Here is a 57,671-nt window from a genome sequence, read left to right as displayed (position 1 = left end):
AGGTCTCCCATCGTTGTTTTGCGACCGGTAGCAATGTTATAGGAACGTCCGGATTTTTCGTCATCGATCATCAATGCGGCATTCAGAAACGCTTCCACACAATCTTCCACAAATACAAAATCGCGGCTGATATCGGGCGATACCAGCGAAGGCAGGTTCTTTTTACGTGCATTCTCGATCAGGCGCGGGATCAGCCGGTCGGGCTCTTCCCAGTATCCGTAAATCGAGTACAGTCGCAGGTTGAGCGTTTTCAGCCCCGCGACTTTGGCATAATATTCCAGCAAATAAGCCGCCGAAACCTTGGAAACCGCATAATGGCTGTTCGGCTCGACGCGATCGGTTTCTTTGGGAGAAGTACAATTGAAACCATACTCGGAACTGCTTCCGGCATGGATGTAAACCATATCCTTCGTGCAGTTTTGCAGAATGTTCACCGTTCCGAGCACATTCGTCTCATAGGTCAGGTTTACATTGTTCTGCTTGCTGTACGCACCGTAAGCCGCAAGGTTGAAAATGGTTTGCGGTTTGTACTTTTCAAATACCTCCTTAATGGAATTGTCGGAAAGAATGTCGCAGTGAATGATGTTTTCAAACGGAACATTCAGCAGTTTCAGGCGCCATGCTTTCGTAGCGTCGTGGGTAACCGCATAGCAATCCTTCCGGATTTTGAATATATCATTGAAAAGATTGGCGCCAATGAAGCCGCTGGCACCGAAAACAAAAACTGGCCCTTTTAATTTCGCTATTTTATCGCGGTAAACCGGTAAATGATCAAGCATTCGTCAATTCATTAAGATAACGTTCCTTTACTTCCAGTGTAGCTTGCTCATACTGGTCTTTATTCATGGGCAGGTAGTGCCATTCCAATTTGTTCTCCATGTAAGAAACCCCCTTACCTTTGACGGTGTTGGCGATAATCGCTTTTGGGAGCCCGTTTTTGTGTTCTTTCAACTCGCTGATCGCCCTGGCAATGGCCACTATGTCGTGACCGTCCACTTCCACCGTTTCGAAGCCGATCGCCTTCCATTTTTCAACGGATGCGGTTTCGCCTAAAACCTTGTCGGTAGAGCCAAAACCTTGCAAACCGTTCTTGTCGATGAGCATGATCAGGTTATCGAGCTGATTTTGAATGGCATAATGCGCCGCTTCCCAGGTAGTACCTTCATTGGTCTCCCCATCAGACAGCAGCGTGAACGAATATGTTGCATCGTCGGCTACCTTGGCAGCGTGGGCAATGCCCGTGGCAATGGGTAACCCGTGCCCTAGCGAACCGGTTGCAAAAGGAATGCTTTTGTACTGGCGCGGCGCGGGGTGGGCGGGCAATGTGGTACCGTCGAGGTAGAATGTCGCCAGCTCTTCGTCCGTAATTTCCCCGAGCGTGTTCAGGCACGCGTAAAGCGCCGCCGCCGCATGACCTTTGGACAAAATGAATGTATCGTCGACCGATTTCTGAACGAAAAGGACCGCGATCATCAGGTCGATGCAGCTCAGAGAGCAACCAATGTGGCCCGCGTTGGCCTGGTGGTAAAGGCCCAGTATTTTCAGGCGAAGCTCGCCGCTCAACTGTTTAGGGTCTTTTAATATCTCTTCTGCTGTCATGCCTGATTGTTGTATGTCGATGTAAGGAATTGCCTGCAAAATAACGGCCAGATCTTCGGTTTTAAGTCCGCAATATACAAAATGTTATTGGACGGCTCTGTTAAAACAACCTTGCCGCTTACTCAAAACCGTAGCGTTTGCCGGTCAGTTTCATGATTTCCAGCGGCTCGGGGCGTCCCTGTTTTTTGATCCATATCCGCTCGGTTTGATCCATATCCATGGCCTGTACGTATTGCGCGTCTTTCGGGAAATACAGGTTGGTGATCTGTGCGTCGTGGATAGAGTAGGGCAGGAATGTCCGGTCCATTTCGGAAAGGACTTCATACCGTGGGGCGGGATAAAAGATGGTGTCGCCGGGCTGGTAGTTCGCTTCTATCTTCTTCGCTGCTTCCATGTAGGGGTTAGGCACGCGTGGCACGGCAAAATAGCCGTATTTGGGTGAGCGGTCTTCGTAAAATTCTTTTAACCTTAATCCCACAAAATACAGCTGGGCGGCAAGGAACACGAAAACAAGCACCCGGAACTCATGATTCAATGTGGTATAATATTGGAGCAACAAGCTCAGTAGAATAATCACGTAAGGGAATGAAAAGCCCGAATAACGCTGCATAATGCCGTATGTATGCCCGTTTTTGAAAGACATCAGAATGAGGAACAACGTCGGTACAAGCGCCATAATGTACAGTAGCCAGAGCCGTGCCCGTTGCTCGCGGCTTGCATTTTTATGTAAATCAGGAATGAAGGACAATGCAAACAAACTGATGCTGAGGATGCAGAATTGCAGTTTGTGGTTATTATAAAAAAACGCGGTAATAATAACGAGCAGGTAAGGAAAACGCGGAGTAAGCCACGCCGGCGTGTTGATCTTGTCTTTGAAACGATACCAGCCTATGAGTATCAATGCCACCAGCAATGCCACAGCCACATTCTTTTTGCCGCCCAGCGCGTCGGTAAGGCCATTGGTAAACAAGACGAGGTCGGCGAAAATCGGCAGCGATTTATTGAAGACATTCAAGGGCGTGGCCGGTTCGATATTGCCGAATACCTGGCCGCCCGTTTCGGCCTGATAGCGGTATCTCTCCGCCTGATGCTGCAAGGATGACAAAGTATAAATGCCCCCGCCGAACATCAGCCACCAGGTTACGCCCGAAAGCGTGAACACCGCCGCAATGGACATCTTGATCCAGCCTTGGAGCGTTCTCAGGAAAAATAATGCGTACAATGCGTGCGCCAGCAGCACCGCAATGACCAGGAAGTGGCTGAGCAGCCCCAGCCCCGCTGTGAGTATATATCCGACGTAAAGCCCAACAGGATTTCGCTTACCGGGTTTATTTTCAATGATTTGTAAAAAGAAATAAGTTGCCGCAAGCGTGAGGAAAAACGTCAGCGAGTAGTTCCGTGCCTGATGGCTGTATGCGATGAAAAAGGGTTCAATGGCGGTGATGGCCGCTGCTATTAACGCGGTATTGGTCCCGAAGAACCTTCTCGCAAACAGATAGGTGAGCCCAATGATCAACACACTGAAAATGACCGAGAAAAGCCGGATCGAATAGTCTGAAAAGCCGAAAACGTCGATCCACGGATGCAGGAGCGCGTAGTAGAACGGACTGTTGCCGATATCGCTGCGCGTCATGGCCTCGTAGTAATCCTCGATGGATTTGGGAGCCCAGAACTCGGCCGGCGTGAATGCTTTGGGTGTATAGATTTCGTTTGCCGTAAAAGTGCGGAGCACTTGTTTTTGCGGGAACGCCGGTGTTGTCCAAAAGCGGGAATCAGCCAGCTCGCGGGTCGAAAAAGCCTCTTTCTGATTAGCTCCTTCCAATACGATGCCCTGGCTGACGAGCAATGTGCTCACTTCATCGAAGAAAATACTGTAACGATCGAGGTTGTAGAGCCGCAACGCAAGACCTGCAACGAGAATGAGGGTGAGTATGAGCCTTGACCGCAGGGTTTCTTTGGTTTGGTTGGGAGACATTAGTGCGTTCGCTGATGGACGCCGCGAAAATAACGAAATTTCCCGTTATAGGATATTTTTTAGATTTTAAGAATCGTAAACTCTACTCTGCGGTTCTTTTGGCGCGTCTGTTCCGTGAGGTTGCTGGCAATAGGCCGCGCCGGACCCCAGGCTTTGGTCTGAATGCGCTTGCCGTCGATGCCTTTGGACAAAAGGTATTTCTTCACTTGTTCCACGCGGTCGGCGGAGAGTTTGACGTTTTTTTGCACTTCGCCCTGGTTGTCGGTATGGCCTTCGAGCAATATCTCCATCGTAGGATAGGTCTTCATCGTTTCCGCGATCTTGTCGAGCTCGGCAAACGACGACGGAATTACTTCCGCGCTGCTTTGGGAAAACATCGTGTTGCTCAGCCTGATCTGCTGGCCTGGTTTGATCGGTTGCAGGTAAATGTTCTTCCGAATGGTGCGGAAGCCGGTTTCCGCACTCAGGTCCATGTCTTCCGATGTAGGAAAAAAGCCCTCGCCCGAAGCGGTAATGCGGTATATTTCTTTCAACGGAAGTATCAGCCGGTATTCGCCGGTTTCCGGGTCGAAACTGGCGGTTGCGAAAGAAGTATTGCTGCTTTTAATGTCGGCGGCAATGTCGGATTTGACCGGTTTATTGGTTTCCGCTTCCAATACACTTCCGCTTACAACGGCCACAGGATCAGGCTTGATCTCGGGTGTCATGCGGATGCGGAAAATATCTTCCTGGCCCAGGAACTTGTCGCTGGCGCTGAAATAGGCGTAGTCTCCGGTAGCGGGAATATTGATGAATGCATCCCAAAGCGGCGAGTTTACGGCCGGGCCCAGGTTTTCGGGCGTCGACCAGTTCATCCAGGTGTCGTCGAGGCGACGGGTAAGAAACAAGTCGCCTTCCCCGTAGCCCGCGTGCCCCTGTGAGGAGAAATACAGGGTTTTATTGTCCAATGCGAGAAAAGGCGTTCCTTCGGTATCGGCCGTGTTGATCACGCTTCCGAGGTTCCGCGGCTCCGACCATGAATTGTCTTTTTGTAAAAATGAAATATAGAGGTCCTTGTTTCCCTCGGAATCGGGGCCTTCAACGGACATAATGAGCACATTTTCAAACGGCGAGACGGTAACTTCCAACGTTTTGGCCGTTTTTACAAGGTTCATGATCCGCAACGTTCGCGGGAATCCCCAACCCGATTTGGTTTTAAATGAATTCGAAAATCCGAAGTACATGCTGCCATCAGGCCGGTATTCGTTAATCAGGTAGAGCGTTTTCCCGCCGGCCGAAATACTGGTAGCCGCATTCTCGCCCGCATTATTGATTGGCGGGCCGATATTGGCCGCGTCAGACCACTGGCCTTGCTCGTTAAGCGTGGAGTACCACACGTCCTGCCGGCCGGGCGAGCCGATATTGCCTTCGAAATTGTTTCTTGTAAAATAAAGTGTTTTGCCGTCCGGCGAGATAATGGGGGCTATTTCCTGGCCCTTGGAATTGATCGCCTTGCCCATATTCTCCTTCTGCGCTTTTAGCTGGGAAGTCACGAAATTGATTTTGGCTTCAACCGGCGCCTCGTCCGAAGAAATGCCGATCGCATCGATCTGATTAAAACCCGAAACCCTGCCCGGTTGCAGTACTATTTTCACCGCATTGGCCTGGATATTCTGTTTGGGAAAAATACGTAGCATTCGTCCCTTCACGGTCTGCTGGGTCGCCGGAGTCTCCGATACGAGGTATTCTTTGCCCGTCGCGTCATACGCATATACCCGCACGATGGCACCCGGGTTGAAGTTCTCGGCAATGGCAACCTGTTTCAACGGGATGGCTTTCTCAAAACCCACTTTGATCCACTCTTCATTGCGACTGTCGGCGTCGGCGGGTGTCCAGGCACACGGGCTGTCGCCGAAATCGGGTAGCTTATTGGGAACGCCGAGGATCTGTTTGGAGCGATAGCCGTGCCCGATCTGGGAGGGCCGGTGCTCGGAAGAATAGCCTAAAACCTTGTTGGCCCATAACACCTGCTGGCAGTATGCGGAAAGCGGCATTACAGCCATTAAAATGCCAAAAAGGGTGTTTTTAAATTTCAAACGCATGGATGATCAGATATCGGCCGGGCTATTCTATATCTGGTAATATATTAATAATACAAAAAAAAGTCAATCCTACTGCTTGGCGCCGATGAGGAGTATCCAGTCCCATTCCGGTTGTAGCTCGGGCGGCTGAACGATCGCTTCTTCGTCCAGTTTCAAATCCTTGCCGTTCCATCTTTTGCCGGTACGCGGACTGTACCAGACCGCGCCGAAAAGGCTGCCTTCCAAATGTTTGAGGTCCAGGCGCACCGGTCTCGAGGTGGGAATGTACAGCATGGCCATCTTTTTGTTCGAAAGGGAAACAATGCCTATTTCGGCCTTATCGAGCGAATCTATCAGCAAATCGGGTGTGTCCGGTTGCATATATTCCCACGGAATACCTTTGAGGATCTTGACGAGTTGATGAATGTATTCGGCACCGTCTTTGGAGATATTGACTTTCCAGGTAGGGTTGAAATTCTTGATCGTACTCATATGGCAAAATCCTGCGGCCGAGCTCAGAATCGATTGATACGCCTGGTTGCGGATAAGCGTCGACTGGTCGGTAATTTCCTTGGGGAATTCCGAATTGGCGATCAGGAATGGCCTCGATGCAACTTCGGCCGAATTCTTCTGCCAGTTGGCCAATGCGGCATATTCCGCCGGGGTTACCGTGGAGTCGGGGATAATGAATTTGAGCTGCGAATGGTTGGGCGAGTTGTCGTTCACGCTCGTGGGCGAGCAGGTATTGAGCGACGCCAGGATTTGCCCGTCGGATTCGGTTCGGATGCCTTCGGAAATCGCTTTGAACTGCGACGCGCTCTGGTACTCCTCTTCGCTGACGATCCAGATGATGTTGGAATATTTGGCAAAATGCTTCCCGACATAAGTCCCGTAACTTTTCCAGGCTTCCTCTTTTTGGGTATCAAAAACCGTATTCCAGCTCTGCCGCGAAACCACGATCCCCACCACCAGATTGCGCTCTCTGGCCGCTATGACGATTTTTTCGAGGTAATCGAAATAGGCTTTGTTGGGTTTGGTCAGATCGTTATTGTCAAGAAACGGCGCTACCTTATTGAAGTTCCGCTGATTAGGCAATGCGGGCAGTAGTTGCACCAGAAAGGTGTTGAACGACTGCGATTTGCGGATGTCCATATATTGAACCGCTTCCGCGTAGCTTAGCCTCCGGAGCATTTGCCATGCCACGTCGGCTACCATCAGGAACGGCGTTCCGTGGTTGTCGGTAATATGCCTGCCGTTCGGACTGATTTTTAGCGGGAATTTTGCGGGTGCCTGGTCTTCTCCCCGGAATGCAAATCCCATCGAAAGCAAGCAAGCCAGCAAAACAAGAGCCAGCGATTTAACGACCGGCGATCCGGCGGCCGGCGTTCCGGCGACCGGCGTTCCGGCGGCCGGCGATTCGGGAATTTTCATTGGTGTCTCCTAAATGAGTGCTAGCTATTGCCCAGCTCGGCGATGGTTTGTACCGGATCTGGCGAGGTGAAAACGAAGCTGCCCGCCACGAGAATATCCACACCTTCCCGCACAAGCCGGGGCGCATTGTTGAGGTTCACGCCCCCGTCGACCTCGATTTTGAAATTGTAGCCGAATTTTTTGCGGTAACTATCGAGCGTCGCAATTTTCCGGTAGGTATTTTCAATGAACTTCTGGCCGCCGAAACCGGGGTTGACGGACATGATGAGGATCAGCGAAACATCACCCATAATCTCACTCAAAACTTCCACGGGTGTATGCGGATTGAGCGCCACGCCAGGTTCCGCACCAAGTTCCTTAATGTGCTGGATCGTGCGATGCAAATGCGGACAAGCCTCATAATGCACGGTAAGTCCCGAAGCGCCCGCATTGCGAAATGCTTCGAGGTAACGGTCGGGCTGTTCGATCATCAAATGCACGTCCAGCGGCTTTTTGGCATGCCGGTGAATAGCCTCGCAAACCGGAAGCCCGAACGAAATATTGGGAACGAACATGCCGTCCATAATGTCGACATGGATATAACCTGCGGAACTGCTGTTGATCATTTCGACGTCGCGTTGCAGGTTCGCAAAATCCGCGGCGAGTATGGAAGGGGCAATTTCAGCCATGAAATCAGAAGCTTGTAATGATTAATGAGGCCGAAATTAGTGAAATTATGGGGAAGGCGGGTTATTCATTGATCACATTCACGGGAAATGAAAGTTTATCCAATACTTGCGATTTAATGCTTTCTTCCCCGGAAAACGAGCCGAACAATGCGTAACGTCCATCGACCAGCGTGTATATTTCGATGCATACCTTATCGGGAAATACGATCCAGCATTCGGGAACTCCATAGCGTTCGTAAACTTCTTTTTTAACGACAGTATCCAGCTTTTTGGAACCAGGTGAAACAATTTCAATGACAAGATCAGGCACGCCGCGAATCCAGTCCTGCATAATCTCCCGGTTCGCATTGGATACGAAGAAAATATCCGGTTGCAGGTGATTGAAATCCTGTTCCAAAATTACGTCGAAAGGCGCGGTAAAAACACGACCCAGGTGATGTGCTTTTACATGGCTTGTCAGGAGAAACACGAGTTCTCCCGAGGCGGACTGATGCGGCATTTTCGGGCTAGGCGACATGACTTCCTCCCCGTTTATGATCTGCGTCAGATCCGGATTGTAGTAAATAGTCGGTTCCAGGGTTTTCATAGGCTTGGCCGTTTTGAACGAAAATACAAAAAATGTGTGACATACTGAGCGTGTGACGGATAGGTGAATGTCCTATTGATACGCTCCGCGCTGCAAATGGTAACACATCATTTATCCAATGCACAGAATTTGGAATAAATCTTAAATTTGGGCCGAATCATCAAGCCGCTGTGACCAATATGAATCCCGAACAACGAATCCAGGAGCTTTCAGAGAAGCTGCATTATTATAATGACCGCTATTACCAGGACAGCGAGTCGGAAATATCGGATTATGACTTTGACCAGCTCCTCAAAGAGTTGCAGGCCCTGGAAAGCCAGTATCCTGAGTTCAAACAGGACGATTCGCCTACACAGCGGGTTGGAGGTGCGGTTACCAAGACGTTCAATGCGGTGTACCACCGGTACCCGATGCTCTCACTCGACAATACCTATAACGAGGAAGAGCTGCGCAATTTCGACGACCGGGTGCGCCGGGGACTCGACGGCGAAGCCTACGAATACATTTGCGAACTCAAATTCGATGGAATTTCCCTCAGTTTTACCTACGAAAACGGCATTCTCGTACGCGGCGTGACGCGCGGGGACGGTACACGCGGGGACGAGATCACCAATAATGTCAAAACAATCCGTTCGTTGCCACTACGCGTGAAGGCCGACAATCTGCCGCCCGTGTTCGAGATTCGCGGGGAGGGTTTCATGCCGATTTCTTCGTTTCAAAAACTGAACGAGGAAATGGATACATTAGGAGAAAACCAGTATGCCAATCCCCGTAATGCCGCTTCCGGCTCGTTCAAGTTGCAGGATTCGGCGGAAACGGCGCGTCGCGGGCTGGATTGTTACCTGTATTATTTCTTTGCCGATACCGATGTTTTTCCCAGCCAGGAGGAAAGTTTAACAGGCATGAAATCTTGGGGTTTCAACGTGTCGCCGGGCTGGAAAAAGGTTGCGAATATCGATGAAGCCATCGAGTACATCCGTGAGTGGGAAGAAAAGCGCACGCACCTGCCATTGGCGACGGACGGGATCGTGATCAAAGTCAATTCATTTGCCCAGCAAAGAGAACTCGGCTTCACAGCCAAAAGCCCGCGTTGGGCGATTTCGTATAAATACAAGGCTGAAAACAAGCCAGCCGTGCTGAGAATGGTCACTTACCAGGTCGGGCGGACAGGTGCCGTGACGCCCGTTGCGAACCTTTGCGACCTTTCGGAGCGTGCATTGCCGTACAACCAGGTCAAGGGTGTGCATTTGTCGGGTACGCGCGTGAAGCGTGCGACTTTGCACAATGCCAACGAGCTGGAAAGGCTCGGTATCCGCGTGGGCGACACCGTTTTCGTGGAAAAGAGCGGAGAGATTATTCCGAAAATTACGGGAGTGGACGTCTCGCAACGTGAAAACTTCGAAACCGAGGAGATCGTTTTCCCGACGCATTGCCCCGAATGTAATTCCGAATTGCAGCGTAATGAGGGCGAAGTAGCATTCTTCTGCCCGAACGACAGCCATTGCCCGCCGCAATTGAAAGGCCGTATCGAGCATTTCATCCACCGGAAGGCGATGAATATCGAAAGTCTGGGCGAAGGTAAAATAGAGCTGCTGTTCGACCTCGACCTTGTGCGTACGCCCGCGGACCTGTACGACCTCAATTATGATAAACTTCTCGGCCTGGAAAAGAACCTGCTCAATGAAGAAACAGGTAAGGTGAAGAAGATCAGTTTTCGCGAAAAAACGGTGGATAATATCCTGAAAGGCATTGATTTATCCAGAACTGTCCCTTTTAAAAATGTCCTTTTTGCATTGGGTATCCGTTTCGTAGGGCAGACCGTTGCGGAAAAACTGGCAGCCTATTTCAAATCGATGCGGGCCTTGCGCGCCGCAACATACGAGCAACTAACGGCTGTTCCCGAAATCGGTGGACGCATTGCTTTGAGTATAGAATCCTTTTTCAGCGTGCCCGAAAACCAGCTGCTCGTTGAGCGATTGGAGCAAGCCGGCTTGCAAATGGAAAGCGATGAAAAGCCGGTCGAAATCGAAAGTGACCTGCTGGAAGGCAAGACCTTCGTGATTTCCGGTGTTTTCGAAAACTTCGAGCGCGACGAGTTGAAAGAGAAAATCGAAGCGAATGGCGGAAAGGTACTGAGCGGGGTGTCCGGGAAGCTCAATTACCTGCTCGCCGGAGCGAATATGGGGCCGTCCAAACTCGAAAAAGCGAGGAAACTGGGCGTGACCATCATCTCCGAGGAAGAATTTTTAGCAATGATTGGAAATTAAGTAAAGAAAATAGCCCCGGAAGGCTAACTTTGTGTTTTAAAATCTAACAATTATATAAGTAAATAATGCCATTGGACCAACGTTTCAAAGGGGTAGGGGCCGCGCTGATCACACCTTTTGATGAACAGAATGAGATTGATTATCCGGGTCTGAAAAGACTGATCGACCTGGTGACGGAAGGTGGTACGGACTACCTCGTAGTACAAGGGACAACAGGCGAGTCGCCGACAGTTACTTCTAAGGAAAAGCGTGATATCCTGGCATTTACAATAAAGAACAACTACAAAAAGTTGCCGATCGTATATGGCGTCGGAAGCAACAATACCCAGGAAGTACTGAACATCATCAAGGAAACCGATTTCACGGGCGTGGATGCGATCCTTTCGGTATGTCCTTATTACAACAAACCGACCCAGGAAGGCATTATCGCGCATTTCACGGCCATCGCCGACGCTTCGCCGGTGCCGCTCCTTTTGTATAATGTGCCTGGCCGTACGGTAATTAATATGAAAGCGGATACGATCGTGAAACTGGCGGCGCATCCGAATATCATCGGTATTAAAGACGCAGGCGGCAGCATTGAACAAAGCATGGAACTGGCTGCGCGTGCGCCTGAGGACTTCTTGTTGCTTTCGGGCGACGATAACCTGGTAACGACCATGGCAAGCGTGGGCTGGCACGGTGTGATCTCGGTGATTGCCAATGCATTCCCGAAAGAATTCCACGATCTCACCTGGGCTGCGCTGGAAGGCCGTTTCAAAGACGCCGCCAAATTGCAGCTTGCGTTCCTGGAATTCGATACGCTGCTTTACATCGAGTCGAACCCGGTAGGGATCAAGAAATGTTTGGAAATCAAAGGTATTTGCAGCTCGGATGTACGTTTGCCATTGCTGAAAGCTTCAAAAGAATTGGGCGAGAAGCTGGAAAAGGCGATGGTGCGGGAAGGGTTTATGTGACAACAAAAGGTCAGGGCTAATCAAGTGTAGTCATTTGTAGTCGGTATTGTTATTTGATATACTGGCTTGCTAATTTATATTTCAGGCATCACAGGTTTGGGGATTTAATTCCGGCCTGTGATGTTTTGTTTTAAACCAAAAACGAAATGCTATGATCACGTTTTACCCAGGGCCCAGTAAGGTTTATCCTCAGGTCGAACAATATATTTCCGAAGCATTTGCCAGCGGATTGATCAGCTCCAATCACCGTAGCAGCGGTTTCATGCAACTGCTGGAACAGACGATCGCCGATCTGAAAACAAAGCTGGATGTTCCGGCTGGTTATGAGGTATATTTCGTATCGTCGGCGACGGAATGCTGGGAGATCATCGCCCAATCGCTGCTGATCGATTCGAGCCTGCATATTTACAACGGGGCATTCGGCGAAAAATGGATGGAATATACCCACCGCATTTCGCATCGTGCGAGTGACGCCGCATTCGGGTTGAATGAAACGCTGCTGATGGACCGCTCGGCCGTCTTCTCGCGTAACGAACTGATTTGCGTGACCTACAATGAAACCTCGAACGGTACCAAAATTCCGGAGGGTTTCCTGCTTGATATCCGCAAAAAAGTAGACAACCTCATTGCCGTCGACGCCACATCGGTCATGGCCGGCGTGATTTTGCCGTGGGAGAATGCCGATATCTGGTATGCCTCGGTGCAGAAATGCTTCGGCTTGCCCGCAGGGCTCGCGGTGATGATCGTTTCGCCCAAAGCCATCGAGCGTGCTATACAGGTTGGCGAACGGAAACATTACAACAGCTTGCTCTTCATCCGCGACAATTTTTTGAAATTTCAGACCCCGTTTACTCCGAATATCCTTGGTATTTACCTGCTGGGAAAGGTTATGCAGCAGGTTCCGGCGATTGAGGAAGTGGACGCGCAGACCCACCGGCGCGCGCACGAGTGGTATGCGTTTCTGCTGGAATACGGGTATGAGTTAGTGGTGGAAAACACAGCGGTGCGCTCGGACACGGTTATAGCCGTCCGTGCGGAGAAAGAGCGCATTGCATTCCTCAAAAATGCGGCACAAAAAGAGGGGATCACGCTGGGTAATGGCTATGGCAAAGAGAAAGATACCAGTTTCCGCATTGCCAATTTCCCGGCGATCAGCGACGAGGAAATAGCCATATTGAAGGCTTTTTTGGTGAAAATGGCCCCTAATTGAAGGAATGAGTAGTAAATGGCCTTCCTTGTATTTATAACTAAAAACAGATCTACTCACCCGCGGATTTCTAGATTGTGCGATTAGATATTTTAAAGCAATACCAGGCCCAGACCAAATGTCTGGTCGCGCTGGATTCGATTATTTTTGGTTTTGACGGCGAAGAGCTGAAACTGTTGCTGGTAAAAAGGGGCATTGAAGACGAACATCACACGTGGTCGCTGATGGGCGGTTGGGTGCAGCCCGACGAAAGCCTCGAAGGCGCGTCGTCCCGCATTCTTTTTGAGCTTACCAACCTTACCGACATTTACCTCGAACAACTTTACACTTTCGGAAGCCCGCACCGCGACCCGGTTGAGCGAACGGTGTCTGTGGCCTATTTCGCACTGATCAATGTGGAGGATTACGACCACAAAATTTCCAAAAATTTCGAGGCACAGTGGTTTTCGATGCAGGAACTGCCGAAGCTGCTTTTCGATCATGGTGTGATGGTCGATATGGCGATCCAGCATTTGCGTTATAAAGCCTCACAGCACCCGATCGGCTTTGAATTGCTGCCGGAGAAATTCACGATTCCGCAGTTGCAGAAATTGTACGAGGCTATTTTCGGAACAGAGCTCGATAAGCGCAATTTTAGTCGTAAGTTATTGTCAACCAATTTGTTGATTAAATTGGACGAGAAGCAGAAGGGCTATTCTAAAAAAGGTGCATTCTTCTACAAAATCGACGAGGAGAAGTATAAAAAGCAGTTCAATACATTCCTGAACTTCCTGCCGGGAAGCGCTTCCTAACCGCCGCTATTTTCACGATCATGGGTTTTTAAGGTTGTGTAAGCAGTCGGTTTTGAGCAACTTTGCGGGATCAAAACGCCCCAAAGTGTAAGCCCATGTTCAATTTCAAGGAAATAATCTCCGTCACGCTGATCCTCTTTTCGGTGATCGATGTGCTTGGCTCATTGCCGATTATCGTCGATTTTCGGCGGAAACTGGGCAAGATCGAGTCGGAGAAAACGACGATTGTGGCCGGGGCGATTATGGTGGTCTTTCTGTTCTTGGGAGAAAGATTGCTGAGCCTTTTCGGCGTCGATATTGCGTCGTTCGCCATTGCCGGAGCGATTATCCTTTTCCTGCTCGGACTGGAAATGATCCTGGGCCGCGACATTTTCAAACATGGTAACATCGACGTGGGCGTGGCGTCCATTGTGCCGATCGCATTTCCGATGATCGCCGGTGCGGCTACGATGACCACGTTGCTGTCGCTCCGTTCGACCTACCAGATCCAGAATATTCTCGTCGGCATCGTGCTGAACCTCTTTTTCATTTACCTCGTATTAAAATCGTCGAACTGGCTGGAAAGAAAGCTGGGGCAGGGCGGTACGGATATTCTGCGCAAGGTATTCGGCATTATTCTGCTGGCGATTTCCATTAAATTATTCAAGACAAACCTTTCCATGTAAACCATCGTAAACGGGGTTATTTTTTATTCAAGACCAATTTTTAAATCAATTATAACAATGCAACAACTGGATAGCCTTAATCAAGTCGCGGATTTTCACAGAACTTTCAAACACCCGATCCTGGAAACGCCGACGATCCCCTCCGAAGAGAGAAGCCGCCTGCGCGTGGCATTGCTGGCCGAGGAATTGAAGGAGCTGGAAGTTGCGATCCTCGAAAAGGACATTGTGGAAGTGGCCGACGCGCTTTGCGACCTGCAATATGTACTTTCCGGTGCGGTGCTGGAATTCGGGCTGGGCGAGAAGTTCCGGACATTGTTCGACGAAGTGCAGCGTTCGAATATGTCCAAGGCCTGCAACTCCGTCGAAGAGGCCGAGGCGACTGTGGCGCATTACCAGGCAAAAGGTACCGAATGCTATTTCAAAGAAGATAATGGCAAATATCTGGTATACCGCACCGCCGACGACAAGACTTTGAAGAATATCAATTACTCGCCAGCGGACCTCTCGTCTATCATCGGCTAATCGAAATTCAAAAAACTTCAATCGACTCATTATGAGCTCTGTTCTTGAACGATTTCTGCGTTATGTGCGAATCGACACGCAATCGGACCCTAATTCGGAGACATTCCCCAGCACCGCCAAACAGCGTAACCTGAGTAATCTGCTTGCGGAAGAGTTGCGTGCGCTCGGCGTCGCGGACGCGCATGTGGATGCGCACGGGTACGTGTACGCGACGATCCCTTCCAATTCCGACAGAAAGGACGTTCCCGTCATTTGTTTCTGCTCGCACGTGGATACTTCGCCGGATGTTACGGGGGAAAATGTGAAACCAATCGTTCATCGGAACTGGGACGGTTCGGATATTATCCTGCCGGACGATCATTCACAGGTTTTGCGGATAACGGAGCTGCATGATCTCGACCAGCAGATTGGAAACGACATTGTTACTGCCAGCGGTACCACATTACTGGGGGCTGATAATAAGGCGGGTGTCGCCGAAATTATGGCGGCTGCCGAATACTTGCTTGCTAATCCGCAGATTAAACACGGCGATATTAAAATCCTTTTCACACCCGACGAGGAAGTAGGAAGAGGCACAGAAAAGGTCGATTTGCAAAAGCTGGGTGCCGATTTCGGCTATACCGTCGACGGTGAAGCCATTGGTACATTGGAAGACGAGACGTTTTCTGCTGATGGAGTTAAGATTACGATTCACGGTGTGAGCACACATCCGGGGTATGCGATTGGCAAGCTGGAAAATGCATTGAAGATCGCCGCCGAAATATTGGCGCGGCTTCCTAAGGACAAACTTTCGCCCGAAACTACGGAGGATAAGGAAGGTTTTATCCATCCGGTTCAAATGGAAGGCATTCAGGAAAAGGCTGTTTTGAGCTTCATTATCCGCGATTTCACCGTTGCTGGTCTGCACGGGAAAGAGGCATTGCTGAAAAGCATTATGGAAGATGTTTTGAAAGGTTATCCCAATTCTTCCGCCGAATTCAAAGTCCAGGAGCAGTACCGGAACATGAAAGAAATACTTGATCAACATCCGGAAGTGATACAGAATGCTTTGGAAGCGATGAAAAGGGTAGGGCTGAATCCGATCCAGCGCAGCATCCGCGGCGGTACCGACGGCTCGCGGCTTTCATTCATGGGCCTCCCATGCCCGAACATCTTCGCCGGCGAACACGCTTTTCATTCCAAACTGGAATGGGTATCGGTGCAGGATATGGAGAAGGCGGTGGAGGTGATTGTGGAGTTGGCCGCTGTGTGGGCGGAAAGTAAGTTGTGAATACATTAATGAGTGAATGAGTCAATGAGCGAATGAGTGAATGGTCTTAATTTTTATTCACTCATTCACTCATTCACTCATTCAAAATTCAGTCATTCAACATTGAAAAAGACCAAATACTACGTCGTCTGGCAAGGCCGGAAAACCGGTGTTTTTACGGATTGGAAGGAATGCGAAGCGCAGATCAAGGGCTTCGAGGATGCGCGCTATAAGTCTTTTGATTCTTTGCAGGAGGCAGAGGCCGCTATTCAGCGGAATTACTGGGAGTTTGTGGCTAAAAAGGATTCCAAACCAGCTGTGCAGGAGCCGCCTGCTAATGTAGGTCGACCGATCAAAAACAGCATTGCCGTCGATGCGGCGTGGAATACCGCTACCGGCGATATGGAGTACCAGGGTGTGTATTACGCCACCGGGGACCGTATTTTCCTGCAAGGACCATTTAAAGACGGTACCAATAACATCGGCGAGTTTCTGGCGATCGTGCACGCACTGGCCTATTTGCAAAAGAAGGAAAGCGATTTACCCATTTACACCGATTCCAAGACCGCAATGGCCTGGATCAAGAAAAAACACGCGAATACCAAGCTGGCTTTGACCCCTCGGAACAAGCCGCTTTTTGAAATGTTGCAACGCGCCGAACGCTGGCTCGCAACGAACACTTACCCCAACAGGATATTGAAATGGGAGACGGAGTATTGGGGAGAGAATCCGGCTGATTTTGGAAGAAAATAGACCATAATATGCCCCGTAACGCTCATTTCCGGTTCAAACAATTCACTGTCCGGCAGGATCAGTGCGCGATGAAAGTATGTACCGACGCCTGTGTATTGGGCGCGTGGGCGGAGGTAGAGGACGCCGACCGCATTCTCGATATCGGCGCCGGAACGGGCCTGCTATCACTGATGGTCGCGCAACGTAATACGTACGCGATGATCGACGCGGTTGAAATCGATGCGGAGGCATTCTACCAGGCCGGTGAAAACGTGGAGCAAAGCCCGTTTCACGACCGCATTACGCTATTCCATTCGGCGGTGCAGGAGTTTATCTCGGAGCATCAATACGATGTGATCATTACGAATCCGCCATTCTTTCAATCGGACCTGCTTTCACCGATCGATAAGAAGAATATCGCCCATCACGCCAAATCCCTTGATTTTGAGGAATTGCTCGCGGCTATCGAGCGGCTGTTGAAACCGGAGGGAAAATTCAACATTCTTTTTCCGGTTGACGAGGGGGAGCGCTTTGCCGAGAAAGCAGAACAAGGCGGCTGGAAACTTACGCGCAAACTGACATTGTTTCATCAGGAAGATAAAAAAGCATTTCGGTTATTGATGTTGTTCCAACGCTCCGAATTTGCTCATAATGTGCATGTTGAACCTGATCTGTACATTTATGAAACAGACGGCATAACCCACAATCCGCGTTTCAGAGAGTTGCTAAAAGCTTTTTATTTGAAATTTTGATCAGGAAAAACACGAACTTTGCGGCAAATTACCGGCAAAGCATTGTCACTGAAACCGTACATGACCGACCAAGCTATTCAGATTTCTGTTGTTATCCCGCTTTATAATGAAGAAGAGTCGCTTCCTGAGCTCTGCGAGTGGATTGCGAGGGTTATGGATGAGAATCATTTCACCTATGAAGTGCTTTTTATGGATGACGGTAGCAAAGATCGCTCCTGGGAAGTGATCGAACGGCTTTCGCAGGAAAATCCAAATGTACGGGGAATGCGTTTTGTGCGGAATTACGGGAAGACAGCCGCATTGCAAACCGGTTTCCAGGCAGTGAAGGGTAATGTGATAATCACGATGGACGCTGATTTGCAGGATAGTCCCGACGAGATCCCGGAATTGTACAGCATGATCGTCAACGACCGCTACGACCTGATTTCCGGCTGGAAAAAGAAGCGTTACGACCCGATTACGAAAACAATCCCTACCAAACTCTTTAATGCTGCTACCCGCGGTATTTCAGGGGTTTATTTGCATGATTTTAATTGTGGTTTGAAAGCTTACCGCAGGGAGGTCGTCAAGAATATCACCATTTACGGGGAGATGCACCGCTATATTCCGGTGATCGCGAAATGGAATGGTTTTGCGAAGATAGGGGAGAAGGTAGTGCAGCACAGGGCGCGCAAATACGGTCACACAAAATTCGGTCTCGAGCGGTTCATTTTTGGCTTCCTGGATTTGCTTTCGATCGCCTTTGTGAATAAGTTTGGACGAAGACCCATGCATTTGTTTGGCAGTCTGGGAACCCTTATGTTTTTTCTTGGAAGCCTTATAGCTGTTTGGCTTATCGGGAAAAAGATATATAACATTTACAATTTATTACCCTACCGGAATGTTACAGAAAACCCGCTGTTCTTTCTGGCACTCGTAGCGATTATGGTAGGTTCTCAATTATTTCTCGCAGGATTTTTGGGTGAATTGTTTGTGAAGCAATCTGTTTCAAAGACAGGGGATTACACGATTGCCGAAAAGGCAGGATTGTAAGAAATCAAGATCAGTATTCAACGAAATTTAAGTTTTAAGTTATTACCTATTACACAACTAATGATCGCTAACGTACACAAAGCACATCCGTGGCACGGAATTCCAATGGGTGACAAGGCACCCGAACTAGTGACTGCATTTATTGAGATTGTTCCTACCGATACCGTAAAATACGAAATTGACAAGGCCACCGGTTACCTCAAAATCGACCGCCCTCAGAAATATTCGAACATCGTTCCTGCATTGTACGGCTTCATCCCCAAAACCTATTGCGCGGATAAAATCGCGGCATTGGCGCGGGAACGTTCCGGTCGCGATGTGACCGAAGGCGATGGTGACCCGCTGGATATCATCGTATTGTGCGAGAAAATCATTTCGCATGGTAACATCATGTGCGAGGCGAAGCCTATCGGCGGTATCCGTCTGATTGACGGCGGAGAGGCAGATGACAAGATTATCGCGGTTTTGAAAGGTGACGAAGTTTACGGCCAGTACAGCGACCTTAGTGAGTTGCCGGATGGTATCGTGGAGCGTTTGAAACACTACTTCCTGACTTACAAAAACCTGCCCGGCGAGAAGGCGCATATCGAAATCACCAATGTTTATGGCAGAGAAGAAGCACACGAAGTGATCCTTACATCGGTAGAAGATTACAAGCATTCTTATTATTGAGCCGACGCATACCTACGTCTACCGACGGAATTTAGAGCCGCTCCTGCTAGGGGCGGCTTTTTTTAATTCGTATCTTTGCGCAAATTTTGACCAATCATTGGCACTCGCTGCCAGGCATATATGAGTAATTTACAGGAAATTAAGAAACGCCGCACGTTTGCGATCATCAGCCACCCCGATGCCGGGAAAACCACATTGACCGAAAAGTTGCTCCTTTTCGGTGGGGCGATCCAGACGGCAGGTGCGGTAAAGTCCAACAAGATCAAGAAGACCGCGACTTCCGACTTTATGGAGATCGAGAAGCAGCGTGGTATCTCGGTCGCGACGTCGGTAATGACATTTGAGTATAAAGATTTGCTCATTAACATCCTCGATACACCGGGCCACAAGGATTTTGCCGAAGATACTTACCGCACATTGACTGCCGTGGACAGCGTAATTCTCGTAGTTGACTGCGTGAAGGGCGTCGAAGAGCAAACCGAGCGTTTGATGGAAGTTTGCCGCATGCGTAACACGCCTGTGATCGTGTTCATCAACAAGCTCGACCGCGAAGGCCAGAACCCGTTCGAGTTGCTCGACGAGCTGGAAAGCAAGCTAAACATCCGCGTTCGCCCGCTTACCTGGCCTATCAATATGGGAGCCAATTTTAAAGGCGTTTACAGCTTGTACGAACAAATGCTGTATTTCTTTAAAATCAATAAAACCAAAATTGAAAGCGACGTTGCCAAAGTGAACCTTGACGATGAAAACCTTTCGGAGCTGCTTGGAGAAAAAGATGCCGATCAGTTGACGGAGGACGTGGAGCTCGTGGAGGGTGTTTACGACGTATTCTCGGAGGAAGCATATCAGAAAGGTCAGCTCGCCCCGGTGTTCTTCGGTAGCGCGATCAATAACTTCGGTATCAAAGAGTTGCTGGATACATTCTGCGACATTTCGCCTATCCCGCAGCCGCGTCCCACAGACGTACGTGAAGTGGAGCCTACCGAGCCGAAATTCACCGGTTTTGTATTTAAAATCCACGCCAACCTCGACCCCCGCCACCGCGACCGCATTGCTTTCCTGCGCATTTGCTCGGGTAAATTTGAAAGGGGTAAATTCTATAAACACGTTCGCCTAGGCAAGGAAGTCCGCTTTTCAAGCCCGTTCACATTCATGGCTTCGGATAAGAGCGTGATGGAAGAAGGTTTCCCGGGTGATGTGGTAGGACTTTATGATACAGGTAACTTCAAAATCGGGGATACATTGACCGAAGGCGAAAATCTGCAATTCTCCGGTATCCCAAGCTTCTCGCCTGAAATTTTCAAGGAGCTGATCAATATGGACCCGATGAAATCCAAACAACTGGAAAAGGGTATTCAGCAGTTGACCGACGAAGGTGTTGCGCAGCTCTTCACACTCGACCTCGGCAATAGAAAAGTCGTAGGTACCGTTGGAGAACTTCAATTCGATGTAATCCAATACCGCCTCGAACACGAATATGGCGCAAAATGCCGCTGGGTACCGATGAATATCTCACGTGCCTGTTGGCTCACGGCCGACGAAAAGCCGGCCATGGACCAGTTTATCCGCCTCAAAGGCAACCAAATCGCTTACGACAAGGACCGCAACCCGGTTTTCCTCGCCGAATCCGAATGGATGATCCGCATGAACCGCGAAAACAACCCGGCCATCCACTTCCATTTCACATCGGAATTTAAGACGGAAATGGCGCTTTAAGGGTGATTTTGAGTTGGGCTGAAATTCGTTATATTTGTTTAGAAGCCAATTGGAAAAACCATGATACTCACCGAGACGATTCCTGCTAGCTTGATCTTCGAAGAACTCGACGGACGCCCTCTTTACAGAAAGGGTTACAAGAAAGTGTTGGAAAACAATTTGTCTCCGGAAGAAGTTATGGGTTGTAGTTTTTTACAAGGGTTGATCATCTCAATTTTGGGTTCATTTGTAAATCAACTACTGGCAGGAAAACCGTATTGGATAGTGTCTGGTGAAGTTGGTCTCCACGTGTCACTCGGTAATAACCTTGCTAACGATGTGGCTATTTTTGATAAGGCATTAATCAAGGATGTTTTCTCAAAAAAGTATCCAGATGTGCCGCCGAAAGTGGCTATCGAAATTGACATAAAAATCGAAGGGGATCATTTTCCCGAGGACAAAGACTACATGTTCCGCAAGAGCGAAAAGATGATTGGGTTCGGTACGGAGCGGGTAATCTGGGTATTGACTGATAACCGTAAAATAATGGTTATTGACCGATCAAAAGAATGGTCTGTTTACGGATGGGAAGAATCAGTACCGGTTTTTGATGATTATCAATTTTGCCTGAATGATCTTTTGAAGGAGGAAGGTGTGATTTAGAACATTCAATATTTTCTGCTTCATAACAAAACAGGCTGCTTCGTCAATGAGGCAGCCTGTTTTGTTATGAAGTTTCGGTTAGTTGCGTGGACCGCCTCCGCCGCCACCACGGTTATTCCTCCGGTCTTCGAGCATCGTTTTGTACTTCTCCTGCTGCTCTACGGTCAGGATTTTGGAGATTTCGGTGTTGAATGTCTCCATCGAAGCCCGCATTTGCTCGCGGTCCATGTTCTGGGCGTCCCGTAACTCCTGCATTTTCTTGGCCCGGACGAGGCTGAGGTCGTATACTTTCTTCTGCTGGTCGTCCGAAAGTTTAAGGTTTTCGGTTAAAGTTTTGGTTTGGTTTTCGGCGCGTTGCTCGGGCGTTGCGTTGTTGCCGCGTTGCGCGAAGGTTGTGAAGCTTACAAAGGCCAATAAAATGGCCAGCAATGATTTCCTCATGGTCAAAAAAGTTTAGATACCCGGGTTAGATGCAAAAAGGAGCGGTAAGTTTAACGGGGTTATTTAAATTTTTGGCTGAGCATCTGCACGGCCAGTGCGACGGCAATCGCGCAGGTGTAACTCATTAATGTCCCCACGAGTACGTACTCCGATTTTTTGCTGATGTATGCCGGCGGAATGCCAGGTTCGGTTGACTTGTCGTTATACCTCAGCAATGATTTGGCCGCGATGAGGAAGCCGATGGCCGAATATTGATTGACTAATACGAAAGCGAAAATGAGCAAACGCTCAGACATACCTATCCAACGGCCGGCGTTCGCGAGGTTGTCATCGGCCCCGGGTGCGAGTTTGCTGAGCTCTTCCCGCCAGGGTTTGGTGAGGATACCTACCAGAAATGAAACGGGAGATAGCGAAAGTAGTGCGCCGGATAATTGTGCCAGGGTTTTGGGGGTGTTGAGCCAGGCGGTAAGTGCTTCAAATCCAGTAGATATGTTACTTGTGAGGATAAGTGCTGTGAATGCAATGGTAACCAGATGTGCCGCCTGATCGGCGATGAACCAGGTGAGAGAACCCTTTTTGTCGAATGAGATTTTTACAAGATCGATCATTCCATGTGCGATGCCTAGTGCAATGGCAGGAAACGGGTTTTCCCATTGATGCAAGGCTATGTATGATACTACTATGACCAGTAGTATGTGAAAATACAGGTAGCGGGATTTGTATTTTTTCTCCTTTTTGTCGGTTACCCACTTGGTAGGCTGCCAGTAAAAATCTACAAGAACGTGTGCCAGCAACAGCAGCAGAAATTCTGTCATAGTGATTTAGCGTTTAGTGTATAGTGATAATTGCTTCGGAAAGGTAGCAAGAAAACTTTCAATTGCCCACCACTTCGACGAGGTAACCCGCTGGCTTGCCGCCGATTGGCTGATCGATAACATTTCGGCGATCTGCGTTACGTTTTTGCCTTGCAGCAGTGCTTCTATCACCTGGCTTTGAGCGGATGTCCAGCTTTCGATTAAGGTTTCCAGTAAATCCAGTGTCGCCGATAAAGGCTCCGACGGTCTGGGCAATGCAATGCCGATCCTCGCTTTCTGCCTGCGAATCGTATCTGCCAAATGCCCCGAAAGCCTGAATGCTTCGCCGTCGGACGTGCCGGGACGGTCGGTAAGCTGCTCGGTATGGCCTATGCCGATGGCTATTCGCATATCCGCGTTGGGTGCGTGCTTACGCATACATGCGCGGGCGAGGATGCACATGCGCATTACTTCATCGGTGTTTTTCAATACCGCCTGAAAGCTGTCACCGCGATATATTTCGGGTTTTAGCACCCATTTGAAAGCCTGATTTTGATGCAAAATAGCCAGCATTTCTTCCATCCAAGCAGTCGATTCTTCGCGTGAAAACTGCGTAGAATTGACCATATCGGCGGTTATAACGGCCCGGAGTGCTTTCATGAGCATAAGGTTTTTTGCTTATAATCATCAAATATAAGGTAAAAGCCTTATATTTTAAAGATATAAGTTAAAAACCTTATATTGGTCATATATAAGGGAAAAACCTTATGCTTTTTTTAGAAATAAGGTAGCGAGGTATGCCCATTCTTCTTTTAAACTTCCATTAAATACCTCTGAACCAGCACGTCTGTACCAGTATCCTGCATTGAAAGTATCACCTTCGACACGATGAAGATAGGCGTGCAAACGATCATAAGCTTGCGTACCTTCTTTGCTTTGGGCAATGTTGTGGGCTGCCTCCCAATCGCCGTTGGCGTCGTACCAAAGCGCTTCCAGTAGTACGGGAAGGCCGTTGGGAGGGGACGGCAGGGAAATCGATTCCTGAAATTGTTCGATTGTCATAATGGGTGAATTGATTATGGATACCGGTGAAAACAGTTGCAAGATACGCCTCAGGGCCCTGATTTACCGATTTTACTTGTATATTGTAAGGCACAATTGTAATTAAGACAACAATATATGTTTAAACAATTATCAACGATATTAGGCTGTATGACGCTGGCGGTATACTGCCATGCACAGGAAACCTTTCCCAGGAATGGTGCCTATGATGAAAGAACAGGACGCTACGCCTTCACAAATGCGACGATCGTCGTAGACCCTAAAACTACGATCGAAAATGCTACGATGCTTATCGAAGACGGGCTGATCCGGGAGGCGGGCAAGCAAGTGAAGATTCCTGCCGGCACGGTCACCGTCGATCTGAAGGGGAAATTCATTTACGCATCGCTGATCGAGCTGGATTCGGATTATGGCATGCCGGAGGTGAGAAGGGTTCAGGGGCCGGCCGGCCGCCTGGCTCCTCAGTTGGAATCGAACAAGAAAGGGGCATTCGGGTGGAATCAGACCATTCAACCTGAGACGGATGCCAGCATTCTTTTCACACCGGATTCCAAAAAAGCAGGTGACCTGCGGAAAATCGGCTTCGGTACTGTGCTCGTGCATTCGCATGATGGCATCGTGCGCGGGAGCGGTGCGCTTGTGACCCTTACCGACGAACCCGCGAACAAAGCGATGCTCAACAGCAAAGCATCGGCACATTTCTCGTTTGGAAAAGGGAGCTCTTCGCAGACCTATCCGTCATCAGGAATGGGTGTAGTGGCGCTATTAAGACAAAACTATTACGATGCCGACTGGTATGCGAAAGGTGGGAACAAAAAGGAAACGAACCTGTCGCTGGAAGCATTCAACCAGATCAAACCGCTGCCGGCGTTTTTTGAAGCCGGAGATAAGTATAGTGTACTGAGGGCGGACAAAATCGGTGATGAGTTTGGCATACAATATATTATCCGCGGAGGAGGTGACGAATATCAGCGTATCCAGGAGATTAAAGCGAGTAAGGCAACGTTGCTGCTACCACTTGTCTTCCCGGATGCTTACGATGTGACCGACCCCTGGGACGCGGAAGTGGTAACGATGAGCCAGTTGAAACACTGGGAACTGGCGCCAACGAATGCCTCGGAAGTAGCAAAAGCGGAGATACCATTCGCATTGACAACCTCGGGATTACGGAATAAGGCCGATTTCCTGAAAAACCTGCGGACGGCCGTTGAATATGGATTGCCCAAAGAAAGGGCACTGGCAGCGCTAACCACTCTTCCTGCTTCGCTCATCAAGGCGGATAACAAGATAGGAAGCCTGAAACCGGGAATGCTTGCCAACTTCATCATCACTTCGGGGGATTTGTTTTCGAAAGACAATGTGATTTATGAAAACTGGGTACAGGGCAAGAAGTTTGTGCTTGCGCCGCTGAATGCCCCGGATATCAGAGGTGCTTACTCGCTTTCACTGAACAACCAGCCTGCCGGAAAATTGCAGATTACCGGCTCGCCAGAAAAGCCTGAATATCAGATTGTAATACAGGATTCGATCAAGATCACGCCCAAAGCGATCCTTGCGAATGCATTGCTTACATTGACTTACCAACAGGACAAAAAGGTAGGTGGTACAACCCGCCTCACAGGCTGGCTCAGCGGAAACGGGTTTAGTGGGGAAGGGGTATTGCCTAACGGTACCGTCATTCCATGGAGCGCTGCGCTTATTGAAAGAAACACAGCCGTTGCAGCTATATCAAAGGGGGATTCAACGAAGCCGAAAAGCAAGGAAACAGGGCCGATCGTTTACCCGTTTGTGGGCTACGGAAATGAAACATTGCCAGCGAAAGAAACGGTACTGATCAAAAACGCGACGATTTGGACCAACGAAAAAGAAGGTATTTTGCAAAATGCCGATGTGATTGTTCAAAACGGCAAAATTACCAAAACAGGAAAGGGCCTCGCCGCGCCATCGGGTGCCAGGACGATCGACGGGACCGGCAAGCATCTTACGAGCGGCATTATCGACGAGCATTCGCATATTGCGCTTTTCAGCATCAACGAAGGCGGGCAATCCAGCTCGGCGGAGGTGCGTATGAGCGATGTGATCAATCCGGATGACATTAATATTTACCGTCAACTGGCGGGTGGTGTTACGGCCTCGCATTTGCTGCACGGCTCGGCGAATTCGATCGGTGGACAGAGTGCGATGATCAAGCTGAAATGGGGCGCCAGCCAATCGGAAATGCTGGTTCCGGAAGTGAAGACGATCAAGTTTGCATTGGGCGAAAACGTGAAGCAATCGAACTGGGGCGATTTGCAACGTGTGCGCTTCCCGCAGACGCGTATGGGCGTGGAGCAAATTTATTTTGACCATTTCCTGCGTGCGAAAGAATATGCCGCGAGTTGGAAGAGCTACAATGCGAATGCCAAAAAGGCAAATATCGCGCCTCCACGCCGCGACATCGAGCTGGATGCACTCGCGGAAATCCTCGGCAATGAGCGCTTTATTACATGCCATTCCTATGTGCAATCGGAGATCAATATGCTAATGCACGTGGCGGATTCATTGAAGTTCAGGATCAATACATTTACCCATATCCTGGAAGGTTACAAACTGGCCGATGGCATGCAGAAACGCGGTATCGGCGGCTCTACGTTTGCCGACTGGTGGGCTTACAAAATGGAAGTGAAAGAGGCGATCCCGTACAATGCAGCCCTGATGTACCACGAAGGCGTGACAGTAGCGATCAACTCCGACGATGCGGAAATGGCCCGCCGCCTGAACCAGGAGGCCGCCAAGACCGTCGAATACGGCGGTGTGCCGGAAGAAGAAGCATGGAAAATGGTGACGCTGAATCCTGCGAAGCTGCTTCACGTCGACGATCGGATGGGAAGTGTGAAAGCCGGTAAGGATGCTGACCTGGTACTGTGGAACACCAGCCCGCTTTCAGTATATGCGAGACCCGATTTCACGATGGTCGAAGGTACCATCTATTTTGACCGTAAAAAGGATGAGGAGAAACAGAAATCCATCGCGGTAGAGCGTGAGCGCCTGATCCAGAAAATGCTCGGTGAAAAAGCCGAGGGCAAGCCTAAGCAAAAACCCGAAGCTACGAAGCCGCACATGTGGCATTGCGAAGATGTGGCAGGTATTCACGCGGAGCATGCAGATATTCATGCAGAGCAAAGCGATGCAGGGAAGTAATACTGTTTCAACACATTCAAATTGATTTCTATGAAAAAATATAAACTGATGGCCGGTCTGCTGCTGGGGCTGACAGCCGGAGCACAGGCACAAAATCCTGCCCCTGCCAAGCCACAAACAAGGGCGGTTGTACTCACAGGCGCCACCATCCACGTCGGAAACGGTGAGGTGATCCAAAACGGCGCTATTGCGTTCGATAAAGGTATTATTACACAGGTAGGACCAGCAGCCTCGATAACACCTCCGGCCGGTGCTGAAACTGTGGATGTGAAAGGGAAGCACATCTTTCCGGGCCTGATCTCGCTGAATACGACCGTCGGGTTGCAGGAAATCGCCTCTGTAAGGGCTACGGTCGATTTTCGTGAAGTAGGCGAAATTAACCCTCACGTGCGTGCGCTCGTCGCCTATAATACCGATTCGGAGGTGATCCCGACTTTGCGGGGGAATGGTATCCTTGTATCGCAGTCCGTCCCGCAAGGCGGTGCGATTTCGGGTTCGTCATCTGTTTTTTACAGTGACGGCTGGAACTGGGAGGATGCGGTGTTAAGAAAGGACGATGGCATTTGGTTAAATTGGCCGCCATTCCTGGCCGGAAATTTCGATAATGAAACCTTCGTTTACGCGATCAAGCGAAATGATAAGCGCCAGGAAGTAATCGATCTCTTCAAAAAGACATTCGCCGAGGCAAAAGCTTATTCGGAAATGGTTAATCCAAGTCCTGTAAATCTTCGTCTGGAAGCTATGAAGCCGCTTTTCGCCGGGACGGCCAATCTGTACATCCGTGCCGACTATGCAAAGGATATTATCGAATCAATTCGTTTTGCGCAGGATGCGGGCGTGAAGAAGATTGTGATCGCGGGTGGCAACGAGTCCTATAAAGTGACCTCATTTTTGAAAGAAAGCCAGGTGCCGGTGATCATCAACACCACGCACAGACTTCCCGAAGGCGTAGACGAAAATGTTTACCTCCCTTACGAATTGCCCGGGCTGCTGCACAAAGCCGGTGTGAAAGTAGCTATTACCTACGCCGACGAATGGTGGCGCACACGCAACCTCGGATTTTTGGCTGGTACTGCCTCCGGATTCAGCGGCGTAACGCCTGAGGAAGCATTGCAGTTCGTAACCCGCAACGCAGCCGACATTATCGGCGCCGGCCAGCAGGTAGGGACACTCGAAAAGGGCAAGCAAGCCTCATTGCTGGTTTCCGACGGAGATATACTCGATATGCGCGGTAATATGGTCCAAATGGCCTACATCCGAGGCGGAAAAGTCAATCTGGACGACAAGCAGAAGCGGCTTTACGAGAAGTATAAGGATAAATACGGAAAGAAGTAAGTAGTCAGAAGGTCATTAAGTCAAGAATTGTAAAAGCCATCCGTTTTTTGTAGCGGATGGCTTTTAGTTTTTATTTGGATTGATATACTTCAAAATTTCGACCTTCCTGAAATCCTTATCGTTGTCCGCTACCAATGTGTAGTTGTTGATAATGGCAGTTGCGGCGATAAATGCATCCGGAAGCTTTAACCGATACTTTTTTCGAATTGCGATTGTTTGGTCTACAATATCCCGGTTTAGATCAAGTACAATTGAGCCTTTGATGAATGCTTCATAGATATCCTTATCCGTTATGCTGGTAGGTTCCCAAACGCGCAACTCGATTTCCGTAATCAGCGAGATAATCGATTCGTTATCTACAATCCCGTCCATCAGCATTAATCCAGACGGAGGTAATGTGGCATTTAGATACTTAATAACCGCGCTGGTATCGATCAGATATCTCTCCTCCATTCATTTCTAAGGGTGTTTAATTGTGAATCAATTTCCTGATTCGTCATCGGAGATTTGATTTGCTTTCGCAACTCCGACAGCGGTTGCCGGTTTCGAATCACCTTGATCAAATGCATTTCTTCCATATCCAATAGAAGCTTCAATGCTTTATCATCAGTGATTTCTATTTCAATGGTTTTCATAAGCTGATCAGCTGTTTCAGAATCAATTTACAAAAAATATAATCAATCTTGCCCGACCAGGTAAATCCCGTCCTCGGTAATGCGGATAATACCCTGTTTATACAATCCTCCAATTGCCTTTTTAAAGACTTTTTTGCTGATTTTTAGCTTGTTATAGATATCTTCGGGCGAAGAGTTGTCGGAGAGGTTCAGGAAGCCTTTGCCTTTTTCTATTTCTTCCAGAACTTGCTTCGCGACGGGCTCTACTACCTCATAACCAGTCTTTTGAAGGCTGATATCCAGCTTGTTTTCTTCACGGATCTTTTTGACATAACCTTTTAGTGAATCGCCGATTTCTAACGGCTGAAATACTTCATTGGCGTAAATGAGGCCCTTGTGGTATTGGTTCACAACCACATTGTAACCCAGATCGGTTTTTTGCCAAACGAGCAAATCCACCTCATCGCCCTCCTGTACCGTCAGGCGTTCGTTTTCAAGGAATTTATCAAGTTTCGCCGACGCCAGCAGGCGCTGCGATTTTTGATCGAGATAGAGGAATACCACTTGCCATTCGCCGATCTCCATCGGCTTCGGCTGCTCGCGGAACGGAACGAAAAGGTCTTTAATGAGGCCCCAATCCAGAAATGCGCCGTATTCCGAAACATCTTTCACTTCCAGAAAAGCGAACTCGTTTCGGATGATTTTGGGTGTTTGCGTGGTCGCGACGGGCCGGTCTTCCGAATCGAGGTAGACGAATACCTTGATCTGGTCGCCGACTTGCATGTCGTCCGTAATATATTGGTTGGGAAGCAGCACTTCTTCACCTTCGACATCGCTCAGGAACATCCCGACGCTGGTAACCCGCTCGATGGTCAGGTAATTGTATTTTCCGATAAATAGCATTATTCAAATAACGAGGTTCGGGTACAAAGGTAACGCTTTCGCACCGATTTAATCTTCATCGTTCATTTCACCTTGTTTCTCCATATTCTGCTTCTCTTTCGAGCGGTTCAGGCGATAGGATAATGTGACCAGAAACTGGCGCGGCCGCCATTGGAATACCGAATACGAATAGTAGCCCGCATTCTCGGTAATGCTCCGGCGCTTTTGGGAGTTGAGCAAATCCCGGACGCTCGCGGTAAGTGTGCCGCGGCCTTTCAGAATGTCTTTGGACAAGCCAAGATCGATAAAATAGATCGATAAGTCCTTGCCCTGGGTAGTACGCCTTGGTGCACGGTAGTTGAGCGACGACTGAAAATCCACCGAACCGAACAGCGTAATGCGTGACGAGAACCGGCTGGTCCAGGAATAGGTGTCGCTTTGATACAACTTATCGTTGTAATAACCCTCGTTCATCGCCCGGAAAATATTGGCATTGGCCGTGAGTTTCCACCATGGGGCCGGATCGTAGGTAAGGTTGAACTCAAACCCATACGAGTCGCCTGTCGACAGGTTAATAGGGGTAATGGTGGTAAAACCGGTTGAATCGACGGACGTGATATTCTCGACCACGCCCAACCTGCGGCGGTAGTAAATGCTCGAAAGCAGCGTTCCCTTATTCATATTCAGCAAATGTCCCGCTTCGAACGAATGCGTGAACTCGGGGTTCAGCAGCGGGTTACCTGCGCGGAACACGCGTGAATCGCTGAAATTGGAGAATGGGAGCAGATCCCGGAAATTAGGGCGGCTCAGGCGGTAGCTATAACTGAGCTGCAATGTCTGGGCATCTTGCAGTTTGTAAGATAAATGAATGCTCGGGAAAAGGTTAAAATATTGCCGGTGATTGGTTTGGGCTGTTTTTTTCAGTTCGGTCAGAATGTCGGTGTACTCGCCACGCACCCCGGCCTGCACGAAAACCTTTCCGAACTGATTGCTCGCCATGACATATCCGGCGTGGATTTTCTCGTCGTAGGCCAGCCGGTTGTCATATTCGGGCAAAATGAGCCAATAGTCGGGTCCTTGTTCCTGGTGGACGGAAAAATCATTATCCAGCAGCCTGATGGATGTTTTCAGCCCGGCTTCCAGCTTGCCGTCCTTGCCCAGAGGATGAATGTAATCCAGCTGGGCCAGAAAGTTTTTTTCATCCTCCGTATTGTAAGAACGCTGGCGGATATCGACCGAATTATTATCAGCAATTTCATGGTATTTGGAGGCCTCCGTTTCGTCGCTGAGGATGTATTTAGCATCGAACGTCAGGCTTTGTCCTTTTCTTTCGAATGTTTTGCGGTAATTCAGTGCGGCCTCGATATTGGTCCTTGGCTCGGTTTCGTCCTCGCTGCGCGTAACCGTGCGTGTGAGGGCATTGTTCATGTCGAAATCCCGGTATTCAAGTAGTGATTTGTTGTCGTTTTGCGATTTGCGGACGGAGAGGGTGGCGGTAAGCGTGTTGTAGTTGTTTAAAAAATAATCCAAACCTACCCGGACGTTGTTCGAATAACCCGCCCGGTTGCGCCGGTTGGTTTGTTCATATACGAAGCTGGTATCGGCACTGTTATATTCCTGTCTCGAATGCCCGCGACCGGGACCATCGCGGTACATCCAGCCGTAATTGGCGATCAGATTGATTTTTTTCTTGCGATAATTGACATTGAAAGAAGCCCCGAAATTGGAAGGATAGCCTGCCGTACCTGTAAATGTGCCATTCAACCCATAGCGGATATTTTTCTTCATTACAATATTCAAAATTCCCACTTCACCCTCGGCGTCATATCGCGACGACGGATTGGTAATAATCTCCACGCTTTCGATCAGGTCGGCCGGGATCTGGCGCAATGCCTCGGCAGGGTTCAGCCCAACCATACCCGATTGTTTGCCGTCAATCAGAATGCGGACATTGCCGCTGCCGCGAAGTGCCACATTACCTTCCACATCCACAGTTACGGAGGGCATATTGTTGAGAATATCCGAAGCATTACCACCGATGTTGGCCAGGTCTTTCCCCACATTGAATACCCGCTTGTCCAATTGAAGGTCCATCTGGCTCTTTTCGCCCTGCACTACGAGTTCGTCGAGCACCCGGGCGCTGGATGTGAGCGTAATGGTACCCAAAGCCACGGGCTGAGCTGCTACCCGCACGTTGGGGATGATCTTTTCATCCATAGCCAGGAAGGTAATTTTGATTAGGTAGCTGCCCGGTTCGGCAGGGATATTGAAAAGCCCGTTCTCATCGGCGGTACCGCCACCGATCAATGCGGAGTCTTTTGCGGCCAGAAGTGCCACGCTGGCAAATGGCACCGGCTTTTTCTCCGAATCTTCGAGTTTTCCGGTAATGGGGTAGTTTGTAGACGGTTCGTCTTGCGCATGAAGTTGAATGCACAGAAAATTCAGGAGTGAAACGATCAGTAGTATTTTCTTCATGACGGCATTGGCCATAACACACACGCAATGCGTGGGGTATGTCAGGTTGAAGGTGAGCCAGTTAGATTGAAAAGCCGGTTAAAGGTTTAATGACTTTTTAATCTTTCATGAAAAAAATTACGTGCCAGCAGCGGCAAAAAAATCCCCGGGACGAAAATTCCCGGGGATGGTAAATGACTCTATTGAAGCGTGTTGCTGAGTCTTTTCAGTTCGATCTCAGCTGATTTGGCGGCGAAGTTCAGGTTGATCAGTCGGTAACCTGCTTCCTCGAAGCTGCGTTGTGCCTCGCGTACGTCGATGATCGTAGCCTGGATCAGTTCAAAACGTTGCAATGTGAGGTCGAGCAACTGCTTGCTGAGCGCATAGTTTTTCTTCTGGTTTTCCAGCTGTTCGATCGAGCTCTGGTAGGTCTGGTACATCTTCACCGCATTGGCGCTGTAATCGCGGAGCAGCGTGCTTTTCTGCAATTCAGCCGTTTTTGTATCGATTTCAGCGGCTTGTTTCTGGCGTTTGAATGCCGAGCCGTTGTAAATCGGTACCGCCAGCGTGAGGCCTGCCTGCGGACCCGCCACGCGGTTGAGCAATGTAAGACCGGCTGCCGTTTGGTTGCGGGTAAAGTTATACGCCGCATTAAAACGAACCGTAGGATAGCGGAGTGCCGCCGTTTCTTTTACAATCAGTTCGTTGATTTGGATCTGATGATCTGCCGCTTTAATGTCGGCATTCGAAGCCAGCCGGTCTATGACGGAGGCCAGCTGCATATTGTTATCCACTGTAATGGTATCCTTGATAGTCACCGCCGATTTGGGATCGAGCGTGAGCGTACGAAGCAGCTCTGTTTTGGCTACCTGCGATACCATTTGCTGGTTCAGTAAAGTCTGATTCAATGTATTTAAATCAATCTCCGCCTGAAAAATGTCGGCATTGTTGGCCATACCAGCCTCTTTCCGCACCCGCAGGATTTCGAGACGCTTTTCGGATGCGATAATAGATGTGCGGATCGTGTTGATATAGCTCAGTTGGCGAACGACATCATAATAGCTCGTCATGACCAGCGCAATCGTGTTCTGAATTTGTGAATTGAGCACTTCGGAACTTTGGTATTGCAGTTCGGCGAGGCGTTTCTTGGTGGCTACCACCCGTTTCCCATTGTACAGCAGCATTCCCACAGAAAGGTTTGCCTGGGTGTTGTTACCGGCAGCTGCGTTTCGACTGATCTCGACACCGGTGTTCAGCTTCTGGTTTACCTGCGTGATCTGCTCCGTGTTGCTGGCGTTAAGAGCAACTGTCGGTAAGCCGCCGGCTACGCCATAGTTGTTCATGATCGTATTGGCATCGACATTATTTTTGGCAATCTCGATTTCGTAGCTGTTTTTGAGTGCGGTAGCCACAGCCTGTTCGAGCGTAAGCGCCAGCGTGTCGGCCGGTGAACTGGCGCCCGGATGTCCGGCCCAGCTGCTACCGGAGCAAAGCAGAAAAAGTAGGAATGTGTATTGGTATTTCTTAAAGAAGGTGAGCGAGCCCATGTAAAAAACAATAGTTGATTTTGTAAAAAGAATATCCGTTAAGCCACAAGCTCCTCTGCCATTTTCTGCTCTTCCGTTACCTTGTGTTTTTTGGGTGAAATGAATGTGTAAATCGCCGGGATCACGAACAACGTCAGGATCAGCGAGAACATCAGACCGCCCACGATCACGACTCCAAGCGGTACCCGGCTGGTAGCCGCAGCGCCGAGACTCATCGCAATCGGTAACGCTCCGAATGCGGTTGCAAGGCTCGTCATCAGGATCGGGCGCAAACGCTGCGTCGCCGATTCGACCGCAGCCGCCATTCTTCCCATGCCCTGTTCGCGCTTCTGGTTGGCAAATTCCACAATGAGGATACCGTTCTTCGTCACAAGCCCGATCAGCATGATCATGCCGATTTGCGAGAAGATGTTAATGGTTAATCCAAATAAATAAAGGCTCAGTAACGCGCCCGCCAATGCCAGCGGCACGGTGATCATGATGATGAACGGGTCGGTGAAGCTCTCGAACTGGCCTGCGAGTACGAGGTACACAAGCAAAAGCGCCAACCCGAATGCGAAGCTGGTGTTGGAAGAACTTTCCTCGAAGTCGCGGGAAGGACCGGTAAGCGATGTCTGGAAAGATTCGTCTAGCAATTTAGCGCCGATCCTGCGCATTGCTTCCACGCCGTCGCCGATGGTTTTGCCTTCCACCAAAGAGGCCGAAACAGTAGCGCTTTTATAGCGATTGTAGTGGTAAATGGTCGGCGGGCCGGACTCTTCTTCCATATGCACGACAGCAGTCAGCGGAATGTTTTCACCCCGGTTGTTGCGGACATACAGTTTTTCGATATCCGCAGGTTTGTTGCGTTCTGAATGTTCTACCTGCCCGATCACCTGGTACTGTTGCCCGTTCATAATGAAGTAAGCAAGACGACGTCCCGAGAATGCAGCCTGAATAGTCGCCGCCACATCGGTCGTCGATAGGCCCAGATCACGCGCTTTGAGGCGATCGATCGTCAGGCGTACTTCCGGTTTATTGAATTTCAGGTTAACGTCCACATTCTGGAAAGTCGGGTCCTGGCGTGCTTCGTCCAGGAATTTGGGAAGGACTTCACTTAGTTTATCAAAATCGAGGTTTTGCAATACAAATTGCACCGGCAGAGAGCCCCTGGAACCTGTACCGACCGAAATCGTTTGTTCCTGGGTCGCAAAAATCCGTGCGTCATTGAAACGGGAGAGCTTTTTATTGATTTCCTGTGCGATATCATTCTGGCTTTTCCTGCGTTGATCGGCAGGTACAAGGCCAATACGGCCGGTGCCGCTGTTGACCCCACCGCCGCCAAAACCCGGTGTGGCGGAGAATGTGAATGCTTTCTCAGGGATCGAATCATTCAGGAAATCGCTGAGCTGATCGGAAACCTGCTGCATTTGCCCGAAACTGGTTCCTTCCGGGGCTGAAAGGTTGAAACGAATGCTGTTGCGGTCTTCCATCGGCGCCAGTTCGCTCTGTAAATGCGAATAGGTAAACCAGATCAGCACACCGCAGGCAACGACCAGCACCCATGCCATCCACCTCGCTTTCATAAACCCGCGAAGCATGCGGTTATAACCATCTTCCATTCCGGTAAAGAATGGCTCTGTTTTATTGTAGAACCAGCCATGACCGGCGTCTTTGCGGTTCAGAACGACATTCAGTACCGGAGTAATGGTGAGCGAAACGAACGCAGAAATAAGTACAGCGGATGCGACGACGATCCCGAACTCCCGGAAAAGGCTACCCACAAATCCTTGCAGAAAGATCACCGGCAGGAACACCACGGCGAGCGTTAGCGATGTGGAGATAACGGCAAAAAAGATTTCCCGGCTACCTTCCAGTGCAGCTTGCCGGATCGGCAACCCGCTTTCCAGCTTACGGAAGATGTTTTCCGTGACCACAATACCGTCATCGACCACGAGGCCTGTCGCGAGGACGATCCCGAGCAACGTAAGGATATTGATCGAGAACCCGCACAGGTACATGACGAAGAATGTCGCGATCAGTGAGATCGGAATGTCTATCAGCGGGCGAACGGCCACCAGCAGGTTCCGGAAGAAGAACAGGATCACTATTACCACGAGGGAAAAGGCTATCAGGAGTGTTTCCTCTACCTCTTTGATCGACTGCCTCACAAGACGGGTATTGTCGATCAATACGTTGAAGGTAATGTCCGATTTGTTCGATTTCTGGATTTCGGCGAGGCGTTTGTTAAACTCGTCGGATATCTCCACGTAATTAGCGCCCGGCTGAGGAACTACGCCAAGACCTACGGCATACATACCATTGTATTTCCAGCTTTGTTCTTCATTTTCAGGACCCAACTCCACTTTTGCTACATTGGATAGCCTTACAATGCCGATGCTGTCGTTGCGGATGACTAGGTCGTTGAATTCTTTTTCGCTCTTTAACCGCCCCATCGTGCGGATCGTCAGCTCTGTATTATCGCCGTAAATCTTACCCGCGGGCAATTCCACGTTTTCGGCCGCCAGGGTAGAGGTAATGTCATTGAACGAGATGTTGTAAGAGCTCATCTTATCCGGATCAAGCCAGATACGCATTGCATACCGTTTCTGTCCGAAGATATTGATACTGCTGACACCATCGATGGTCTGCAAACTTTGCTGCAAGACATTTTCGGCATAGTCACTGAGTTCCAGCAAGCCTTTGGAGGGGCTTTGAACGGCCAGCATGAGGATGAAATCCGAATTGGCATCAGCCTTGCTTACCACCGGGGGCGCATCGACGTCCTGTGGAAGACTTCTAGCCGCCTGGCTCACTTTGTCGCGGACGTCGTTGGCTGCGCCCTCCAGATCCGATTCAAGGTTGAATTCTACGGTAATGTTGCTCGACCCGATCTGGCTCGAAGAACTGATACTCTTGATACCGGGAATCCCGTTGATGCTCTTTTCGAGCGGTTCGGTAATCTGGCTCTCGATAATGTCGGCATTGGCACCGGTGTAGCTCGTTCGCACGTTCACGATCGGAGGGTCGATCGCCGGATAGTCTCTCAAAGACAGGAAGTTATATCCTACTACACCAAAAAGGATGATGAGCAGGTTCATCACGACCGCCAGAACGGGCCGTTTCAGGGATAGTTCTGAAATATTCATAGTATGGGGTTGTTACTTACTCGCCACGTTCAGGTTTCGTACACTTCTCACTTTCACAGGAGCATCGGGACGGGCAAAAAGTACACCCGAAACAACCACCGTATCGCCTACATTCAGGCCTTTGGTTACTTCCACCACATCTTCCCTGCGGTCGCCGGTTTCAACCTGTGCGAAAACCGCTTTGCCGTTTTTCACGGTTACAACCTTCTTGCTGCTTGCTTCGGGAATAATGCTGTTGCTGGGAATCAGAATGCTGCTTTTATTACTGTTGGCAGCGATATATACTTTCGCGAACGAACCGGGACTTGTAGAGCCGGAGTTCAGTACCGCGCGTACCGTGAGGTTGCGGGTAGTTTGGTTCACTTGCGGTTCAATGGCGAGGATTCGGGCTGTTTCATATTTGCCGGAAGCCTGGTCGAGCATTACTTCCACGGTACCGCCTTTGTTCACATATTGCTGGTAGCTTTCGGGAACCGTGAAATCGATCCGCAGGTTGGCGAGCTGTTGCATTGTTGCGATAATGCTCTGGGGCGTCACGTACGAGCCCGCGCTCACCTTGCGCAAGCCTATCACGCCCGTGAACGGCGCCTTGATGATCGTTTTGTCGATCAGTGCCTGCGTGTACGCCATATCGGCTTTGAGGGTATTGACATTGTTGGTGGCAAGGTCGTAGTCGGCCTGGTTGATACCGTTGACGGCGATCAGCTGTTTCAGCCTTTTCTCGGTTGTTTCGGCGAGGTCGAGCTGTATTTTCGACCGGTTGAGCTGCGCCAGGAGGTCGGCGCTGTTGATCCGGGCGATGACGGTGCCTTTTTGTACTGTTTTGCCTTCCGGAACATCCAGGAAAGTAAGTAATCCACTCACTTCCGGCCGTAATTCCGCGAATTCGTTGGCCACGATGGTACCGTTCACTTCTACCTTGTCACTCACCTTCTCGGATTTCGCAACAATCACGTCTACGACAGTGGGGCCGCCACCGCCTCTTTGTTGAAAGGTATCCTTTTTTTCTCCGCACGAAAGCGTAATAAAGAGTGAACCGGCAATGAAAAGTGAAGAAAGGGATTTGGTTAAATTTGGCAGTCCTTCTGCACGGGCAGATCTTGCGATAACGTTCATAGGGTTTGTTAACCTGGGCTTAAAATGGTTTAGGAGTCTGGCGGACTAAATGCGTCCTATTCAGAGGTTTGTTCAAAATTAGATATTAATCTCGAACCGATTAGACTTTTCCCTGCTATAAAAGTTTAATGCCTGCTAATTTTTTTATAAGGAACTGCCGATCACTTTGAGCAAAGTATCGCATTTGAGCTCGGTTTCGAGCCATTCCTGCTCAGGAACAGAGTCTTCCGTGATTCCCGCACCGGCAAAAAATGTCGCAATGCCGTCTTTAAACCGCACAGTGCGGAGGTTTACGAACAAATGGGTATCGCCGCCCACCTGTGCCGGGCCCAGGAAGCCGCTGTAATAGGAGCGGTTATAGCCTTCTACGTTGTTGATGAATTGGAGGCTGGGCGCTTTGGGAACGCCGCAAATGGCCGATGTCGGGTGCAGGAGTTTCAGCATTACAGAAGCCAGCTCGGGGAAGTTGAGCGCCACGGTATCGACTTCGAAAACGGTTCTCAGGTGGTACAGGTTACCCGCCAGCACCGTTTTAGGTCCTGTTTCGAGGTATTCGCGCAGACGGATTTTTTTAAAGCATTCAATAATGTACCGGCTCACAAGCGCTTGCTCCTCAATCTCTTTCTCACCCCATCGGATGTCGTACTTGGGTATAAGCGCGCCCGATGTGTCGCGTGCGCCTTGCGTACCTGCAAGGGACATGGTCTTGAAAGTACCGGCAGACATTTGCTCTACCAGTAACTCGGGACTTGCTCCCAGCCACAGCTCGTTCTCTTCCGGAAGGTTTACCAGTGAAACAAATGCGTGAGGATAAGCTTTTACGAGCCTTTGAAAAGCCTGTGCGGGCTGAAACGCGTCGGTATAGCGGAGGTCTTTCGTGCGTGAAAGCACCACTTTTTTGAACTGGTTCTGGCGAATCGCCGCTACGGCAAGTTCCACAGTCCGTTCGAAGCGGGATTTGGCATCGAGGTGATCACTTAACGGGAGTAGCGAGCTGGCCGGCGCCTGGTGGTGGTTGTCTTCCGTAGTGGTAGTTAATGCGAGTTGTACCAGGCGTTTTACTTCGGGATGTTCTTCGCCCAGCTGGTTATCAACCTGCATGATCCGGTTATCTTCCGAGAACGTGAGAATAATATCGCCTTCCAGGAACAGTACCTCCTGGTCGTCTTCCCAGTAGAATGTGCTTATTACGAAGCCCGGGCTCATTTTTTCGAGTTCGGGGAGGCATTTACGGGTGCCTTCCTGAACGGAAATAAGCAATTTGATTTCGTTGGTATGCGGCAGGCGCCACAATGCGGACGGGAAACCCATCATTTTAGAAGCATGCCAAAGCTCCTGAATCTGTAATCCTTCAAATATCGAAATCCCGGTGTCGGTCTGTACTGATAGCATTTTATAACGAATGGGCGAGTCCCGTTAGGTCAATTTTCTGCAAAATAATGTTAGCGGTCTGCATTCACAATAGCAACCGTGAGTCTGCTGATGCAAACGAGTTTGTCTTCTTCATTGGTAATGCGGATGTCCCAGATATGCGTGGTCCTGCCGATATGGATCGGCCGTACAGTTCCGTACACATACCCTTCTTTCACCGGCCTGAGGTGATTCGCATTGATTTCCAGCCCTACGGCGTGTTTGTTCTCGTTTTCGGGAATGGTTAAAAACGACGCGATACTCCCAAGCGTTTCAGCCAGTACTACCGACGCCCCGCCATGCAAAATTCCGAACGGCTGGTGCGTCCGCTTATCCACGGGCATTTTCGCTGACACATAATCTTTTCCGATTTCCGTAAACTCTATTCCGATGTGATGGGCGATGCTGTTCTTTCCAAAAGATTGTAGTGAATCGACGGTGACGGTTTTAGCAAACATATCTAAAAAATGTATAAATTTGTATTGGCTTTGCGGATAAAAAACAAGGTTTTTGTAAATTTTATATTTAAATTATCCTATTACTTTGAAAAGAAAATCGATTTACCTCATTCGCCACGGTGAAACTGATTTTAATCGCAGGGGAGTTGTTCAGGGAAGTGGTGTTGATTCCTTGCTGAATGAATGGGGAGAAGCTCAGGCCGAAGCTTTTTTTAATGCTTACCAACATGTTCCGTTTGACAAAATTTATACCTCTGATTTAAAGCGAACACATCAAACCGTCCGCGGGTTCATCAGGCTGGGTATACCCCATGAAAGCTATTCCGGGTTGAACGAAATATCGTGGGGCGACCGCGAAGGCCGCGAACCTAACACGGGTGACAACAACTATTACCGAGGATTGGTAAATGCTTGGAAGTCAGGAGAAGTGAACCTCGCTGCCGAAGGCGGCGAAAGCCCCGAAGACGTACGTGCACGCCAGATTCCGGTGATCGAAACGATCCTCTCACGCCCGCATGAGCGCAACATCCTCATCGCCATGCACGGCCGTGCCATGCGCGTATTGCTGACGACGCTTTTCAACGAGCCGCTGGTACGGATGGACGACTACGAGCACAGCAATCTGTGCCTCTATAAGATCAATTACTCCTACGATACGCAGCAGTTCGAACTGGAAGTGCGCAACGATATCACACACCTTCTTTCCATCGAAATCCCGCAAACGATATAGCAGCCGTTTGTGTAGATTCGTTTCCATTGGTGTATTAATGTACCTCTCCTGAGGGTGCATTAATACATTTGTGGCTTTTCAATACATCATCAGCGTTCCTATGTTCACGTCCAAAAAGCGCATCTATTGGACTCTGCAAATTCTTGGCTGGACATTGATTGTCATGTTCGAATACATCCCTTATGTATTGGAATATGGTTTTAAGCTACCTGAATTCTATTCTGCACTGGCCAATATACTCCTGGGCATTTGTCTTACTCACGTATACCGGCTGGTGATCAGGCGGTGGAACTGGTCGTCGTTACCGTTGCCGAGGCTGGCATTGCGTGTGATCGGTTCGGTATTGTGGCTGGGGCTCATCATGACGATGATTAATCAGCCAATGGACCGCGAAATTCTCGAACAGAACCTGTTCAACCAGCCGCTAATTTTCTGGGGCTACTATACCAACTGGTGTAAAATCCTGTTGGCGTGGATCTTGTCTTACACGGTTTACCATTATATTGAACAGAACCGCCTGGCCGGCTACGAGAAGATTATGCTGAAAATGTCGATGCGGGAGGCGGAAGCTAAGGTGCTTCGTTCGCAGCTCAATCCGCATTTTACATTCAATGCGTTGAACAGCATCCGCGCACTCGTGTACGAAGATCCCAAACGCGCGCAGCTCAGCATTACGCAGCTATCCAATATATTGAGGAATTCGTTGCTGGCCGATCGCCGCAAAACGGTTGATTTGCAGGAAGAGCTTCGGACGGTGGAAGATTATCTTGAATTGGAAAAAGTGCGATACGAGGAACGTCTTTGTTACAGCATTACCACCAATCCGCAGGCTATTTACTGGCAGGTACCGCCGATGATGTTACAAACGCTCGTCGAAAACGGTATCAAACACGGTGTGGCAAAGCAAATGGGAGGCGGATTTATCGGCTTAAAATCGGAAATTGCAAATGAGCTGCTTGTGATCACGATCCATAACTCGGGTAATCTGGGCAGTACGGAAGTGAACGCCGGCAACCTGGGCAATACCGAGTCGGGTGGGGTTGGGTTAAAAAACACCGCCGAACGATTATCGATTTTGTACGGTAAGGCCGCATCATTCCGGATTTTTCAGGAAAAGGAGAATGTGGTTTGCTCCGAAATTAAAATACCGATGCTTTCGGAAGAGGTGATGATGGTGGGAGAGGGGTCCGGAAAAGAGAACTAATGACCAAATCAATATACTATCTGTTTATTATTCCTAACTGATCCATCCGCCATGAGGACCTTAATTGTAGATGATGAGCGACTAGCGCGCAACGAGTTGAAGAGATTGCTTGAACCATACACTAAAATTGAAATAGTAGGAGAAGCCGCCAATGCGGAAGAGGCGCTGAAACTCATAGAAGAACAACAGCCCGAGCTGCTTTTTCTGGATATTCAAATGCCGGGTAAAAATGGCTTCGAGTTGCTGTCATCGATCGAAGGCAAAACCCCGGAAGTGATTTTCACGACCGCATTCGACGAGTATGCCATCAAGGCATTCGAGTTCAATGCGCTGGATTACCTGTTGAAGCCGATCGATACCGAACGGTTGAAGGAAACCATTCACCGCATTGAAGAAAACCAGGCCCAGCCGGAAGCCCTCGCGCATACCAACGAGCGCGCGGAGAAAGTCCTTGGTGAAAATGATCAGGTTTTTGTGAAAGACGGAGAGAAATGTTGGTTTGTAAAACTGGGTAAAATCCGCCTGTTCGAATCGATGGGGAACTATGTCCGCCTGCATTTCGATGACCAGAAGCCTTTGGTGTTGAAATCGTTGAACAACCTGGAAGAGCGCCTGGACCCGAATACGTATTTCCGCGCCAACCGCAAGCACATTATCAACCTGCATTGGATCGAGAAGATCGAGCCATGGTTCAGCGGCGGTCTTCTGGTAACCTTGCAAGGCGGCGATAAAATCGAGATCTCGCGCCGTCAGGCCATCCGTTTTAAAGAATTGATGAGCCTTTAATATTTTCCCGAATCATTAAAACCAAAGTTTATGGGTTTGAAGCAAATGGCTGCTCTGATGCTCGGCGTTGTGTCTTTTTGGGCATGTAACCAGTCGTCTAAAAAAGATAATGCGGTTGTCGAGGCCGGCTTCCGGGCGGGGAAGGTAAAAAAGGAACAGTTCGGAGGTTGTGATACAGTCGCCAATAAAGGTGTTTCTGTGATTATCAATCTCTGGCAACCAACTGATTCCGGGGTGGTTGCTACTAAAATCCGGGAAATTCTGACCGACAAGACGATCAAGCGGCTCAATTCCTACGGCGACCCGGCAAGTGCCACAGCACGTTTGGAGGCTATTAAGAACCCGAAAGCGGCATTCGAAGACTTTCAAAAGAACTACAACGAATTCAAAAAGGATTTTCCCGACGCGCCGGGTTGCTGGGAGGTTGAATTACACGGAGATACCGTGATGACGACTCCGAAAGTGCTTTTTTATCAATTCGATCACTACGCTTTTACGGGCGGTGCGCATCCGAACAGTTTCACTTCGTACCACGCATTCGACGGCAAAACGGGCGATGAGATCGAAATGAAACGCTTTGTGGCAGATTCAGTAGCATTGTTGAACCTGGTCGAAAAGAAGTTCCGCGAGCTGGAAAAACTGACACCCGGCGTCGACCTGGAAGATGCCGGTTATTTCCTTGCGAACCACAAGTTTTTCATGCCTGCCAATTATGTGTTTACCCCGGAAGGAGTGCTGTTTTTTTATAATCCATACGAAATAGCCGCCTACGCCCGCGGACCGATCGAGTTTACGATCCCATACGAGGAACTGAAAGGCATTATTCGGACGGAATCGGTGTTCTGATCACATTTCGCCGGAATCTTTAAAACTGTAATAGCCGTCGTCTGTAAAGATCAGATGGTCCTGAACAGGCAGGTCGAGCATTCGGCCTGCCTGTTTGATTTGCTCGGTAAGCACCTTGTCTGCCAGACTCGGGATCAACTGCCCCGAAGGATGGTTATGCACCAGGATCAGCGAACTGGCCATATGGTCCAGCGCGATTTTGAATATCATCTTCACGTCGGTAGCCGTGCCCGAAATGCCACCCATGCTCACCTGTATGGCGCGCATGACGTAGTTTCCGCGATTAAGCAGCAAAATCCAGAATTCTTCATGCGTTTTGTCCATCAGATAGGGGCGCATGGCTTCGTAGACCGGTTCGGAGCCGATGATCTTGCGCTTTTTACCGGGAATAATGTCCCTGCGCCGCCGCCCGAGTTCCAACGCGGCCAGGATGCTCAACGCCTTCGCTTCGCCTATTCCTTTGATCTTCGTCAGGTCCCTGACATTCAGTTTGGCGAGTTCGTTGATGTTGTTACCTACCGATGTCATCAATGCCTTTGCCAGGTCGACCGCGGTCATTTCCCTCGTGCCGGAACGGATCAGGATTGCCATCAACTCGGAGTCCGAACAGGCAGCCCGGCCTTTGTTCATGAACTTTTCACGTGGTTTGTCATCATCGTGCCAGTTGATGATCACTTTCGGATTGTCGCTCTTTTTTCTGGGCATATGGAAGGATACATTAATGCTTGTATCCTTGATACGCGGAAAGTGCGATTTGGTAACAAATGTTATTGCCCCAGCTCCGTGAGCGCAGCACGGGCTTTGTTATCGATGCTGTTTTTGTATTCATGCTTTTTAAAGCTCATGGCTTTTTTGAAATACATAACAGCCTTCTGATTATCAGCCTTTTTTTGATAAATATAACCCATTTGTAATGCCGAGGACGCCGCAAAACCTCCTGCGCCCGTGTCTGCCTGCCCCAATGCGATCGAGCGGTCGTAGAATGGCACAGAATCATTCGTACGGGCGGATTTTTGCAGAATTCGGGCCATACGGTAATTGAACTCGGCCTTTTCATAAGTTGTGCCGAAACTTTTTTCAGAAACGGTGCTCATTAGCTCCGATGCCTTTTGAAAATAACCTCCGTCCGTCGCATACCTGGCCTTGTACAGCACTTTTTGTCTCGGACTGATTTTCCCTTCACTGAATTCCTTCGCGATCCTTTCCGCAAACTGATCGGCTTCTACAATGGTACTGCCGGTTTGGGTTACCTTCTGGATATAACTTGCTGCCTCCTGGTCTCGTCCGGCGAGCCAGCGGCACATGAACATTTTGAAATAGCTGTCTTTGATGTAATTGAATCCGGTATATTGTTTCAAAAACCTGCTGTAAAAAGCAAACGACTCTTCATAGTCGCCGTTTTGCAACGCAATTTCTCCACGTAGGTAATGCAGGAAGGGAAAGGGCATATATTCCTTGCCTGTTGGGGCACCGGCAAGGAAATGCGAAGCTTCCTCGCTCCGGTTTTCTTTCATTAATACGGTTGTGGCGAAGAAATGCAACAGCAGGTTGTCGGGCTGTTCTTTGGGCCATTGGCGGATCCGGTTTTGCTGCTCTGTGCTTAGTTGCAATGTGTAAGCATGCAATAGCAAGTCAATCAGTTCAGCTTCCTGTTTGAAAAAAGGCTCTTCTTTGACCACTTCACGAAGCTCGCGGATGCCTTGCGCGATGTTGCCTTTCAGTCCGAGGATTTTGGCTATCCAGGTATAGTTTTCCGGAATCGAGCCAATCAGCACGTGTAGCAGCCCGAGCGATTTGAGGGTAGGAGTGAATGCGGGGAATTTTTTCCGGTTATCTTCCAACAGCCGGTAGGCCTTGATGATTTCCCAGGAACCGCTCACCTCATTACCAAATTTGAGCTTGGCAAATGCGGAATGCAGGCGGATATCGGCCTGGAACAGCCGTTTGTAGGGTGATTTCTCCGACAATTTCCCCGATAATTCAAGCCGTTTGTCCTGCTGTTGGATGAAAACCTTATAGCGTGAGCGGTCCTCGGCAATGAGCAGGTAGTGCAAATCGGCATAACTGTCGAGGTAAGCGATGAACGGGTTATCAGGATTGCCGGCCCTTTCATCATCGATCAACTCGCGCGCTGCGGGTAATCTCAGTTTTTGTATTTCAAAATAGGCCTTTTGCAGCTTTGGCGAGAAAACCACGTCGTTTTGCTCTTCGGCAGCGAGCGTATACTGGGGGAGAAGCGGGAATAGGAGCAGGCACAACAGCAACCGGAATGTCGCATAGGGATCCTTTGAATAATTCCTGCTCATGGTAATGCACATAAAAAAAGGTTGTCCGGATAAGACAACCTTTCAATTTAATATTAAAAATCCTAGCGGCGCTGGTGAACCGGTTGAACACTTTCTACGTCAGCAAGGATACGTCCGCAGTGCTCGCAAACAATCAGTTTCTTACGCTCACGGATATCAGCCTGGCGCTGAGGAGGAACGATGCTGAAACATCCGCCGCAAGCTCCGCGCTGTACATGCACAACGGCCAGGCCGTTAAGCGAGTTATCACGGATTTTCTGGTAAGATTTCAGTAAGCGTTCTTCGATTTTCTTAGCGTGCTTGTCTCTCTCTGCAATCAAAGCCTGCTCTTCGGCCTGACTTTCCGACGTGATGACCGAAAGCTCGTTTTTCTTTGCTTTCAAATCTTCGTTTCTTTCATTCAGGATAGATTCCGCGCGATTGGCGTCTTCTTCGATGAGGCGGATACGGGCTCTGGCTTCGTTGATCTTCTTGTCGGCCAGTTGCATATCGAGTTCTTGCAGTTCTATTTCTTTGGTGATGGCGTCGTACTCGCGGTTGTTGCGGACGTTCATCTGCTGATCTTTGTATTTCTTGATCAGTTTTTCCCCTTCTTTCTGTGCATTTTTGAAATTGTCGATTTCTGTGTTCAGATTGGCAATTTCAGATTTAAACTTTCCTAAACGCGTTTCGAATCCTGCAATTTCATCTTCCAGGTCCCTCACTTCTTCAGGAAGGTCCCCGCGGGTTTTTAGTATTTCGTCAAGGCTTGAATCGATTTCCTGAAGTTTCAGGAGAGCATCTAGTTTTTGTGCGATTGTGTTTTCCATGTATGTCTTTTATGGACTTGTTTCAATGCTTGAAATGTGAGGTAGTCAGCCCTAATTTAAACAGATTATCAGCAGAATTCGTTGTCAAAACCGGTTTTTAGGAAAAATACCGCACCGGATTGGTACTGATTTCTGACAAACAGAGTGCGAAATTACTAAATTTTCCTGATATATAGTCATGTAATAAATTTTTCGTAAATACTTCGCTTTCGTAATGTCCTATATCACAGATCATAATGCGTCCTTCCGCGTCGAAAAATTCGTGATACTTATAATCTGCCGTAACATATACGTCGGCTCCTGCTGAAATGGCATTGCGTAACAAAAAACTGCCCGCTCCGCCGCATACCGCCACGCGCCGGATCGCTTTGCTGGCCGGCTCCGTGTGTTTAATGACCGATGCCTCCATATGATGCTTCAAATAGGTCAAAAAATAGGTTGAATCCATTGCTTCGGGAAGCTCGCCGATCGCCCCGGCGCCCACTTCCTGGTTTTCATTTTCGAGTGCGGACAGATAATAGGCGACTTCCTCATACGGGTGCGAGCGTCTGAGTGCGCTCAGCACCTGCGTTTGCGAATGCGTGGGCAGCATTACTTCCACGCGATGTTCCTTTACCGTTTCCAGCGCTCCCCGTTCGCCAATGGCCGGTTTCGCTTTTTCTCCGGGAAGAAAAGTGCCCAGTCCTTCGCTACGGAAACTGCAATTGCTGTATTCGCCGATTTCTCCCGCCCCTGCTTCGAACAGCGCATCGAGCACTTCTTGCGTATTCTCAACCGGGCAGAAAAAGGCCAGTTTCGTCAGTATCTGTTTTTTGGGAGCCAGTACTTTAATGTTTTGTAGTCCAAGCCGCCTGGCAATTTGCCAGTTTACTCCACCTGTGACATGGTCGAGGTTGGTATGGGTGGCGTAAAGCGCAATATCATTTTTGATGGCCTTGATCACCGTCCGCTCTACATAATTTTTGCCATTGAGCTTTTTGAGGCCTTTAAAAATGATAGGGTGGTGCGCTACAATGAGGTTGCATTGCTTTTGAATGGCTTCGTCGACGATGTCCTCGGTAATGTCGAGCGTGAAGAGGATGCCGGTTACTTCCGTATCCTGCGAGCCGACCAGCAATCCCGCATTGTCATAATCCTCCTGGTAGGGCAGCGGGGCGAGCTTTTCGAGTTCGGTTAAAATTTCTTTGATGAAAGTCATAAATTTTTCTGGTGGTTCAACTATTTCATTCTCAGAATATTCTTAGTTGAAGGATTATTGTTTTACAAATAAAATAACTAAATTGCTGTGTAAGGTGTTGCAATCGTAAATATTAATAGTAGTTTTGCACCACGTTTTACAAAAACGATTGTGAAACGAATCGGTTTGGTAGTTCAGTTGGTTAGAATACATGCCTGTCACGCATGGGGTCGCGGGTTCGAGTCCCGTCCAGACCGCCGATTAAGTTGAAGTTCTTTATTTTTTGGTTTGGTAGTTCAGTTGGTTAGAATACATGCCTGTCACGCATGGGGTCGCGGGTTCGAGTCCCGTCCAGACCGCACAAAAGCTCAGAGAGATCTGGGCTTTTTGCATTTTGCACGAGTTTCTTAATTCAGTTGGTTAGAATACATGTCCGGCCCGCTCATGAGGTCACAGGCGATCCGCCGCGCGGTTCGAGTCCCGCCGGTGTGCCGGCCCAGCCAGACTGCACAAAAGCTCAGAGAAATCTGGGCTTTTTGCATTTTACACGAGTTTGTTAATTCAATTGTTTAGAATATATGTCCGGCCCGCGCAGGGTGTCACGCATGAGGTCACAGGGGATCCGCCGCGTGGTTCGAATCCCGCCGGTGTGCCGGCCCAGCCAGACCGCACAAAAAGCTCAGAGAAATCTGGGCTTTTTGCATTTTACACGAGTTTGTTAATTCAGTTGTTTAGAATACATGTCCGGCCCGCGCAGGGTGTCACGCATGGGGTCACGGGCGATCCGCCGCGTGGTTCGAGTCCCACCGGTGTGTCGGCCCAGCCAGACTGCACAAAAGCTCAGAGAGTCTGGGCTTTTTGCATTTAAGTTAGTTTGGTGATTTGGTTGGTCAGAAAATTTAAGTGAGTCCAGCGCTTCGCTCATTTATGGCTCCGATTGATAAGCAGAATTCCTCAGTGTCACTATAGTTGATAATTTAGCTGGTTATCAATTAAGGCACCATGAAAATAATATTTTGGCTGGCCATTGCCGTTGAGGGGATTGGTTTGGTCTATTATATCCGCAAAGTATTGCTGCTTGCCCGGCAGAACCAAACCTATGTATATCCGGAACAGTACCGGCAAGTTTTGTACCCGATACTGGTGCTTTCCCTATTACTTATTGTAAGCCTGGCTTTGAAATTCTATTTTCAATCCGATAGGTCAGCAACCCTGGTTTCGCTGCTGCCGGTTATCCTGTTTGTAGTTGCGTTGATCGGTGTTGTTATCGGAACGATATTGGTCGGAGGTAGGTGGCATTGAGTTGATAATCAGCCTGATTGAACCTTAGATGTAGCCGTAAAAAAAACACGCAGGTTTCAAAATGAACCCGCGTGTCAAATTACACTTCATCAACAAACTAAAAACCAAATAAAACTAATACGAAAAAAATCGCTTGTCAAGTTTTTTTTGCTGTAGGAGGGGGATTCGAACCACCCACGGTGCGGTTAGCTACGGTACAAATACTGTTGGTGGTCCACCCCAGTCGACTTGCGTCGGCATTATGCCGCGTTTATCCCTTATTCACCACCCCCGAGACAGGAGGGCATGGCTGCCAATTTCATCACCCTACAATGTGATCTCAAACTAAGTAAAAGCAATATTGCTACGGCCTTTTTATAATTTGGTTTTGCAAAACTAAAACTTCTGATCTGAATTCTAAAATATTTTCATTTAAAATTGTTAAAATTTACGATTCTTTCATATTTTGAGCTTAATTGTTGCGAAGAATTCAAACTTTTAACACGAAATGCAAAAATATTCAGATATTGATAATACCGATCTGCGCATCCTTTCCCTGTTGATTGAGAACGCAGCGTTACCGTACACTGAAATCGGTAAGCGCGTTTTTGTCTCGGGTGGGACGGTACACGTGCGCATGAAAAAACTGGAACAAATGGGTATCGTGAAAGGCTCCCAGCTCGTGATCGACCCGACGAAGCTGGGCTGGGATATCAGTGCTTTTTTGGGAATCTACCTCGATAAAAGTTCGTTATACGAGCAGGTGGCGACGGAGCTCGAAGGGATCCCTGAAGTTGTGAATATCCACTACACCACCGGTATTTATAGCATCTTCCTGAAAATCGTGTGCAGGGATACCGGACACCTTCGGGAGATCCTCCACGATAAAATCCAGAAAGTGAATGGTATCCAGCGGACAGAAACCTTTATTTCGCTGGAGGAACGCATCAATCGCTCTATTCCATTGGCTGAGAGTTAGTTGTAAATTTCCCTTGACCTCAACAAAAGAAATTTGTAGATTTGTATTGTATATATAAAAAACTTATATATATTTGCTATATAAAAATTTCACTCATGGAGAATAACACAACGAGTAACGAGTATGTACGGGGTACATTGAAAACCATCGTGTTGAATTTGCTGGCAGAGCACGACCGCATGTATGGCTACGAGATTACCCAGGAAGTAAAAGACAGAACAGGCGGCGCTATCGCTCTGACGTTCGGTGCGCTCTATCCCGTACTCCATAAACTGGAACAGGAAGGACTGTTGCTGACCGAGTCGGTGGAGGTGGATGGTCGTCTTCGGAAATATTATTCCCTGACGCACCGCGGAAATGAAACCGCCCGTACTAAAACTAATGACTTAGAACGTTTTATAGACGCAGTAAGGTTACTGCTGGCCCCAAAAAATCTGGCAACAGAATAAACAATCTGGTACATGGCTAATCTCTAAACAGATCGATCTATGAAACGCCTTCAGGAAAATCGCATTGACCAAATAAGCAAGTATTTGCAGGCAAACAAGCTGGATCCGGAATTGCTTCCGGAGATCCTCGATCACCTGGCTTGTGAAGCGGAAGAAAGTCTTTGGGATGGCAAGCCATTCGAGCAGATTTACCAGGATATGGTAAATGCAGCTGATGCGCAAACCCTCCTGAATCTGAGTGTTGATCATCAAAATCTGTTAGCCATGGAAAAATCCCTCAATGACATCGTCTTCGAGAACCGTAACAAGTCGTACGGTGCGTATGATCTGAGAAAAGGTTACGGACAGACCGTCCAGCGGGCGGTAGTAATGGGCGTAGCGTTCTTTTTGCTGCTGGTGATGTTCCCGAAACTTTATGCCAAGCTTATTCCTGACCCCAAGCCGGACGATGTAGCGTGGCTCGTGGAGGCGGAGACCGTCAACATCACCATGGAAGAGCCGCCGGCTCCGCCACCAGCGAAAGAGGAACTTGCGCCTGTACCAAAGACGGTGAAGTCGCTGACACCAGAAGTACTGCCCGACAACAAGGTTGAAATTGAAGAGCTGCCGCCGGCCATAGAGGACCTCAGCGACGCGCAACCTTCAACAGCAACGGTAGATGGGGCAAATGATGTGACCGATATTACTCCTCCGGCAGTGAACGTACCGGCTCCCAAGGCAGAGGCTGCAGGTGTCGAGATGAAGAAAGAAGAGACTCTTACATTTGTAGAACAGTCGCCACAATATGCGGGAGGAAATGAAGCGATGGCGGCATTCCTGCGCAAAAACCTTAAATATCCGAGACCAGCATCGCAAGCGGGTGTTCAAGGTAAGGTATTCGTGCAATTTACAGTAGGTTCTGATGGAAAAATAGAGAATGCGGCCGCAATCAAGGGCATTGGGTTTGGTTGCGATGAAGAGGCAGTAAGAGTCGTGAAAATGATGAAAGACTGGATGCCCGGCAAGCAGGCGGGCGTTCCGGTGAGGGTTAAGTTCACGCTGCCGATCGCATTTCAACTGGACTGATCACTGCCCACTTGCGTAGATGCCTCCCTGTTATTGAAGAAAATCCTCGCTTCGGCGGGGATTTTTTCGTTTTTTTGCATTATCAAAGCCTTTCCGATGACGTTCCGGATGATGACAGTATTAGTGAGTAACCATTTCAGTGTGAGTAATTAATGTATGCGATAGTTGATATTGAGACGACAGGCGGGGGAGGGACTTCACGCATTACCGAGATTGCCGTTTTCAGACATGATGGTGCCCAGATCGTCGATTTTTTTCACTCACTGATTAATCCGGAAATGTACATTCCGCCATTTATCACCCGCCTCACAGGGATCGATAACGAAATGGTGAAAGATGCTCCCACCTTTTATGATGTGCAGGATGCCGTAAGGGCCATGACCCGCGACGCGTGGTTCGTAGCGCACAATGCGAAGTTTGACTACGGATTCCTTAAACGCGAATTTGGTGCGTTGGATGAATACTTCCAGCGTGACTTGCTTTGTACCGTTCAGCTGAGCCGCAAAATCTTTCCGGGCCTGAAATCGTACAGTCTTGGAAATCTCTGCGAAAGCCTGGAAATCATGATTGAAAACCGCCACCGTGCCCACGGCGATGCGGAAGCGACCGTACGTTTATTTGAAAAATTGCTGCTAAACGACAGACACAGCCTGATCCCGATGGATCTTTACCAATAACTAATGCTCCTCAGACCTTTCATGGAATGGTTTTTGAAGGTTGCGAATCATCACTAACCTAAATGATTCCTTCCCATGAAAGCTTACATCAATCTTCTGATAATCCTTCTCTTGTCATTTACGCTCACCAGCTGTGAACTGATCGGTGACATTTTCAAAACCGGCGTCTGGACGGGCGTAATTCTGGTAGTAGGCGTGGTTGCGATCGTTATCTGGCTACTAGCCAAGGCATTTGGCGGGGGCTCGCGGTGACGCTGTTGGAAAAGATACGGTTTGATTCATAAAATTCGCGCCGGTGCTTGCATCTGAAAATTCTCCGTTTCATCTTTGCACTCCTCAAATGAGGGTCGTGTGGCCAAAAGTGACCATCGGCAATAATTGAAATGGGGGATTAGCTCAGTTGGCTAGAGCGCTTGCATGGCATGCAAGAGGTCGTCGGTTCGAATCCGATATTCTCCACAAATAGCCGCTTCTGAATCATCAGGAGCGGCTATTTTGCGTTTGATCCTACCCTGATGTTATCGCTCCTCCCCGCATTTACGGCCGCTTATTAAATTTATGTAACCACATGGTAAGTAATGTCGACTTGATTCGCAGATTTTAGGTACCTTCGCGCATACACTACAAAAAACACACGAATGAAACACTATTCCTTTCTTCGGGTAATCGCATTCGCGGTTGTCTTTATCACAGCCATGGCATTTTCTTGCCAGGATCACAACATACCGGACCCCGTTACGAATTGCAGCCGCGTCGACGGAACTCCGAGGGAATTCGATTGTGAATTTGAATTTGTTAAAGCCGAATTTTATAATGTCTTGGAGTACAGTCCGGTTCGGCACGATACGGTGGTATATGCCACGGCAACACCCGCAAGTCCGAATGTCGTAATTAAAGAGCCGAGTTTAGCCGACTGGATTATCAGTTCAGCTAGCCTATTCTTTTTTATCGAGCTTCCGGTAAGGGTTACTATTAAACGGATCGCGCCGCCGCCGTCAAGCCCTGCTACTTATTTCCTTCGCAAGGATTTTACGGTTTACTCCGGTGGCGTGGAATTTCCCAGTTATAAGGATTTTTCGCTTCCTGAGGATGATACGTATTTGCCTGTGAGTATCAATATTCCCGTCGGCGCTACCTATACTTTTAGAACGAGCTATATCTGGTCGGGCAACGCAACTGATAAAGGGACATATGTATCTTATGGAATAGACGGCGCGAACAATTACTTCCTGCTTCAAAATGTGGAAACCTCTAAACTTCTGCGCCAGGCTCCGAATAATTATAGTCTATATAGGGACATAGCAGAAGCCAAGTTATTGTTTCATCCCAGCATCATTCCCTCAACAGATCCCTTCCGGGTGCATGCGGGGAACACTCAGTAATTGGCTCGGGTTTTTTACCTTCCGTTTTGGGTAAGTTGAATGGTCTTCATGTAAAACAGCTGACGCTAATGTCGGCTGTTTTACATTTACAGCGTAGTTCAAATCTGTGAATCAATTTAGTTTCTCAATCCCTAATACCTTCGCGTCGAACTGCTTTTCAATCTGTATTTGAATACCTTTTTCCGTTAAATTCCTCCCACTGAACACACCGATATCCTTCCCATCTTCCGGAGAGAATAAGCGGTAACGACTCCCAGGCTCCCCAAACGGGAATGCAAACGTCCGCGAACTTTCAACGGACCCATTCCGGAAAAAGAACAGCACGCCGCCCTGCTTCTCCTTGTTGAATTTGTACACACCGTCCCAGTTACTCATAGTCGGCCTCTGAAAGATGTCTGAAACGTACGAGAAGCGTGTGAACTGGTATTTCTTGTCCATCATTTTAAACCAGGTGTTCCATTTCAGGTACCATGGTTTCAGTTCTTTCGGGAGTTTTCGGGAATCACCGACGAGGATCGGTTTGACAGACGCCAGTGACAGGAATGTGTATTTAGAATAGGGCGAATCCATAAACTGGTTGCCGATCAGGTTGGTCGCTGTGGGAATGGCGCGGCTGCGGTCGAAGGCCATTTGGCGGATGTTGATCGGGCCGACGGGCGCGTCGTCGTCGTAATTGGTGAGCCAGTCGTAGTCGGCATGTTCGATCAATGCGTAGTCATTGATGTAATATTCACCCCATACTTCATAGGTGCAGTCTACGAGCAGGTCGGGGAATTCCTTGTGCAGGTCATCGAAGAGCTGCAATGCTTTTTCGTAAATGGCATAATAGGAGCTTTCGCGGTCTTTGTAGCCTTTGCCGTCGGATTTGTAATCGCCTTTTTTGGAATAGTCGAGCACATAGGCCGAGTTGGCCATGGCGAGGTCCAGTTTAATGTAGGCAAGGTCGTTCTCGCGAACGTGCTTTTTAATTTTTGCTAAAATATAATCGAGATAACCCGACGCCAGCGACATGGTGACGCGTCCTTTCATTTCCTCATGCAGGTACGCGGGCTCGCCGTTTTTGTCGAACAATGCCCATTCCGGATGGTCTTTATATAGCTTGCTGTTTTTGTCCACCGACGCTAGCCCCATCCAGAGACCGGCTTTCATTCCTCTTTTGCGGATGTGGTCAGTCACCGGTTTCAAGCCGTTGGAGAAGCGTTTTGGATGCGGCTCCCAGTCGCCATAGTTGTTTTCCCAGCCCGCATCCATAATGAAAAGGTCGGTGCCGGTGCCTTCGAGGCCGTCGGCGAGCTGTGTGACGAGTGTGTCATTGATATTGGTATAAAAAGGTCGCCAGGTGTTGTAGAATGTAAACGGGATTTCTTTCCGCTCGAAGAGTTTCACGCCCAGGCGTGTACGTATGAAGTCAGCGAAGTGGCCTTCGAAAGCGTCTTCCCATTTCTGGGATTTTACGAGGCAGATGAAAGTTTTGGGACTATTAAATGTTTCCTGCGGTTCGATCCACTTTTTAAACGGATAATGATCGGTTAAACTGGTCATACCGACTGAAATGCGATGGTGATCCGCGTAAACCTCCGTCTTTTTGAGAATGCTGGGCGCCTCATTGCCGAGGATAAAGCCCTCTTTTGCGTAATTATTGTACACAAAAATGGCTGCATCGTGGTGATCGCCAGTGTAAGGCCGCCAGGCGAACCGGGAGCCGTAATTGGTGTACAATTCGCTTTGTTGGGAAGAAACAGGGACAAGATTTAGCCGTTCGACTTCCAGATCGGCGATGGCGATAGGTTTGGTACTACGGTTGGTAATGCTGATTTGCTTCCGTACAACCGGCAACTCGTCATAGACTTCATAGCTTAAATCCACTATCACACTTTCGGCAGTCGTTCCCGGTTTGCCGGCCAGTTGCACAGCCACTTGCTGGATGCCGTCGGCCGTCCGGGTTAAGGTATGTTTGGTGTATTTAAATAAACCGTTCGCGCCGTTACTACTTACAGGTGTACCGTTAATCGTAAAATAAAACTCTTCCGAGCCAGGGCGGCTGTAATCTTTGTTCGTCAGAAGATGCTGGAAACGCGATGTGTAGAAAGAATTATCATGAATCGTGAATTTTCTTTCCAGGAAGCGGTTTTTAATGATAAGCGAGTCTTGCGAAAACGCATTGCACGAGGCTAGGACCGCCAGCAGGGCGGCCTTGATAAATTTGTAGTACATAGTAATGTGTATAGTTAATATTGACTATTTAACTAACTATGAAATGACCATAGTATAGGCAAATTTAATAAAATACCGAGAAGAATTTAAATTTTAAACAGAATGTCAACAAAGATGTGAGCTGGTCTTTGAAAAACCCTGATATTGCAGCTTCTTAATTCAAGACGTTTAATCTATGTCACAGAACTTATTCGATTTTGGAATGATCGGACTGGGTGTAATGGGAAGAAACCTGTTACTCAACATGGCCGATCATGGTTTCTCTGTTATCGGTTTCGATAAGGACGAAACTAAAAATTCCGCGTTGGAATCCAGTGCCACTCCGGGCACCACTGTTAAGGGCGTTTCGGAACTTGCCCAGATGATCCAGCTGTTGCAACGCCCCCGCAAGGTGATGATGCTGGTGCCTGCCGGTCAACCGGTGGACGATGTCATTGCATCCCTGTTACCGCTTCTTGAAAAAGGCGATGTTATTATTGACGGAGGAAACTCCCATTATACAGATACGCTCCGCCGCGTGAAATACCTCCGTGAAAAGGAAATCCACTTCATGGGAATCGGTGTTTCGGGTGGAGAAAAAGGTGCCCGTACCGGCCCGAGCATTATGCCCGGAGGCGATAAGGCGGCTTATGCGAATGTTCAACCCATGCTGGAAGCCATTGCGGCGAAGGTAAATGGCGAGCCTTGCGTGGCTTATCTTGGAAAGGAAGGCGCCGGCCATTACGTGAAAATGGTGCATAACGGTATCGAATACGCGATCATGCAGCTTATCAGCGAATCGTACGCGATCCTGAAAAAGGCCGGTTTGAGCAACCAGCAACTCCACGAAGTATTCAAAAGCTGGAACGAAGGCGACCTGCAATCGTTCCTGGTGGAAATCACCGCCGATATTTTCCTGCAAAAAGACGATAAATCGGCTGCTGACCTGGTCGACGTGATTTCCGACAAAGCGGGTTCGAAAGGAACCGGTAAATGGACTTCGCAGGATTCGATGGAACTACCTGTGGCTGTTCCGGTAATCGATACGGCGGTAGCGATGCGTACGCTTTCGGGTTACAAGGATGAAAGAACGGTTGCGGCTGAGCTTTACGGCGAAAGCACAGCTATTTCCGAAGAAACCGAGGTATTGATCCAGCAGGTACACGATGCATTGTACTTTGCCACTATTCTGGCTTATGCGCAGGGCCTCGCAATGCTCTTCCAGGCTTCGAAAGACCTGCAAATGGAGATACCTTTGACGGACGTAGTAAGCGTTTGGAGAGGTGGTTGCATTATCCGTTCGTCGCTCCTCGGTGTGTTTACGAATGCATACAAGCAAACCCCGGAATTGTCCAATATTCTGTTGAACCAAGAGGTAGCTGCATTGGTTAAGTCTGTGGAAGGTAACACGCGTTCACTGATCGCATTTGCCGCCCAGTCGGGCATCCCGGCTGCTGCTTTGATGTCGTCGCTGGCGTACTTCGACGCTTACAAAACAGCGTACATGCCGACCAACCTGATCCAGGCGCAACGTGATTACTTCGGCGCGCATACGTACCAACGTACCGATATCCCAGGTACTTTCCATACAGAATGGGGTCAACAATAAATCAGAAATTTTATGCAAAGCAATAAACGTCCCCCTGCTTCCGTAGTCTTCATTTTCGGAGGAAGCGGTGACCTCAACTACCGGAAACTCACACCCGCCCTATATAACCTGTTTCTGGACAACTGGATGCCCGATAAGTTCGCGATCGCAGGTATCGGCCGGAGTGCTTATTCCAATGAAAAATACCATGAGCACCTGCTCGACGGCGTTACGAAATTCTCGCGTCGCAAAGGCA

53 protein-coding genes and 3 tRNA genes (2 of these 56 running past the window's edge) are annotated in these 57,671 nt (G+C 48.9%); 31 read left to right on the top strand and 25 right to left on the bottom strand.

What is annotated here, in order from left to right; genetic code table 11:
- The 7 genes from BMW93_RS01865 to BMW93_RS01835 form a co-directional block, all read right to left on the bottom strand.
- Window positions 1-779, bottom strand: the beginning of a protein-coding gene (locus tag BMW93_RS01865) for an NAD-dependent epimerase/dehydratase family protein (RefSeq protein WP_090373487.1). The gene continues 1,216 nt to the left of window position 1, outside the view; only the first 779 of its 1,995 coding nucleotides appear in the window; the start codon lies at window positions 777-779; the stop codon falls past the left edge of the window.
- The gene (locus tag BMW93_RS01860; protein ID WP_090373857.1) at window positions 772-1,599 is read right to left on the bottom strand and encodes a transketolase; all 828 of its coding nucleotides are present in this window, start codon (window positions 1,597-1,599) and stop codon (window positions 772-774) included. Before BMW93_RS01860 ends, BMW93_RS01865 begins: the two co-directional genes overlap by 8 nt.
- Before the next feature lie 118 nt (window positions 1,600-1,717).
- Entirely contained in the window at window positions 1,718-3,574 is a 1,857-nt protein-coding gene (locus BMW93_RS01855) for a glycosyltransferase family 39 protein (RefSeq protein WP_229240137.1), read from the bottom strand.
- A 59-nt stretch (window positions 3,575-3,633) separates the two neighbouring features.
- A complete protein-coding gene (locus tag BMW93_RS01850) occupies window positions 3,634-5,655 on the bottom strand; it encodes an OmpA family protein (protein WP_177193983.1) in 2,022 nt (673 codons plus the stop codon).
- A 69-nt stretch (window positions 5,656-5,724) separates the two neighbouring features.
- Entirely contained in the window at window positions 5,725-7,065 is a 1,341-nt protein-coding gene (locus BMW93_RS01845; RefSeq protein WP_229240135.1) for a DUF4038 domain-containing protein, read from the bottom strand.
- Window positions 7,066-7,085: 20 nt separating this feature from the next.
- A complete protein-coding gene (gene rpe, locus BMW93_RS01840) occupies window positions 7,086-7,733 on the bottom strand; it encodes a ribulose-phosphate 3-epimerase (RefSeq protein ID WP_090373485.1) in 648 nt (215 codons plus the stop codon).
- 61 nt (window positions 7,734-7,794) lie between these two features.
- Window positions 7,795-8,319, bottom strand: coding sequence for a Uma2 family endonuclease (locus BMW93_RS01835; RefSeq protein WP_090373484.1), 525 nt, complete (start codon window positions 8,317-8,319; stop codon window positions 7,795-7,797).
- Between the two features lie 179 nt (window positions 8,320-8,498).
- Here BMW93_RS01835 and ligA point away from each other — a divergent pair, with 179 nt between their 5' ends.
- The 13 genes from ligA (at window position 8,499) to BMW93_RS01770 (ending at window position 21,522) form a co-directional block, all read left to right on the top strand.
- On the top strand, window positions 8,499-10,586 hold the full coding sequence (gene ligA / locus BMW93_RS01830) for an NAD-dependent DNA ligase LigA (RefSeq protein WP_090373483.1): 2,088 nt from the start codon (window positions 8,499-8,501) through the stop codon (window positions 10,584-10,586).
- A 65-nt stretch (window positions 10,587-10,651) separates the two neighbouring features.
- The gene (gene dapA, locus BMW93_RS01825; protein WP_090373482.1) at window positions 10,652-11,542 is read left to right on the top strand and encodes a 4-hydroxy-tetrahydrodipicolinate synthase; all 891 of its coding nucleotides are present in this window, start codon (window positions 10,652-10,654) and stop codon (window positions 11,540-11,542) included.
- A gap of 151 nt (window positions 11,543-11,693) precedes the next feature.
- Window positions 11,694-12,752, top strand: a complete 1,059-nt coding sequence (locus tag BMW93_RS01820) for an aminotransferase class V-fold PLP-dependent enzyme (protein WP_090373481.1) — start codon at window positions 11,694-11,696, stop codon at window positions 12,750-12,752.
- Between the two features lie 74 nt (window positions 12,753-12,826).
- Window positions 12,827-13,540 (top strand): NrtR DNA-binding winged helix domain-containing protein, encoded by a 714-nt coding sequence (locus BMW93_RS01815; protein ID WP_090373480.1) that lies wholly within the window; start codon window positions 12,827-12,829, stop codon window positions 13,538-13,540.
- Window positions 13,541-13,635: 95 nt separating this feature from the next.
- Window positions 13,636-14,205 carry a MarC family protein gene (locus BMW93_RS01810; RefSeq protein WP_090373479.1) on the top strand — a complete coding sequence of 190 codons (570 nt, stop codon included), beginning with the start codon at window positions 13,636-13,638 and terminating at the stop codon, window positions 14,203-14,205.
- A gap of 57 nt (window positions 14,206-14,262) precedes the next feature.
- Window positions 14,263-14,727, top strand: a complete 465-nt coding sequence (locus BMW93_RS01805) for a nucleoside triphosphate pyrophosphohydrolase family protein (RefSeq protein ID WP_090157231.1) — start codon at window positions 14,263-14,265, stop codon at window positions 14,725-14,727.
- A gap of 31 nt (window positions 14,728-14,758) precedes the next feature.
- Complete coding sequence (gene pepT, locus BMW93_RS01800; protein WP_090373478.1) at window positions 14,759-15,997, top strand: peptidase T; 1,239 nt, start codon at window positions 14,759-14,761, stop codon at window positions 15,995-15,997.
- Between the two features lie 102 nt (window positions 15,998-16,099).
- Entirely contained in the window at window positions 16,100-16,729 is a 630-nt protein-coding gene (locus BMW93_RS01795) for a viroplasmin family protein (protein WP_090373477.1), read from the top strand.
- 8 nt (window positions 16,730-16,737) lie between these two features.
- Window positions 16,738-17,460, top strand: a complete 723-nt coding sequence (locus BMW93_RS01790; protein ID WP_090373476.1) for a tRNA1(Val) (adenine(37)-N6)-methyltransferase — start codon at window positions 16,738-16,740, stop codon at window positions 17,458-17,460.
- Between the two features lie 60 nt (window positions 17,461-17,520).
- Complete coding sequence (locus tag BMW93_RS01785; protein WP_090373854.1) at window positions 17,521-18,492, top strand: glycosyltransferase family 2 protein; 972 nt, start codon at window positions 17,521-17,523, stop codon at window positions 18,490-18,492.
- Between the two features lie 60 nt (window positions 18,493-18,552).
- Entirely contained in the window at window positions 18,553-19,164 is a 612-nt protein-coding gene (locus tag BMW93_RS01780; protein WP_177193982.1) for an inorganic pyrophosphatase, read from the top strand.
- A gap of 120 nt (window positions 19,165-19,284) precedes the next feature.
- The gene (locus tag BMW93_RS01775; RefSeq protein ID WP_090373475.1) at window positions 19,285-20,880 is read left to right on the top strand and encodes a peptide chain release factor 3; all 1,596 of its coding nucleotides are present in this window, start codon (window positions 19,285-19,287) and stop codon (window positions 20,878-20,880) included.
- A gap of 60 nt (window positions 20,881-20,940) precedes the next feature.
- Window positions 20,941-21,522 (top strand): hypothetical protein, encoded by a 582-nt coding sequence (locus BMW93_RS01770; protein ID WP_090373474.1) that lies wholly within the window; start codon window positions 20,941-20,943, stop codon window positions 21,520-21,522.
- A gap of 78 nt (window positions 21,523-21,600) precedes the next feature.
- On the opposite strand, the gene BMW93_RS01765 is transcribed toward BMW93_RS01770, so the two are convergent.
- From BMW93_RS01765 to BMW93_RS01750, 4 genes are all read right to left on the bottom strand, one after another.
- Window positions 21,601-21,963: a hypothetical protein gene (locus tag BMW93_RS01765; protein WP_090373473.1), complete on the bottom strand. Its 363-nt coding sequence runs from the start codon at window positions 21,961-21,963 to the stop codon at window positions 21,601-21,603.
- A gap of 59 nt (window positions 21,964-22,022) precedes the next feature.
- Window positions 22,023-22,778 carry a DUF3307 domain-containing protein gene (locus BMW93_RS01760; RefSeq protein ID WP_090373472.1) on the bottom strand — a complete coding sequence of 252 codons (756 nt, stop codon included), beginning with the start codon at window positions 22,776-22,778 and terminating at the stop codon, window positions 22,023-22,025.
- A 6-nt stretch (window positions 22,779-22,784) separates the two neighbouring features.
- A complete protein-coding gene (locus tag BMW93_RS01755; protein WP_229240133.1) occupies window positions 22,785-23,417 on the bottom strand; it encodes a SatD family protein in 633 nt (210 codons plus the stop codon).
- A 105-nt stretch (window positions 23,418-23,522) separates the two neighbouring features.
- A complete protein-coding gene (locus BMW93_RS01750) occupies window positions 23,523-23,819 on the bottom strand; it encodes a hypothetical protein (protein WP_090373852.1) in 297 nt (98 codons plus the stop codon).
- A 117-nt stretch (window positions 23,820-23,936) separates the two neighbouring features.
- Between BMW93_RS01750 and BMW93_RS01745 the strand changes: the two genes are divergently transcribed.
- On the top strand, window positions 23,937-26,999 hold the full coding sequence (locus BMW93_RS01745) for an amidohydrolase family protein (protein WP_090373470.1): 3,063 nt from the start codon (window positions 23,937-23,939) through the stop codon (window positions 26,997-26,999).
- A 30-nt stretch (window positions 27,000-27,029) separates the two neighbouring features.
- Window positions 27,030-28,334: an amidohydrolase family protein gene (locus BMW93_RS01740; protein WP_090373469.1), complete on the top strand. Its 1,305-nt coding sequence runs from the start codon at window positions 27,030-27,032 to the stop codon at window positions 28,332-28,334.
- Between the two features lie 63 nt (window positions 28,335-28,397).
- Here BMW93_RS01740 and BMW93_RS01735 read toward each other — a convergent pair whose 3' ends face one another.
- The 9 genes from BMW93_RS01735 to BMW93_RS01695 form a co-directional block, all read right to left on the bottom strand.
- Entirely contained in the window at window positions 28,398-28,787 is a 390-nt protein-coding gene (locus tag BMW93_RS01735; protein WP_090373468.1) for a type II toxin-antitoxin system VapC family toxin, read from the bottom strand.
- A complete protein-coding gene (locus tag BMW93_RS01730; protein ID WP_090373467.1) occupies window positions 28,769-28,969 on the bottom strand; it encodes a hypothetical protein in 201 nt (66 codons plus the stop codon). Before BMW93_RS01730 ends, BMW93_RS01735 begins: the two co-directional genes overlap by 19 nt.
- A gap of 42 nt (window positions 28,970-29,011) precedes the next feature.
- Complete coding sequence (locus BMW93_RS01725; RefSeq protein WP_090373466.1) at window positions 29,012-29,851, bottom strand: S1 RNA-binding domain-containing protein; 840 nt, start codon at window positions 29,849-29,851, stop codon at window positions 29,012-29,014.
- A 48-nt stretch (window positions 29,852-29,899) separates the two neighbouring features.
- Complete coding sequence (locus BMW93_RS01720) at window positions 29,900-32,305, bottom strand: TonB-dependent receptor (protein WP_090373851.1); 2,406 nt, start codon at window positions 32,303-32,305, stop codon at window positions 29,900-29,902.
- Between the two features lie 179 nt (window positions 32,306-32,484).
- A complete protein-coding gene (locus tag BMW93_RS01715; protein WP_090373465.1) occupies window positions 32,485-33,831 on the bottom strand; it encodes a TolC family protein in 1,347 nt (448 codons plus the stop codon).
- Window positions 33,832-33,869: 38 nt separating this feature from the next.
- Window positions 33,870-36,959, bottom strand: coding sequence for an efflux RND transporter permease subunit (locus tag BMW93_RS01710; protein ID WP_090373464.1), 3,090 nt, complete (start codon window positions 36,957-36,959; stop codon window positions 33,870-33,872).
- 12 nt (window positions 36,960-36,971) lie between these two features.
- Entirely contained in the window at window positions 36,972-38,075 is a 1,104-nt protein-coding gene (locus BMW93_RS01705) for an efflux RND transporter periplasmic adaptor subunit (protein ID WP_090373463.1), read from the bottom strand.
- Between the two features lie 144 nt (window positions 38,076-38,219).
- Window positions 38,220-39,467, bottom strand: a complete 1,248-nt coding sequence (locus BMW93_RS01700) for a chorismate-binding protein (protein ID WP_090373462.1) — start codon at window positions 39,465-39,467, stop codon at window positions 38,220-38,222.
- A gap of 50 nt (window positions 39,468-39,517) precedes the next feature.
- The gene (locus tag BMW93_RS01695) at window positions 39,518-39,943 is read right to left on the bottom strand and encodes a hotdog fold thioesterase (protein ID WP_090373461.1); all 426 of its coding nucleotides are present in this window, start codon (window positions 39,941-39,943) and stop codon (window positions 39,518-39,520) included.
- A gap of 85 nt (window positions 39,944-40,028) precedes the next feature.
- On the opposite strand from BMW93_RS01695, the gene BMW93_RS01690 reads away from it, so the two are divergent.
- From BMW93_RS01690 to BMW93_RS01675, 4 genes are all read left to right on the top strand, one after another.
- Window positions 40,029-40,673, top strand: a complete 645-nt coding sequence (locus tag BMW93_RS01690; protein ID WP_090373460.1) for a histidine phosphatase family protein — start codon at window positions 40,029-40,031, stop codon at window positions 40,671-40,673.
- Window positions 40,674-40,773: 100 nt separating this feature from the next.
- A complete protein-coding gene (locus BMW93_RS01685; protein ID WP_090373459.1) occupies window positions 40,774-41,877 on the top strand; it encodes a sensor histidine kinase in 1,104 nt (367 codons plus the stop codon).
- Window positions 41,878-41,928: 51 nt separating this feature from the next.
- Window positions 41,929-42,663: a LytTR family DNA-binding domain-containing protein gene (locus tag BMW93_RS01680; protein ID WP_090373458.1), complete on the top strand. Its 735-nt coding sequence runs from the start codon at window positions 41,929-41,931 to the stop codon at window positions 42,661-42,663.
- 30 nt (window positions 42,664-42,693) lie between these two features.
- Entirely contained in the window at window positions 42,694-43,509 is an 816-nt protein-coding gene (locus tag BMW93_RS01675; protein ID WP_090373457.1) for a DUF3298 and DUF4163 domain-containing protein, read from the top strand.
- Here the strand turns inward: BMW93_RS01675 and radC are convergent, their stop codons facing one another.
- The 4 genes from radC to BMW93_RS01655 form a co-directional block, all read right to left on the bottom strand.
- Window positions 43,510-44,214, bottom strand: a complete 705-nt coding sequence (radC, locus tag BMW93_RS01670; RefSeq protein WP_090373456.1) for a RadC family protein — start codon at window positions 44,212-44,214, stop codon at window positions 43,510-43,512.
- Between the two features lie 62 nt (window positions 44,215-44,276).
- Complete coding sequence (locus BMW93_RS01665) at window positions 44,277-45,815, bottom strand: hypothetical protein (protein WP_229240132.1); 1,539 nt, start codon at window positions 45,813-45,815, stop codon at window positions 44,277-44,279.
- A 62-nt stretch (window positions 45,816-45,877) separates the two neighbouring features.
- Entirely contained in the window at window positions 45,878-46,624 is a 747-nt protein-coding gene (locus tag BMW93_RS01660; RefSeq protein WP_090373454.1) for a zinc ribbon domain-containing protein, read from the bottom strand.
- A 97-nt stretch (window positions 46,625-46,721) separates the two neighbouring features.
- Window positions 46,722-47,822: a Nif3-like dinuclear metal center hexameric protein gene (locus BMW93_RS01655; RefSeq protein WP_090373453.1), complete on the bottom strand. Its 1,101-nt coding sequence runs from the start codon at window positions 47,820-47,822 to the stop codon at window positions 46,722-46,724.
- A 162-nt stretch (window positions 47,823-47,984) separates the two neighbouring features.
- Between BMW93_RS01655 and BMW93_RS01650 the strand changes: the two genes are divergently transcribed.
- The 10 genes from BMW93_RS01650 (at window position 47,985) to BMW93_RS01610 (ending at window position 53,634) form a co-directional block, all read left to right on the top strand.
- Window positions 47,985-48,058, top strand: a tRNA-Asp gene (locus BMW93_RS01650).
- Window positions 48,059-48,086: 28 nt separating this feature from the next.
- Window positions 48,087-48,160: transfer RNA gene (locus BMW93_RS01645), tRNA-Asp, on the top strand.
- Window positions 48,161-48,803: 643 nt separating this feature from the next.
- On the top strand, window positions 48,804-49,103 hold the full coding sequence (locus BMW93_RS01640; RefSeq protein ID WP_090373452.1) for a hypothetical protein: 300 nt from the start codon (window positions 48,804-48,806) through the stop codon (window positions 49,101-49,103).
- A 487-nt stretch (window positions 49,104-49,590) separates the two neighbouring features.
- A complete protein-coding gene (locus BMW93_RS01635) occupies window positions 49,591-50,061 on the top strand; it encodes an Lrp/AsnC ligand binding domain-containing protein (RefSeq protein ID WP_015814589.1) in 471 nt (156 codons plus the stop codon).
- 95 nt (window positions 50,062-50,156) lie between these two features.
- Window positions 50,157-50,510, top strand: a complete 354-nt coding sequence (locus tag BMW93_RS01630) for a PadR family transcriptional regulator (protein WP_090156642.1) — start codon at window positions 50,157-50,159, stop codon at window positions 50,508-50,510.
- Window positions 50,511-50,549: 39 nt separating this feature from the next.
- Window positions 50,550-51,575, top strand: coding sequence for an energy transducer TonB (locus BMW93_RS01625; RefSeq protein WP_090373451.1), 1,026 nt, complete (start codon window positions 50,550-50,552; stop codon window positions 51,573-51,575).
- A gap of 152 nt (window positions 51,576-51,727) precedes the next feature.
- A complete protein-coding gene (locus tag BMW93_RS01620; protein WP_090373450.1) occupies window positions 51,728-52,252 on the top strand; it encodes a PolC-type DNA polymerase III in 525 nt (174 codons plus the stop codon).
- Between the two features lie 75 nt (window positions 52,253-52,327).
- Window positions 52,328-52,504: a hypothetical protein gene (locus BMW93_RS35355; protein WP_177193981.1), complete on the top strand. Its 177-nt coding sequence runs from the start codon at window positions 52,328-52,330 to the stop codon at window positions 52,502-52,504.
- Between the two features lie 133 nt (window positions 52,505-52,637).
- Window positions 52,638-52,711: transfer RNA gene (locus BMW93_RS01615), tRNA-Ala, on the top strand.
- Between the two features lie 179 nt (window positions 52,712-52,890).
- Window positions 52,891-53,634 (top strand): hypothetical protein, encoded by a 744-nt coding sequence (locus BMW93_RS01610; RefSeq protein ID WP_090373449.1) that lies wholly within the window; start codon window positions 52,891-52,893, stop codon window positions 53,632-53,634.
- A gap of 111 nt (window positions 53,635-53,745) precedes the next feature.
- On the opposite strand, the gene BMW93_RS01605 is transcribed toward BMW93_RS01610, so the two are convergent.
- On the bottom strand, window positions 53,746-55,848 hold the full coding sequence (locus tag BMW93_RS01605; protein WP_090373448.1) for an alpha-galactosidase: 2,103 nt from the start codon (window positions 55,846-55,848) through the stop codon (window positions 53,746-53,748).
- A gap of 175 nt (window positions 55,849-56,023) precedes the next feature.
- Between BMW93_RS01605 and gndA the strand changes: the two genes are divergently transcribed.
- A complete protein-coding gene (gndA, locus tag BMW93_RS01600; RefSeq protein ID WP_090373447.1) occupies window positions 56,024-57,436 on the top strand; it encodes an NADP-dependent phosphogluconate dehydrogenase in 1,413 nt (470 codons plus the stop codon).
- A gap of 12 nt (window positions 57,437-57,448) precedes the next feature.
- On the top strand, window positions 57,449-57,671 hold the 5' end (the start) of the coding sequence (gene zwf / locus BMW93_RS01595) for a glucose-6-phosphate dehydrogenase (protein WP_090373446.1). 1,283 nt of this gene lie beyond the right edge of the window; the window shows 223 of its 1,506 coding nt (coding positions 1-223); its start codon is at window positions 57,449-57,451; the stop codon falls past the right edge of the window.

This window comes from Dyadobacter sp. SG02 (assembly GCF_900109045.1).
In the GTDB taxonomy this organism is placed as follows: domain Bacteria; phylum Bacteroidota; class Bacteroidia; order Cytophagales; family Spirosomataceae; genus Dyadobacter.
This window is presented reverse-complemented; position numbering and strand designations above follow the sequence as displayed.

What these genes read in the sequence shown, in the direction of transcription:
- BMW93_RS01860 (WP_090373857.1), bottom strand. Translation starts at nt 1,599, where the DNA reads ATGACAGCAGAAGAGATATTAAAAGACCCTAAACAGTTGAGCGGCGAG.
- BMW93_RS01855 (WP_229240137.1), bottom strand. Translation starts at nt 3,574, where the DNA reads ATGTCTCCCAACCAAACCAAAGAAACCCTGCGGTCAAGGCTCATACTC.
- BMW93_RS01850 (WP_177193983.1), bottom strand. Translation starts at nt 5,655, where the DNA reads ATGCGTTTGAAATTTAAAAACACCCTTTTTGGCATTTTAATGGCTGTA.
- BMW93_RS01845 (WP_229240135.1), bottom strand. Translation starts at nt 7,065, where the DNA reads ATGAAAATTCCCGAATCGCCGGCCGCCGGAACGCCGGTCGCCGGAACG.
- rpe (WP_090373485.1), bottom strand. Translation starts at nt 7,733, where the DNA reads ATGGCTGAAATTGCCCCTTCCATACTCGCCGCGGATTTTGCGAACCTG.
- BMW93_RS01835 (WP_090373484.1), bottom strand. Translation starts at nt 8,319, where the DNA reads ATGAAAACCCTGGAACCGACTATTTACTACAATCCGGATCTGACGCAG.
- ligA (WP_090373483.1), top strand. Translation starts at nt 8,499, where the DNA reads ATGAATCCCGAACAACGAATCCAGGAGCTTTCAGAGAAGCTGCATTAT.
- dapA (WP_090373482.1), top strand. Translation starts at nt 10,652, where the DNA reads ATGCCATTGGACCAACGTTTCAAAGGGGTAGGGGCCGCGCTGATCACA.
- BMW93_RS01820 (WP_090373481.1), top strand. Translation starts at nt 11,694, where the DNA reads ATGATCACGTTTTACCCAGGGCCCAGTAAGGTTTATCCTCAGGTCGAA.
- BMW93_RS01810 (WP_090373479.1), top strand. Translation starts at nt 13,636, where the DNA reads ATGTTCAATTTCAAGGAAATAATCTCCGTCACGCTGATCCTCTTTTCG.
- BMW93_RS01805 (WP_090157231.1), top strand. Translation starts at nt 14,263, where the DNA reads ATGCAACAACTGGATAGCCTTAATCAAGTCGCGGATTTTCACAGAACT.
- pepT (WP_090373478.1), top strand. Translation starts at nt 14,759, where the DNA reads ATGAGCTCTGTTCTTGAACGATTTCTGCGTTATGTGCGAATCGACACG.
- BMW93_RS01790 (WP_090373476.1), top strand. Translation starts at nt 16,738, where the DNA reads ATGCCCCGTAACGCTCATTTCCGGTTCAAACAATTCACTGTCCGGCAG.
- BMW93_RS01785 (WP_090373854.1), top strand. Translation starts at nt 17,521, where the DNA reads ATGACCGACCAAGCTATTCAGATTTCTGTTGTTATCCCGCTTTATAAT.
- BMW93_RS01780 (WP_177193982.1), top strand. Translation starts at nt 18,553, where the DNA reads ATGATCGCTAACGTACACAAAGCACATCCGTGGCACGGAATTCCAATG.
- BMW93_RS01775 (WP_090373475.1), top strand. Translation starts at nt 19,285, where the DNA reads ATGAGTAATTTACAGGAAATTAAGAAACGCCGCACGTTTGCGATCATC.
- BMW93_RS01770 (WP_090373474.1), top strand. Translation starts at nt 20,941, where the DNA reads ATGATACTCACCGAGACGATTCCTGCTAGCTTGATCTTCGAAGAACTC.
- BMW93_RS01765 (WP_090373473.1), bottom strand. Translation starts at nt 21,963, where the DNA reads ATGAGGAAATCATTGCTGGCCATTTTATTGGCCTTTGTAAGCTTCACA.
- BMW93_RS01760 (WP_090373472.1), bottom strand. Translation starts at nt 22,778, where the DNA reads ATGACAGAATTTCTGCTGCTGTTGCTGGCACACGTTCTTGTAGATTTT.
- BMW93_RS01755 (WP_229240133.1), bottom strand. Translation starts at nt 23,417, where the DNA reads ATGAAAGCACTCCGGGCCGTTATAACCGCCGATATGGTCAATTCTACG.
- BMW93_RS01750 (WP_090373852.1), bottom strand. Translation starts at nt 23,819, where the DNA reads ATGACAATCGAACAATTTCAGGAATCGATTTCCCTGCCGTCCCCTCCC.
- BMW93_RS01745 (WP_090373470.1), top strand. Translation starts at nt 23,937, where the DNA reads ATGTTTAAACAATTATCAACGATATTAGGCTGTATGACGCTGGCGGTA.
- BMW93_RS01740 (WP_090373469.1), top strand. Translation starts at nt 27,030, where the DNA reads ATGAAAAAATATAAACTGATGGCCGGTCTGCTGCTGGGGCTGACAGCC.
- BMW93_RS01735 (WP_090373468.1), bottom strand. Translation starts at nt 28,787, where the DNA reads ATGGAGGAGAGATATCTGATCGATACCAGCGCGGTTATTAAGTATCTA.
- BMW93_RS01730 (WP_090373467.1), bottom strand. Translation starts at nt 28,969, where the DNA reads ATGAAAACCATTGAAATAGAAATCACTGATGATAAAGCATTGAAGCTT.
- BMW93_RS01725 (WP_090373466.1), bottom strand. Translation starts at nt 29,851, where the DNA reads ATGCTATTTATCGGAAAATACAATTACCTGACCATCGAGCGGGTTACC.
- BMW93_RS01720 (WP_090373851.1), bottom strand. Translation starts at nt 32,305, where the DNA reads ATGAAGAAAATACTACTGATCGTTTCACTCCTGAATTTTCTGTGCATT.
- BMW93_RS01715 (WP_090373465.1), bottom strand. Translation starts at nt 33,831, where the DNA reads ATGGGCTCGCTCACCTTCTTTAAGAAATACCAATACACATTCCTACTT.
- BMW93_RS01710 (WP_090373464.1), bottom strand. Translation starts at nt 36,959, where the DNA reads ATGAATATTTCAGAACTATCCCTGAAACGGCCCGTTCTGGCGGTCGTG.
- BMW93_RS01705 (WP_090373463.1), bottom strand. Translation starts at nt 38,075, where the DNA reads ATGAACGTTATCGCAAGATCTGCCCGTGCAGAAGGACTGCCAAATTTA.
- BMW93_RS01700 (WP_090373462.1), bottom strand. Translation starts at nt 39,467, where the DNA reads ATGCTATCAGTACAGACCGACACCGGGATTTCGATATTTGAAGGATTA.
- BMW93_RS01695 (WP_090373461.1), bottom strand. Translation starts at nt 39,943, where the DNA reads ATGTTTGCTAAAACCGTCACCGTCGATTCACTACAATCTTTTGGAAAG.
- BMW93_RS01685 (WP_090373459.1), top strand. Translation starts at nt 40,774, where the DNA reads ATGTTCACGTCCAAAAAGCGCATCTATTGGACTCTGCAAATTCTTGGC.
- BMW93_RS01680 (WP_090373458.1), top strand. Translation starts at nt 41,929, where the DNA reads ATGAGGACCTTAATTGTAGATGATGAGCGACTAGCGCGCAACGAGTTG.
- BMW93_RS01675 (WP_090373457.1), top strand. Translation starts at nt 42,694, where the DNA reads ATGGGTTTGAAGCAAATGGCTGCTCTGATGCTCGGCGTTGTGTCTTTT.
- radC (WP_090373456.1), bottom strand. Translation starts at nt 44,214, where the DNA reads ATGCCCAGAAAAAAGAGCGACAATCCGAAAGTGATCATCAACTGGCAC.
- BMW93_RS01665 (WP_229240132.1), bottom strand. Translation starts at nt 45,815, where the DNA reads ATGAGCAGGAATTATTCAAAGGATCCCTATGCGACATTCCGGTTGCTG.
- BMW93_RS01660 (WP_090373454.1), bottom strand. Translation starts at nt 46,624, where the DNA reads ATGGAAAACACAATCGCACAAAAACTAGATGCTCTCCTGAAACTTCAG.
- BMW93_RS01655 (WP_090373453.1), bottom strand. Translation starts at nt 47,822, where the DNA reads ATGACTTTCATCAAAGAAATTTTAACCGAACTCGAAAAGCTCGCCCCG.
- BMW93_RS01640 (WP_090373452.1), top strand. Translation starts at nt 48,804, where the DNA reads ATGAAAATAATATTTTGGCTGGCCATTGCCGTTGAGGGGATTGGTTTG.
- BMW93_RS01635 (WP_015814589.1), top strand. Translation starts at nt 49,591, where the DNA reads ATGCAAAAATATTCAGATATTGATAATACCGATCTGCGCATCCTTTCC.
- BMW93_RS01630 (WP_090156642.1), top strand. Translation starts at nt 50,157, where the DNA reads ATGGAGAATAACACAACGAGTAACGAGTATGTACGGGGTACATTGAAA.
- BMW93_RS01625 (WP_090373451.1), top strand. Translation starts at nt 50,550, where the DNA reads ATGAAACGCCTTCAGGAAAATCGCATTGACCAAATAAGCAAGTATTTG.
- BMW93_RS01620 (WP_090373450.1), top strand. Translation starts at nt 51,728, where the DNA reads ATGTATGCGATAGTTGATATTGAGACGACAGGCGGGGGAGGGACTTCA.
- BMW93_RS35355 (WP_177193981.1), top strand. Translation starts at nt 52,328, where the DNA reads ATGAAAGCTTACATCAATCTTCTGATAATCCTTCTCTTGTCATTTACG.
- BMW93_RS01610 (WP_090373449.1), top strand. Translation starts at nt 52,891, where the DNA reads ATGAAACACTATTCCTTTCTTCGGGTAATCGCATTCGCGGTTGTCTTT.
- BMW93_RS01605 (WP_090373448.1), bottom strand. Translation starts at nt 55,848, where the DNA reads ATGTACTACAAATTTATCAAGGCCGCCCTGCTGGCGGTCCTAGCCTCG.
- gndA (WP_090373447.1), top strand. Translation starts at nt 56,024, where the DNA reads ATGTCACAGAACTTATTCGATTTTGGAATGATCGGACTGGGTGTAATG.